Raw genomic sequence first — 56216 nt, forward strand, 5'->3', positions numbered from 1 at the left:
TGATCGGGACCCGGGCCTCGCCGTTGAACTTCTCGAGCTTGTCGAGGACGACGGTTCGCGCGGGCATGTTGATCCCGAGGGCGAGGGTCTCCGTCGCGAAGACCGCTTTGACGAGCTTCTTCTGGAAGAGTTCCTCGACGACCTCCTTGAAGGCGGGGAGCATGCCGGCATGGTGGGCGGCGACGCCGCGTTCGAGACCGTCGAGCCATTCGAAGTAGCCGAGCACGCCGAGGTCCTCGTCGAGCAGGGTGCGGCAGCGTTCGTCGACGATCGCACGGATCTCGGCCCGTTCCGCGGCATCGGTCAGGCGGACGCCTGCCCGCAGGACCTGGTTGACCGCCTGGTCGCAGCCGACCCTGCTGAAGATGAAGAAGATGGCGGGGAGCAGATGCTTGCCGCCGAGGAGCCGGACGATCTCGGCTCGGTCCATCCTGCCCGGTTCGAAGGTCGAACGCGGGGGCTGCGCGCGGCCGCGGTTGCCCCCGTGCCTGCCATCCTGGCGGACGGAGACCCCGCGGCCCGCGCCCTGGGCGAGGCGGACCAGTTCCGGGTTCACCCGGTGGGTTCCCGCGGCACCCGCAGCGTCGAACAGGTCGAGCATCTTGCTCTTGACGAGCACGTGCTGCTCGAGCGGCACGGGCCGTTCCTCGGAGACGATGACGTCGGTCTCGCCGCGGACGGCCTGCAGCCAGTCGCCGAACTCCTCCGCGTTGGACACGGTCGCACTCAGCGACACCATCCGCACGTTCTGGGGCAGGTGGATGATGACCTCTTCCCAGACGGCGCCGCGGAACCGGTCGGCGAGGAAGTGCACTTCGTCGAGCACCACGAAGGCGAGGTTGGTGAGCAGGTCGGAGTCCGCGTAGAGCATGTTGCGCAGCACCTCGGTCGTCATGACGACGATCCGGGCCTGCGGGTTCACGTTGGTGTCTCCGGTGAGGAGGCCGACTTCGTCCGCCCCGTACTCGGCGACGAGCTCCTGGAACTTCTGGTTGCTGAGCGCCTTCATCGGGGCGGTGTAGAAGACCTTTTTGGTCGACTGCTTCATCGCCAGGTAGATCGCGAACTCCGCGATCAGGGTCTTGCCCGCTCCGGTCGGTGCCGCCACGAGGACGCTGTTGCCGTCCTCGAGGGAGGCGCAGGCGGCGATCTGGAACGGGTCGAGGTCGAACCGGAGGCCGGCTCGGAAAGCTGAGAGCCTGGGGCGGCTCGCCCGGTCTCGGGCCGCTGCGAAGCGCTCGGCCGGCGTCGGCTCGGCCGGGGTCTGGAGAGAGGTCATGGTCGACGCCTAGAGCGCCAGCTCCTGTTCGAATGCGAGGGCGCGCCGGGCGGCACGCCGGTCGTGCAGCACGGCCACCCCGTACGCGGCGAAGTACAGCACCACCATGGGGATGGCGAGGAGGAACATCGACACGACGTCAGCGGCGGGGGTCGCGATCGCGGTGAAAAGGATGATCACGAGGATGGCGACCCGCCAGGACTTGATGATCGACTGCGCACTGATCACCCCGGCGAAGTTCAGCAGCACGATGAAGACGGGCAGCACAAATGCGATCCCGATCGCGACGACGAGTTTTAGCACGAAATCGAAATAGCTCTGAGCGGTGATGAGCGCGGCGTCCTGTGACGGTGCGAAGCCCGTCATGAGTTCAACGACGTGCGGCAGGACGTAGAAGCCGGCGGCACAGCCCGCCAGGAACAGCGGCACCGCGGTGAAGAAGAAGCCGAAGGTGTAACGCTTCTCGGTTCGGGTCAGTCCGGGCATCAGGAACGCGAAGACCTGGTACAGCCACATCGGGCTCGAGATGACGATTCCGACGTAGACGGAGATCTTGAGCTTGAGGTCGAAGGCGCTCGTGATGTCCGGGTAGTTCAGCTGCGCGCTGCGCCCCTGTGCCGACGCGATCGTGTAAATCGGCTCCCTGAGGGCGTTCCACACGAAATCGGACAGGAAATAGCCGATCACGGCGCCGACGAGTATTCCGGCTGCCGCGAGGAAGAGGCGTTTCCGCAGCTCGAGCAGATGCTGTCCGAGGGACATCTTCCCGTCGGAGTTCGTGCGCCGAGGAGTGCGCCCAGGCACGGAGGTTACGGCTTTGTCGTCGGATCGGGCGCGTCGGCTCCCGGGGCGGAGTCCGTCCCCGGTGCGCTCTTCGTCTCAGCGGGCTCATCGCTGCGGATCTCACTCTTGAAGATCTTCATCGACTGGCCGAGGCTGCGCGCGAGTGCGGGAAGCTTGGGCGCACCGAAGAGCAGCAGAACGATGACAAGGATGATCAGGAAGTGCCATCCGGTCAGGTTGTTAAGCATGAGGGCGTGTCCTCTTCATCGGTGGGTCTGGTCTAACGATCGGGCCGTGTTGCAACAGCTTACCTCTGGCGATCCGACGATCGCGCCGTTCCTGCCTGGAGCGTTCACGCGCGGTGCGGTGCAGGTCGACGGTCAGGGCGAGTTCGTTCACGTCCGCGAAGATCGCAGGACGCCGCGGCGGCCGTGTCTCCTCGGCCGGGTCCGTGTCGAGTTCCCCGACGAGGTCACCGAGCGCGCCGACTGCATCCGCGAGCGCCATCAGCTTCCGGAAGAGCATGACGGCGAACCAGGCCAGCATGCCGAGGAGGACGAGCACCAGGCCGGTCCAGATCAGGAGCCAACTCCACCACGGCATCGGCTACTCCCCCGGCCCTGCCGGTGCACTGGGTGCCGCAGGCTCCGAATACCGTGCCGCGCCGGCATCCGCCCACGCGCGCACGATCTCGCGAGCGGCGGCGGGCTCGACGACGGTCACGACCCCGGAGAGACCCGCGACGAGGCGTTTGAGTGCGTGGTAGTGCGAGACACGCAGGGTCGCCCTGACCCGGTCACCCGCGAGGTGCTGGACCGGGCGGCCGGAGAGGTAGTCGCCCAGGAGCGGCAGCGCACCGGCAGCGAGCTCCACGACGACGTCCAGGTCGGATTCGGAGCCCTGGAACAGGGTCTCCGGCAGCACGAGTTCCTCGGTGCGGCTCGTCACGGGGCGATCGGTGACGGTGAGGGCGCTCATCCGGTCGAGCCGGAACGTCCGGACGGCTCCGCGCAGGTGGCACCAGCCGCGCAGGTACCAGTCCCGGTCGACGGATTCGACGCGGAGCGGGTCGACGTAGCGTTCTTCCTGCCCGCCGCGGGCGTTCAGGTAGTCGAACCTGACCTGGACGCCGGAGCGCAGTGCGGACTGGATGAGGGAGATGGCGTCTCCCGAGGTACGAGCGGATACGGCGAGCTGGCTCGGCGCGGCGGTGGCGCTCCGGCTGAGCTTGGCCATCAAGGATGCGATCGCATCCCGGTCGGCGTTCTCGGGAAGCGAGGAGAGGTATTGCAGCCCTGCGATGAGCGCGGCGGCCTCGCGGGCGGAGAACCGTGGCGAGTCCTCGATCGCCACGAGGTGGGTCAGCACGATCGTGTCGTCGGCCTCGAACTGGCCCCACTCGATGTCGAAGAGATCCCCTGGCAGGTACTGGCTCGTGTCTCCGGGCACCCCGGAAACGGCGATGAGGGTGACCGCGTCGCGCACCCGCTCTGGCGCGACGCCGAAGTGAGCGGCGACGTCCGTGACGCTGATGCCGTCGTGGTCGATGAGATAGGGAACGAGCGAGAGCAGGAACGTGAGCTTGTCGGGGGCGCCGAGGGGCACGCGGGGGGTCATGAACGCACCTCGAGCGGCTCATGGGCGTCGCGGACGCGCACCAGCCGGTCGAGCACGGCGTCCCGGAGGGCCGGCGGGGAGAGCACGAGGACCTCGGGACCGAACCCGGAAAGCTCGTCCGCGAGGATGTTGAGGTCCGTGTAGTGCAGGACGAGTGCCGCGATCGGCTGGGCGCCGCCGGAGGCATCCGCCGCCCGTTTGCCGAGACGCACCGCGGCATCGCTGCCCGGGAGGACCTCGATCTCAGCGACGTTGGCCGCGGAGAGCGCATCGAGTTCGGCGAGGGCGGTCTGGCCGGCGTCCGGCCCGGATTCGGGTGCGACCAGGTCGGGGACGACCACGACCGGTCCGACGATGCGGGACAGCAGGAACGTGCGGGTCGCCCCGGCGTCGAGGTCGGTACCGAACAGGTGCCAACGGCTTTCGTGCTGGACGACGGCGCGCGGCGCCACCTGACGGCGCCGGGGCGCCGCCTCGCCGGGCTTGAGGTAGAGGAAGGAGACCACGTGCGCGCGGTCCATGGCCTTGCTGAGCGGTTCGAAGGACGCGTCGCGGACCCGGAGGGTCGGGGCGTACCCGAGCACGGGGTCGCCGTCCGCTCCGCCGAGCGCGTTGAGCTTGGTCAGGGCGCGCCGGGACTCCGCCGAGAGCGATCCCTCGCGCCACACGGTCGCGGCGAGCTTGAGCAGCATCAGTTCGTCACCGGAGAAGGACACGTCGGTCGGAAGTTCGTAGAGCCCCTTGGGGATCCGGTAGCGCAGGTACCGGTTATTGCCGGGATCGTCGGGCTGTTCGACGGTCTCGAGCGGGATTCCGAGTTCGCGGATGTCGTCCTTGTCCCGCTCGAACTGCCGTTCCAGGCTCGCATTGTCGCCGCTGTGCACGTAGCGCTGCCGGTAGCCCTGAACGGTCGAGAGGATGTCGGCCTTCGTGAGGCCGATCTCGGTCGCTATCAGGGCCAGCACGAGGCTGAACAGGCGTTCTTCAACCGTGACGCGGTTGATCGGTTCGGGGGTCGTCGACACCCCGTGAGTCTAACCGAGCGCCGGCACACCGCCCGTGTCGCGGAACGAGAAGCGGAGGCGACTCGTTGCCCGGGTCACTGGTCATGGGCGGTTGGGTGGTCCGGTGAGGACTTGGTGGGCGCGGTGCCTGTTCGGTGGCCGCCAGAGCCGTTGCGGGTCGATGAGTCCGGGGGCCCGGACTTGTGGTGAGCCCTTCACCATGCGGATCTCCCACCCGGAGGTGTCGATGCTGTGGTGATGGAACCAGCAGAGTAAGACCCCGTTGTCGACGGTCGTCGGGCCGTCCTGGGCCCAGGGCTTCACGTGGTGTACTTCGGCCCAGTGCGCCGGGGCTTTGCAGCCGGGGATGATGCAGCCGCCGTCCCGGGCGGTGATCGCCCGGCGCTGGGCCCGGTTGAAGTACCGTCGTTCCGGCCCGAGCTTGAGGACTTCGTTGTTCGCCCCGAACAACACGCCTTGGAAGCCGCCGTCGCAGATGCGCTGATGCACCGTCTTCAAAGACACGGGGGCTTCGACCCCGTCGATCCACCCGACCCCGACCCCGGAGGCGAGGTCGGCGGCGTTCACGTGCACCATCACCGTCGGCGCCGACCCGCCCATCGACGGGGTGTCCGTGTCGCGGGCGGCGTGTTCGAACAACGCCCGGAGGATGTCGGCGCGTTTCTCCCCGCCCGTGCGGGTATCCGCCCGGCGCTCCCGGAGCTCTGCCTCGATCACGTCCAGATCCGGGCCCGTGCCCGCGTCGGTACCCGCTGATTCGGCGCCGGGGATCATCTGCCCGGAGTCCATGAGCGCCTGTTCCTCGGCGGTGGGGAACGCCGGGCGGGCGTGGAAGCTGAGGAAGGTGTCGAAGAGGGTGTTCATCACCCCGTAGAGTTCCGGTGTCACCCCGCCCTTGACGGGGTAGAGCCCGTTCTTGAGTTGGCCGAAGCCGATGTTCGACTTCGCCTCGAACAGGTCCTCGGTCGGGAGGACCCCGTCGGGGTCCAGGGCCGCCTGCCACTGCGCGACCATGCCCCGGATCAAGTCCGTCGTCACCGGCACACCGGCCCCGGCCAAATCCTCCGTCTCCCGGGTGATCAGGCCCGCCGCCGAGGCAACCAAGGCCCGCTCCGCCGTCAACAGGTCATCCGGCGCCACCCGGTGACTGATCACCTGCAACCCCGCCACGATCAACTCCGCCGTCTCCACCCCGATCTCCCCCGCTGCCAGGGCGGCCCCAACGGTCGGGAACAAGGGCGGCAACCAGCTGCTCCCGCCGCACGGCCGCGGCAACACCGCGTCGCCGAGCTTCGTGCGCCGCTTCACTTCCCGGGCCGACACCCGCGTCACCCGGGTGAGTACATCCCACGGGCCCGTGCAGCCCATTTTCCACGCCAGACCCTCCCGGCCGAGCACCCGGGCCCTCCGGTCCACATCCGTCGCCGTGCTCACCCGGGCCGCATCCACCGTCCGACCGATCGCCTCCACGGTACTCAGCGCCGTCACCGCTTCTGTATCGCTGAGCAGCCCCACCGGGATCGCCGCCAGGGCATCGGCGAGAACCGCCTGCGCCTCGGCGAGCCGGGCGACAGCATCCGCATGCACCGACGGCACCGACGGAACCGAACCGGCCAACCCATCAGCGCCCTCGAACCCCTCGGCAACCGCGACCGAATGGGCCGACTCGACGCCTGCGATGGGCTGGTCACCCGCGACCCCGGAACCGGGTGTCTGCGGGGTGTGTGACTGGGGATCGGAAGCTCCTGCCATACCCCGATTCTACCCCGAATCGAACACGAATACGAGACTTACTCACATAATTTTAGGCTTCTCATCTTGAGTTTCACACCTGAAGACGGTTGATTCTCCTGCCCGTGGTTCCACTCAGGCGACCCCACGCGGCCCCAGGCGGCCGCGTGGTCCTGACCAGAGATTCGTGGGGCATCCATGAAGACCCGGCTCACCGGCGAAAGCACGGGCCGGTCGCCCGAAAGCACGCGGCACCCTCGCTCTCGTGAACGGAGGGTGACGCGTGCGGCAGTGGAGCGGTGGGGCTAGCCGATGCCGAGGATGTCGATGACGAAGACGAGGGTGGAGCCGGCCGGGATGGTTCCCTGCGCTGCGTCTCCGTAGCCCTTCGCGGGCGGGACAACGGTGAGGATCTGCGAGCCCACGGTCTGTCCGATGATCGCGGTCGCGAAGCCGGGGACGACGCCGCCCTGGGTCTTCGAGCCGTCGACGGCGAGGAGCTGTGCCGGCGCGCCCTTCGTCCAGCTGGAGTCGAAGACCTTCTTCTCCGCCCAGAGGACGCCGGTGTAGTGCACGGTGACCGTGTCGCCCTCCTTGACGGTGTCGCCGGTGCCCTTCTTCAGGACGGCGACCTGAAGGTCGGCCGGCGGCGTGCCGCCCGGGATCGTGATCCCGGGGGTGCCGTTGGCGTCGAGCACGACGGCGGGAAGGCCGTTGATCGGAGTCTGGTCGGCACCGTTCGCCCGGAGCAGGTAGGTCTTCACAACGTCGATCACGAAGACCAGGGAGTCCGTTGCGGCGATCCCGAGGGTGGAGTTGCCGCCCTGGGGTCCGAACGCGTCGTCCGGGGAGACGACGACGGCGATGCGCGAGCCGGCCTGCGCGCAGGCGAGCCCGTCGGTGATGCCCTTGATGGTCTGGTCGTTGAGGGTGAGCACGTTCGCGCTCGTGCTGTCGTACTTGCTGACCTGGATCGGTGAGCCCGTCGTCCCGTTGTAGACGTTCAGTTCGATCTTCGCCTGCTGGCCGGTGACGAGCCTGTCACCGGAGCCGGGGACGATGACCCTGCCCTGGGTCGTCCCCGTCATGAGCGGGGTCGGGAAGTCGACCTTCGGAACGGCGCCGAGGTTGTCGCTGACCGTGACGAGCTTCGAGGCGGCGCCATCGCTGATCGGTGCGACGCAGCTCGACGCGGCATCCGCACTGCTGCTGCACCCGGTGAGGGCGGCAAGCAGCAGGCCGGCAGTCGCAATGAGGGCAGAAGCTCTACGCACAGGATCTCATTTCAGTGTGGGACGTTCAGCGTGCGGCGCCCTCTGGCGCCCACAGTCGGGAGGCCGAACACGGCCGGAGCCTATCCTAACCGGCGTCGGCTGCGGTGTCGGTCGCGGCGTCGGCCGTGGTCTCGGTCGTTCGGGGCAGGTCGAGGGGCGCTGCGACGACGGCCGGGCCCCGCCCGTCGAGGCCTCTGGCCTTGGAGGTGGCTGCGCCGGCCTCCGCGATCCGGACCCGCTTGCGCATGACTTTTCCGCTCACACTGCGTTCGCCGAGTGCACCAGGGGTCCAGGCCTCGACATCAGCGTCGGAGAAGTCGGTCTTGGACGGCCGGCGCTTGAGTTCGGGCAGGATCGTGTCGGGTGCGAGGCGCCGTGCCGTGATCAGGAATCCGGTGTGGCCGATCATCCGGTGGTCCGGGCGGACCGCGAGGCCCTCGACGTGCCAGCCGCGCACCATGGTCTCGTTCGAATCCGGGTTCGTGTAGAACCCGGTTCCGCGGATGGCCTCGGCGACGCGGGAGAGCTGGGTCACGGTCGCGACGTAGCAGAGCAGGACGCCGCCGGGCTTGAGCGCGGCGGAGACGGCCTCGAGGCATTCCCAGGGGGCGAGCATGTCGAGCACGACCCGGTCGGCGGTCTGGTCGGGGACCGCGGACGGCAGTGCGTCTGCAAGGTCCCCGAGGGTGATCGTCCAGTTCGTCGGGTCGGCGCCGAGGAAGGTCGCTACGTTGTCCCTCGCGACATCGGCGAACTCCGCCCGGCGTTCGAAGGAGGCGAGGTGCCCGGCCGGCCCGATCGCGCGGAGCAGCCACAGCGACAGCGCACCAGAGCCCACCCCGGCCTCGACGACCGTCGCACCGGGGAAGATGTCCGCCTGGGCGAGGATCTGGGCCGCATCCTTGGGGTAGATGATCGCGGCTCCCCGCGGCATCGACATCACGAAGTCGTTGAGCAGCGGGCGCAGCGCGAGGTGCTCGACCCCGACGTTGTTCACGACGACGGATGCATCGGGCAGGCCGATGATGTCGTCGTGCGCGAGGATTCCCCTGTGGGTGTGGAAGACCTTGCCCGGCTCGAGCGTGATGGTGTTGAGCTTGTTCTTGGGGCCGGTGAGCTGCACGCGATCGCCGACCCGGAAGGGCCCGCTGCTCTGGATGACCTGGGTGTATTCGCCGTTCGGGGTGATGCCGTTGCCGGCGCTCATGGTGCCGGTTTCGCTCATGTTGTCGGTGTCGCTCATGCGTGGATGTCGTCCTCGGTCGGATGCGAGCCGGAACCGGGCCGCGCGGGTACCTCGGCGACGGCAGCGCGCCGCTCGGCAAAGACAGTGTGGACGCCGGCCAGCGTGCGTCCGTGCAGGGTCGGCCACAGTTCGTACCGGGCGCTCGCCTCGATCTCGACCATGTGCGGGACCGCGATGACAACGGCGCCGGAGGCGACGGCCGCCGCAATGCCGGGCAGGGAGTCCTCGACGGCAACACAGTCGGCGGGGGTGACACCCAGCAACCGGGCGGCCGAGAGATAGGCCTCAGGGTGCGGTTTGCTCTGGAGGACCATGTCACCGGCGACGATCGCATCGAATGCGGCGAATCCGACCTGGTCGGACACCTGCTGCGCCATCCGGTGTTCCGACATGGTCACGAGGGCCATCGGGATGCCCGCGGCCTTGACCTCCGTCATCAGCTCGAGGGCGCCGGGGCGCCAGGGCGCACCGAACTCACTGAGGAGGCCCTGGACCCGCGTGGTCAGACGGTCGACGATCACTTCGGCGTCGAGGCGGACACCGCGATCCTGCAGGATGGCCGCGGAGCCCAGCAGGCCGCTTCCGACCAGAAGCATGCAATCACTGTGCGTCCAGACACCGCCGAAGCTCTCGACGAGCTCGGTTTCGGCACGCATCCAGTACGGTTCCGAGTCGACGATCGTGCCGTCCATATCCCACAGCACGGCCGCGGGCAGGGGCGAAAGAGGACGGAACGGGTTCACAGGGTCCAAGTGTAAGGGGCACCGCTTATCCTTGACTGACGGTGCTTTTCCGGGCGCCCCGGCAGATCGAGGTTTCACGCAGTGACAGATGGCAATGGATTCCTGGGCGGACGCCTCCTCGTGGTGGCGTTTGCAGGCTGGAACGACGCGGGTGAGGCCGCGACCGGTGCCGTTGGCATCCTCAGGGACCTCCTCGACGTGTCCTCCCTCTTCGAGGTGGACCCCGAGGTCTACTTCGACTACCAGTTCAACCGGCCGACGATCTCCACGGATGACGAGGGTCACCGCCAGCTCGAATGGCCCGGCGCGACCCTGTTCGGTCCTGCAGAGCCTGGCGTCGTCGGGGAGCCCCTCGCCGACGACGCACAGCTGCGCGTGAGCGGCAGCAATGCGGGCAACATCTACCTCCTGCTCGGCACAGAGCCGAGCCGCAGCTGGAAGGGATTCACCGCAGAGGTGCTCGACGCGGCCCTCGCTGCGGACATCGGCGGAATCGTCTTCCTCGGCGCCATGCTCGCGGACGTTCCGCACACGCGCCCCATCTCCATTTTTGTCTCGAGCGAGAACCCCGAGGTGCGCAGCGAGCTGCAGATCGAGCGCAGCAGCTACGAGGGTCCCGTCGGTATCCTGAGCGTGCTCTCTCACGCGGCAGAGCTCGTCGGCATCCCGACCCTCTCGATCTGGGCGTCCGTCCCCCACTACGTGCACAACGCGCCGTCGCCGAAGGCGATGCTCGCCCTGATCGACAAGCTCGAGGAAATCATCGACGTGGTCATCCCGCGCGGCGACCTCGTCACCGAGGCCGAGGAATGGCAGACCGGCATCGACACCCTCGCGGCAGACGACGAGGAGATGGCGGCGTACATCAACCAGCTCGAGCAGGCCAGGGACACGGTCGACTCGCCGGAGGCGAGCGGCGAGGCGATCGCCCAGGAGTTTGAGAAGTACCTCCGTAAGCGCGGCGACGGCCGCGACGGCCAGTCCGGGCGCGCGGACGGGCGTCCGGGTCCTGACGTGCCGCGTCAGCCGTAGCCCTCGGCCGACCTAGAGGGTGATGCCCAGCAGGGCGTCGATGGCCAGGGCTACCAGTTCCGGCGCAGCCGTACCCGCTTCTGCGGCGGCGTCCAGGATCCGCAGCGCGGCCGGGGTGTCGAGGTCGTTGACGAGCGCTGCGCGCAGCGCGACGATGACCTCGTCCGCGTTCGCGACGGCATCCGTGTTGACGTCGTCGACCAGGTCTTCGTCCACCGTGCCATCGGCGGCGGTCGTGTCTCCGGTGGCACGACCGAAGGCGTTCGTCCAGGCCTCGAGGCGCGCCTCGGCGGCGGAGAGCGAGTCGGTGGTCCATTCCCAGTCGCTGCGATAGTGCTGCGCGAGCAGGGCCAGGCGGATGGCCCGGGGGTCGGTGCCCCCGGCGCGTAGCGCCGAAACGAGCACGAGGTTGCCGAGCGACTTGCTCATCTTCTCGCCCTGGTATGCGACCATGCCGGTGTGGCTGTACACGCCGGCGAGCGGATGCCCCGAGAGGGCGGCCGCATGGCCGGCGCTCATGTCGTGGTGCGGGAAGATCAGGTCCGAGCCGCCGCCCTGAACGGTGAAGTCCGTGCCGAGTTCGGTGAGGGCGATCACGGAACATTCGATGTGCCAGCCGGGACGGCCGGCGCCGACGCGCGAGTCCCAGGCCGGTTCGCCCACCCGGGCGGCACGCCAGAGCAGCGGGTCGAGGGCGTCGCGCTTTCCTTCGCGGTCGGGGTCGCCGCCACGCTGGGCGAACAGGGTCAGCATCTGCTCGCGGTCGAGGTTGCTCTCGTCGCCGAGCTGCCAGGGCGCCACCCGCTCTGCGGCGGCGATATCGAAGTAGATGTCGGAGCCCGCAGCCTCCGCCGGACCTGCGGTGTCCGAGAGCTCGGCGGCATCGACGGCAACGGCGTATGCGAGGCCGTCGTCCCAGAGCTGGGCGACCGCGTCGGCGACCTCTTCGATGACCTCGGTCACGGCGACGTAGTTGTCCGGAGGGATGATGCCGAGGGCTTCCATGTCCGTGCGGAACAGGTCGACCTGGGACGCAGCGAGGTCGCGCCAGTCGACGCCGGTGGCCGTCGCCCGCTCCAGGAGCGGGTCGTCGACATCCGTCACGTTCTGTGCGTAGTGCACGCGGTAGCCGGCATCGAGCCACACCCGCTGGAGGGTGTCGAAGGCGAGGTAGGTGTTCGCGTGGCCGATATGCGTCGCGTCATACGGCGTGATCCCGCAGACGTAGAGCCGGGCGACGTCGACCGGTTCCGCGAGCACGAGTGCTTCCGTCGCCGTGTCGTACAGGTGCGGTGCTTCGGAGTTTCCGGGGAGGACGGGGATGTCGGGGTGTCGCCAGGCGCGCATTCCAGGGCCCCTAAGCCGCGATGGTGTTGGTCGCGAGCAGGGCCATCAGAGCGAAGCCGAGCACGATGCGGTAAATGACGAAGGGCAGGAAGCTGCGCTTGGAGATGTAGTTCATGAAGAATCCGATGACGAACAAGGCGACGACGAAGGCGACGACGGTCGCGACCGCGGTCTCGGCCGGGCCGAAGATCTCCGGGGTGCAGTTGGTGGCGCCCTCGAGGCAGGGGTGCGCGATGGCCTTGTACATCTCGTAGAAGCCGCTGCCGAGCACAGCCGGGATGGCGAGGAGGAATGCGTAACGGGCGGCGGCGCGGCGCTCGTAGCCCATGAACAGGCCGGCCGTAATCGTTCCGCCGGAACGGGAGACGCCAGGGATCAGCGCGAGCGCCTGGGCGAAGCCGTAGATGACGCCGTGCGTGACCGTGATGTCCTTCAGGCGGCGCCGGTGGGCCCCGACCGCATCGGCGACACCGAGCAGCACGCCGAAGACGATGAGCACGGTCGCCGTGATCCACAGGTTGCGGAGGGTGGACTCGATCTGGTTCTGGAAGACCAGGCCGAGCACGATGATCGGGAGCGATCCGAAGATGATGAGCCAGCCCATCCGCGCGTCGGGATCACTGCGCGGGATCTTGCCGAACAGGGACTTGACCCAGTGCGTCACGATGCGCGAGATGTCCCGCCAGAAGAACAGCACGACGGCCGCCTCCGTGCCGATCTGGATGATCGCGGTGAACCGGGCGCCCGGGTCCCCGCCCATGCCGAGGAGTTCGCCGACGATGCGGATGTGGGCGCTGGACGAAACCGGGAGGAACTCGGTCAGACCCTGCACGAGTCCCAGGATGATGGCGTTGAGGAAGTTCACCGGAGCTCGCTTTGCTAGTAGGTCGACAACAGGTCGGTAAGGACCCGCCTGCCAAAGACTAGCGCGTCGAGCGGAACCCGCTCGTCGACCCCGTGGAACATTCCGGGGAAGTCCAGCTCAGCCGGAAGGCGCAGCGGGGCGAACCCGTACCCGCGGATTCCAAGCTTGGACAGGGCTTTGTTGTCGGTGCCCGCTGACAGGAGATAGGGAAGCACGGGGGCGCCCGGGTCGTGCCGGTGCAGGCTGCCGACCACGGCGTCGACGAGCGGGCCGCCGAAGTCGGTCTCTAGGCCGATGTCGCGGTGCATCACGACGATCTCGATGTCCGGGCCGACGAGGCTCGCAACTTCGGCGAGCACCGCGTCCTCCTCGCCGGGCAGAGTGCGGATGTCGATGAGCGCCTCGGCGAGGTCGGGGATCACGTTGTGCTTGTACCCGGCCTTGAGCAGCGTCGGGTTGGTCGTGGTGCGGAGGCTGGCCTGGATGAACCCGGACGCTGTTCCCGTCGCGAGCGCGAGTTCGTCCGGGCCGACGCGCTGCGGATCGACGTCGAGGATCCGGGCGATCTCGGCGAGCAGCTGGGTCGTGGTGTCGGTCAGCCGGATCGGCCACTCCCGGCGGCCGATCGCCGCGACGGCCGTTGCGAGCTTGGTGACGGCGTTGTTCCGGATGAGCCTCGAGCCGTGGGCGGCGTCGCCGCGGGCGACGAGCTTGATCCAGATCAGGGCCTTCTCCCCCGTCTGCAGCAGGTAGGCGCGCTGGCCGCCGAGCGTGATCGAGTACCCGCCGACCTCGCTGATCGCCTCGGTGGCGCCTGCGAAGAGCTCCGGGCGGGTGTCGACGAGGTAGTGCGAGCCGAGCACTCCCCCGGCCTCTTCGTCGGCGAAGAACGCCACGATGAGGTCACGGGCCGGTGCCTCGCCCGCGCCGAGGATGTCGCCCAGTGCCGCGAGGATCATCGCATCCATGTTCTTCATGTCGACGGCACCCCGGCCCCAGAGCAGGCCGTCCTTGATGACACCGGCGAAGGGGTCGACCGACCAGGTCTCCGGGTCGGCGGGGACGACGTCGAGGTGGCCGTGCACGACCAGGGCGCCCGCGTCGCGGTTCCGGCCGGGCACGCGCACGACGACACTCGTGCGCCCCGGCTCCGAGTCGAAGAGCTCCGGCGCGAGGCCGAGGCCCCTGAGGTGCTCGGCGACGTACTCCGCGGCATCCGTTTCACCGTTGGAACGGCCCTCGCCGTAGTTCGTGGTGTCGAACCGGATCAGGTCGCGGGCGAGTTCCGCGGTCAGATCGAGGGGTGTTGCCGGATCGGTGTCGTCTGCCCAGGAAGCCATGACTTCACGCTATCGGTTGTCGCTGCGGGGAGCTGTCCCGGGGGTTCACGGACTGTCATGTGCGGGTGTGCGGTCGGGTTGTGCGGGAAGGCCTCGAAATCCGTGCTAGATTATTGACTCGTCAGCCGGTCACCGGCTGGCCAGCACCAGCCCGGGTGGCGGAATGGCAGACGCGCTAGCTTGAGGTGCTAGTGCCCTTATGGGCGTGGGGGTTCAAGTCCCCCCTCGGGCACAGAATGAAGATCCGGTAGTCCAGGTTCTTCGCTGTGAGAAGAAATAGGTCGAGACATCCAACGGATGTCCGGCCTATTTCTTTGCCCGGATCGGATACTCAGCGCTCCTTGCGATATGTGCAGCCTGCAGTTTGCTGACAGTGGCCCAAGGATTCGTTCCGATACGTTCCTGATCGTGCCGCCCGAGTCCTGAAGAACGGCTGACGTGCCTGCCCACCCGCTATGCCCCGGGAACGGGAATGGTCGCGCCATGCGGCGGTCATTGGACGGTGGCAGTGAGCCTGCTGAGGTTGTCCAGGACCTGCGTGCCAAGCGGACGTTGCAGCCACTCGTCGAGCAGAACCTCCCGGGAGTGGCTCCGGTAGTCGTCCTGAATCCTGCGCAGCGCGTCGACGAAACGTCTCCCCCGGACCAGCAGCGAGATTTCGAAGTTGAGGCTGAACGAGCGCATGTCCATATTGCTCGACCCGATCACCGCGACTTCATCGTCGACGGTGAAATGCTTGGCATGCAGGACGACCGGTTTCTCGTACAGGAAGATGCGCACTCCCGCCCGCAACAGGGTCTCGTAGTACGAGCGTTGTGCGTGGCATACGAGGGCCTGGTCGGCGACTTCGCAGGCGTACAGGTGCACCGTTACTCCCCGTTCCGCGGCCGTCGTGATCGCGTAGAGCATGGAGTCGTCGGGGACGAAGTAGGGGCTGGCGATGACGAGTCGTTCCTGGGCCGAGTAGAGCAGGGCGTTGAAGACCCGCAGGTTGTTCTCGCCTTCGAACCCGGGCCCACTCGGAACGACCTGGCAGTCGAGGGTGTCCTCGGTGGTCACGGAATAGATCGGGTCTGCCTCACGGGTGAGGAGATCTTCCGTCTCGGAGTACCAGTCGGTGATGAAGATCGCGTTGACGCCCGCGACGACGGGGCCTTCCAGTCGCACCATCAGATCCTTCCACCGCAGGTTCCGTTTGATGTTTCCCCTGGTGTTGTAGCTGGGGTCGACCATGTTCTGCGAGCCCATGAATCCGACGATTCCGTCGATCACGAGCACCTTGCGGTGGTTTCGCAGGTCCGGGCGCCGCCATTGCGTTCTGAAAGGATGGAAGGGGAGCATTTCGTGGGAATCGATGCCGACGTTCCTCAGCCAACGGCGGGTCGCCCGGCCCTGCGGGCTCCGGATCGTCGAGATGTGGTCGTACAGAACCCTGACGATCACACCCCGTTCATGGGCTGCGAGGAGGGCGTCGAAAAACGGCATCGTCGTCCGGTCTCGGCTGAGAATGTAGAACTCCACGTGCACGTACCGTTCGGCCCGCATCACTTCCTCGGTCATCGCGGCGATCGACTCCTCGTAGTCGGGCAGAAGCACAGCGTCGTTTCCGCCGACGAGCGGCATGGCGCCCAACGTGTGGTTCAGTTCGACGACGGATTCGAACCATTGGGGCCAGGTCTCCGTCTTGGAGACCTGGTCGAGGCCGGCGGTCGTACCGAGGATGTAGTCGTTGATGTCCTGTTGCTTCTCGCGCCGTGCCCTCGGGAGCCTGCTGCTGCCGAAGAGGCTGAAGAGCACCGCTCCCGGGATCGGCGCAATGAAGATCGCCATCAGCCAGGCCATCGCCGCCGTGGGACGGCGGTTCGGCGGAATCCTGATGACCGCCCCGACGCGGATGGCCATCTCGAGGAAGAGGACCGCGATCGGCAGGGCCTTGGGCAGTTTTCGCAGGTTCACTCTGGAAGTCCGATCTGACGTGCGGCCGCGCGGATTCACGTGTCCCCACCTTAGTTGGGCCGCCGGTACCCCGGGAGGTAAGCTCGCCTTCACCCACGATCACCGCATGAGCATGGTGACCGGTCGGTGCCCATCAAACGATCCTTTGGCTGGAGTCATGGCCGGTAGTTCAACCGAACGCTCGGATGCAGCGCCCGGCGCGCGTCCTGAACGTGCGGCAACGTCGGGTGCACGCCGCGTCTCCCGCCGGTGGCCGCTGATCAGTGGCCTCGCAGCCGTCGCCCTGGCGTGTGCGCTGGGCGCTCTGATCGCAACGCGTGATCATGGGCTGCCGTTGCCCATCGATGTGGAATGGATGCGGGAACTGGTTGAGAATCGCGAACCCCTCTGGCAGGTCCTTGCACTGACGATGGACTTCCTCGGAGGAGGCGTGGTGGCGACCCTCGTCGTGCCGGCCCTCGTCGCCGTCGCGCTGCTTGTGGCACGACGTCCCTGGGCGGCGGCTTACTACCTGGTCGCGACCATCGTCACCGGAGCAGCCGTCCAACTCCTGAAACAATTCTTCGGGCGCGCACGCCCGGAAAATTTCCTGACGAACCTCGATTTCGGATCTTTCCCATCTGGCCACGTTGCGAATGCCGCGACGATGGCCGCAGTCATTGCGATTCTCCTGCCACGGATCTGGGTTGTGGTCGCCGGGACCGTTTACACGGCCCTCATGATGATCAGTCGCACCTATCTCGGTGCACACTGGCTCACCGATACCCTGGGCGCCCTGCTGCTCGGAATCGGCGTCGCGATTGTCACGTGGGCGCCGCTCGCCGCCAAGCTCGACGGTGAACGCGCGCTCGCCAAGGAACGCAGGTCACGATCAGCGAAAGGAATTGCCCCGTGAATCCTCCCCGCACCAACGGCCAGCGGCCTTCCCTGCACGGCATGCGCACCAGATTCATCGCAGAGGAACGCGTGCTGGAGCCCGCCTCTCGCCGGCGATTCTATGTGACGTCGATTGTTCTGGTCGGCTTCGGCGTCGTCTGTTTCACGGCAATCCTCGCCTCCGTCCTGCAGCACAACGGACTCACCGTGGTGGACGCGCCTGTGCAGGACTGGCTCTTCGGTATGCGCTCGCCAACCCTGACCGCGATCATGATCGGACTGGCGATCGTTTTCGGGCCCGTCGCACTTCCCATCCTTCTTCTCGTCGTGTGCGTGGTCTGGGGCATCATAGGTAAGCACGGCCGACGTCCACTCATCCTGGCATCGGCCATGTTGGTCGGAGTCCTCTTGGGGCAGGTGATCGGACATGCGGTGGACCGCCATCGACCGCCGACCGATCTCATGCTCTTCGGCCCCGATCCCTCCTTCTCCTTCCCGTCCGGACACGTCCTGGGCGCATCAGACTTCGTGCTGTTGACCGCGTACCTCGTGTTCTCACGTCGTCGAAGCATCCGTGGAGCAATGGCAGGCTTCGGCTTCGCGCTCCTGTGCATCGTCGCCGCGGCGGTCAGTCGCGTTTATTTGGGCTACCACTGGGCAACGGATGTCATGGCATCCGTATCACTTTCTCTGGTCATTCTGGGCAGCGTGATCGCCTACGACACGTGGCGAAGCCTTCGGGCTTCCGGGGAGCTCCAGATCACGATCCCGCACTCTGCGGAATGACCTGAACCCGCGTGAACCTCAGATGTCAGAGCCGGGCGCGCCAGGCCCTGACGAAGCAGTACAGCCCATAGGCGATCAGACCCGCACCAAGAGCAGACAAGATAGGCCCGCCGTACGGAAGAGCGACGAGGGACCTCAGCGCCCCGTCCAGGCCGGTCGACTGGCTCGGGTCCACGGTGATGGCCGCAACCACGATGAGGACCGCCACGACGGCCAACACGATTCCCTTGGCGACGTAGCCGACGATTCCCAAAGCGAGGACAAACTTTCCAGCCGACCCGCTCGGCACCGAGATATCTGCCGTGAACTTCTGCAACGCACCCTTGCGCACGAAGTAGACCCCGATGGCCAGCACGAGAAGACCCCCGGCCAGGAGGACGATCACGCCTCCTGGCGCCGCAAGAAGCGATGCGCTGGCATCACGGGTACTGCCGGCGGAACTCGTCGCTCCCCCCTGCGCAAAGGTGAAAGCGGTCCCCGCAAGAAGGAAGTAGACAACCGCCTTGCCGACTTCAGTGACGCGCCGGGACCACTGACGTTTGGGGTCTGCGCCGCGCATCAGGAACGCTCCCAAAAGCAGCCAGAGCCCGAGGGCAGCCAGTCCCGCGACCACAACCCACAGAACGAATACTCCGCCCGGGCTCGTCGCGAGCTGCCCGAGAGCACCGGACTGATCTGCACTACCGCTTCCGGCACCAACCGCGATGGCGATGGCTATCGCGGCGATGAGGATGTGCAACAAGCCGTTGACGGCGAAGCCCAGGCGGGCAAGCATCTGCAAAGTGCGGCTGTTCTTTGCTGTGCTGGCAACGCTGGCCGCTGAGTTACTGATCACGGCCTCAGCATAGGACGACATCGGTGGTCCGGACTATCCTTCTTCCCTAACGAACTTCCCCAACGAATCAGGGAGTCCACCAGGGCCGCAGGGGCAGGCTCCCGAGGCCATCCCCGTCCGACGGCTTCACCGCAAGGACCTGGTGCAGCTGGATTCCCCCCGTCTCGAACGCGAGCCGTGAGCCGGCCATGTACAGGCCCCAGACCTTCGCGGTCTGCAGTCCGACCTCGGCGACGGCCTCATCCCAGTGCTCGACGAGGTTGGTGCACCAGTCGCGCAGGGTCAGGGCGTAGTGCTGCCGCAGGTTCTCCTCGTGAAGCACCTCCAGGCCGGTGTCCTGTGCGGCGCTGATGATGCGGCCGGAGCCGGTGAGCTCGCCGTCGGGGAAGACATACCGGTCGATGAACCCGCGGGTGGACGCTTCGGAATGGTTGTCCGGGCGGGTGATGCAGTGGTTGAGCAGGAGCCCGCCCTGGCGCAGGCGGGACTGCAGGAACTCGAAGTACGCGGGATAGTTGCGCACGCCGATGTGCTCGAGCAGCCCGATCGACGACACGGCGTCGAAGCCGGTCTCGGCGATGTCGCGGTAGTCGCCGAACCGGACTTCGGCCAGACCGGCGAGGCCTTCCTCGGCGATCGCACGCTGCGCCCAGCCGGCCTGCTGTTCCGACAGGGTCACTCCGGTGGCCCTCACGCCGCGGCGGGCCGCGTAACGCACCATGCCGCCCCAGCCGCAGCCGACGTCGAGCAGCCGGTCGCCCGGCTTCAGCCGCAGCTTCTCGAACACCAGCCGGTACTTGTTCTCCTGAGCCTCGTCGAGGGAGGCGTCCGGGCGCGGGTAGCACGCGCACGTGTAGGTCATCGACGGCCCGAGCACCCACTCGTAGAAGGTGTTCGACACGTCGTAGTGGTGGTGGATCGCCTCGGCGTCCCTGCTCTTGCTGTGCCGTAGTCCCCCGGCGATCCGGCGCCAGCGCGGCGGTGCTTCCAGTTCCGGCGGTTTGATCGGGCGCAGGTGGCCGACTCCGATCGAGCGGATGATGGTGGCCATCACCCGGGGCGACGGCAGCGTGAAGACCAGGTCGCCGGTGAGCGCTCTGAGGAGCTCGTACGGGTCGCCGGGGTGCACCCCGTGGATCTCGAGGTCACCGGCGATGTAGGCGCGGGCCAGGCCCAGGTCGCCGCGGCCGGTCGCCAGGTAGGTCGTGCCCCGCGGCGTTCTCAGCTCCAGCCCGAGGGGTGCGTCTCGCGGGCCGGCCGAACTCCCGTCGTAGGCGGTGAACCGAAGCGGGAGCCGACCGCCGGCCAGGATCTCGAGGATCCCGGCCAGGGCGAGCTTGCCCTCTGGTTCAGGTCGCCCTGCCTGATCCGCCTCTTCCGGCGTTCGTTGCTGGAACGTGGTCATCGTCGTAACACCGCCTTTGCGTAGAGATCGAGGAGACGCGAATCGGGGTCGTATCGGTCCTTGACGCTCCGATAGACGTCTCCGCCATAGAGTCCGTCGAACTTCTCCGGAGAGTAGTACGAGTCCGAGTACAGCGACTTGTGCCCGTCGAACTCGCCGACCGCATCCTCGATCCGACGGTTCGTCTCCCCCTCGGTCGACCCCACCGGCACCGTCGACCAGAACCCGACGTTGACATACGTCTGTCGCGGCCGGATCGGGTACAGCGGCCAGCCGCCGTCGTCACGCAGCCGCAGCGGGCAGAGCCAGATCGGTTCGATCGGCACAGTGGCCAGAAACCACTCCAGGAACTCCGCACAGCGCTCGATCGGTATCTCGACGTCCTGCACGACTCGTTCCCGGCGTGGACGATTCCGCAGCCACTCGAGGCGATCCCCAATCTGGAATCGCTGTTCGTAGCGCATCAGCTTCCCGTAGAAGCTGCTGCGCCGAAGCGTTCGGGGCCAGAGCCTGCGGACGAGCGGACGCTGTGCGCCGAATGCCGCCGAGCACCAGAACCAGTCCGTGTCCCACCGCCACAGGTAGTCGTGGATCGTGAGCCGGTCGACCGTGGTGCCGGCGTCGTGCTGGATGGACCGGTAGTAGATCTTCTGCCCGGTGTAATCGCTCACCGGGCCGGACGCGGCGGTCTGGGCGCCCACGCAGAGGTAGCCTTCGTCGGCGCTGAACACCACGCCGTCGAGGTAGTCGACGCGGTCGCCGTCCAGGTCACCGGTCGCGACGATGCGGCCCATCGCCGCGACGAGGGCGGGGAGCGAGTGGAACCGCAGGTGCCGGATCTCGACGAAGGGGTCAACCTGCTCCAGCTCAATGCGCAGGCGCACCGCGTACCCGAGCGTGCCGTAGGAGTTCGGGAAAGCGCGGAAGAGGTCCTCGTGCTCAGCCGGCGACGCCGTGATGACGTCGCCCGTTCCGGTGAGGATGTCCAGCTCCAGCACCGACTCGTGCGGAAGGCCGTTGCGGAAGGACGTCGATTCGATGCCGAGGCCCGTGACCGCACCGCCGAGGGTGATCGTCTTCAGCTGTGGGACCACGAGCGGAGCCAACCCGAGCGGCAAGGTCGCGGCGAGGAGGTCCTCATAGGTGCACATGCCGGCCACGTCGGCCGTCCGCGCTTCGGTATCGACCGCGATGACGCCCGTCAATCCCGACGTGTCGAGGCCCGGGGCGTCCGACTTCGCGCGTGACCGGAACAGGTTCGAGGTGTGCTTCGCGAGCCGGACGGAGGCCGTCGGCGGGACCGCCCGATAGCTCGCGAGCAGCCGCTCGACGCCGGCGGCGTGAATGGTGTGTGCGTCGATCGAGGGAGTGGACACCCACCCAAGCTAGTCCTCGATCGCCCAGCCCGCACGCATCGCCGTTACGAGAGATCGAGACTGGACCTGGCGAAACGAGCGGAGAGGAACCGGCCGTTGATCAGGAGACCTTCGGCATCATCACGGACGGCCGCGTCGTACATCTCGGTGACGGCCGTCTCGAGAACGGTCAACTGAGCGGCCAGTGCCGTGTCAGGCGTGGTGCCGTCGGCGAAGACGTGATTGTGCGCCCACTCGGCAGGGAGCGCAAGATACGTGCGCAGAGTCTCGGGGAGATACGAGGTCGCCGTTCGCCTGGCCGTCATCTCGGCTTCCAGGTTGCCCGCCAGCCTCGGCAGTGTCTCCAGCAGCAGCCCGGTGATCCGACGGACGGCCGTCACGGCTTCCGGCGGGAGACGGGACTCCACCCGCGCCGGAAGGCTTCTCAGATCGACGTCGAGGGTCGCATCGGCAACCCGTACGTCCGACCCTGTCGACTCGATGCCGAGGGTGTGGAGTGCGTGCGCCGCCGCGGAAGCCTCGCCCGCGGCATCCCCCGCCACGGCGGCGATACGGCCGGCGAAGACGCTGAGCCATTCGCCGAGGGTCAGGGTCCGCCGTGAGATCACGACGCCGCCGGAAACCTTCTGGGCCTGGGCGAGGAACCGGGGTCCCGCGAGGTGAGTGAGGGTCAGGGTCTCACTGTTCGCCCCAAGTCGAATCTCACGGATGGACCCGGGCTTGCCGGCCAGGCGGTCTGCCAGCGAGCGGTTCCGTTCCACCGTCAGGACACTCGCGGCCACCGGTGCGGACAGCGCACGTATGGCTCCGTCGGCGAGGCCGGCCAGAAACGCCTGGGGGTCGGCCGTGGCTTGCTCGAGGGTCACCAGCGGCCACCGTCCGTCAGGGGAAGCACGAGGCTCGGAGTGGCGATGACGTGATCCTCGCGCAGTTCGCGGACCGCGCTTCCGATCGCGAAGAATTCCGTGGTGTGCCCGCCCCACCGGTGCGGCAGCGACAGGAGTTGCACTCCGACGATGCCGTCAGCCGCGAGGGTTTCGGCCTCCGTCTGCATTCTCCCCATGGCCAGTTCGCGAGCGTCGTACAGCGCCTCCGTGAATTGGGTGATCTCGACGTTCGCTCCCAGGCTGCTGAGGGCGGCTATCGTTCCCCGGTGGGCGATGTGATAGACGCAGGTTCCCATCACGAGGCCGAGCGGTGCGTAGCCCGACTGGATCAGGGTCCAGAAGTCCTGGCCGGAGAGGTCCGAGGTGAACGGAAGACCCTTGTTGTTGCGCCAGGTACCGCTCGCCGGGGCGTGGTCTGCCACGACGGCTGTTCCGATGGCCACGAATTCGGCAAGGTTGTTGCCGTAGTCCTTGAACTCGATCTCGAGCCGAACGCCCACGATGCCGTCTGCGCCCAGGGCGTCGGCCTCCGCCTCCATGCGCGTCATCGCGAGTTCCCGAGCGTGGTACATCGCGGCACTGAGCTTGTCGAGCTCCATGTTCTGGCCCCAGCGTCGCGTCTGGATCCCGACGTGGTAGACGCTCGAACCGAGCACGAGTCCCACCGGGCGGAATCCGGCTTGCCGCACCAGGAGGAACTCGTTGACGGACAGGTCGGACGTGAACAGATGCTTCTTGCCGTCGGCCAGGCGCGCCCGGGCGCTCGCCGAGAGGGAGACGCCGGAGAATGGGTCCGTCATGGGGTGGTCGTCCGTTCGCTCGTCGTGGGTGCTGGGGAGATCATCGTTCAGGCGTTCGTGGGCGTTGCGGGGAATCGCGCAGGGGCATCACGGTCAGGGGCGGAGGAACGGCCGACCGGTTCCGCGCGCGCGGCAACGCCACCAGGGTGGTGCCGACGACGACGAATTCGGCGTGCAGGTCTCGCGCATCCGAGCCGCCGCACGCGGTGTCGAACTCGGACAGCGTGGTGTCGGTCACGACGAGATCTGCCGCACCCGTGTGCGTGACCCGGCGCGCGAGCCGCTCCCTGGCTTCGCGCCGCGCCGCCTGGACCAGCCTGGTCATCCCGGTCACTTCGCCGTTGATCCAACTGGTGCGCTGCTGCTGAAGCTGCCAATCCTCATGCTTCGTCGACACGGACATCCCGAGCACGACACTGTGCGGGAGATATCCGGCCAGGAGAGCCGCGGCGCAGTCTTCTCCGCTCAGGTTGGTGTACCAGGGGTCGGCCGCGGATCCGGGAGAAGGCACGAGAGAGGAATCCGTGGAGCGCACGGCCGTACCGAGGGCGCTGAATTCCCAGGCCGTGCCCTCGACGCGGGTGCGACGGATGCGAATGTCAACGACTCCGTGCGCCCCGAGTGCCTGCGCTTCGACGCGCATCCGCTTGAGTGCGCCATACCAGCCGCGTTCGTATGCGCCGACGTAGGGGGCGAAGCTGCCCCAGGTGGACCCGCCGCCTGAGGTCGTCACGGGCGAAACCTGGCCTATCGACGATCTCCCCATCTTCGCCCCCGACGTCCACCAGGCACAACCGCTGCCCTTCCACCCGAGGTTCATGACGGCGCAGCCGAAGACTTCGCCGACGGCGGTCAGCCCGACGCTCTGGATGCTCGCCGCCGCGGCGACCGAGAGCAGCGACCCCGCTGTTCGACTGGCCTTTTGTCCAGCGATGCGGGCATGCGCAGCAGGCGGCAGTCCCCCCGTCCATTGATCCACGTGCTCATATAAGCACCCCGGACCCGGATAGCCAGGCACTTCCGCGGTCGGACACGGTTTATTTCCCGGTGACGCAGAACGCCCGGTGCGCCGGAGACTCTCTCGGGCGCACCGGGCGAATGCCGGCCGGGGTGACTACAGGGTGGCGCGCACCTGCACGACGGCGCCGTCAGGGGCGTACGGCACGGTGCGGCCTTGGATGGCCACTCCGTCGACCTCGAGGCTCGCGCGCGACCCCTCCCTGCCCGAGTTGGCAACGGTGATGACGTAGGTCGCACCGCGGGCCCGGCGAGTGACGGTGAATTCAGCGACGTCCGGTCCGAGCTGCGGGTCGACGACGAGGCCGTCGTAGTCGGTGCGCACGCCCAGGAGGTACTGGGAGACCGTCACGAAGTTCCACGCGGCTGTGCCGGTGAGCCAGGAGTTCTTGGCCTCGCCGTGCCGGGAGGCCTCCTTGCCGGCGATCATCTGCGCGTACACGTACGGTTCGAGGCGGTGCACCTCGGAGATCTCCTCACGGTAGGCCGGCGTGATCTTGCGGTAGTGGTCGAAGGCCTTGGCGCCGCGGCCGAGAACCGTCTCGCCGATGATGACCCACGGGTTGTTGTGGCAGAAGATTCCGCCGTTCTCCTTGTAGCCCGGCGGGTACGTCGAGACCTCGCCGAGTTCGATGCGGTAGCTCTTGTACGCCGGGTATTGCAGTACGAGTCCGTGTGCGGAGCCGAGCAGGCGGTCCACGGAGTCGAGGGCTCGGAACGCGGGGCTTGTAGCGGACGGGGTTCCGTCCGCGTTGTGCTCGACGCCGACGCCGGCGAGGACCGCGAAGCCCTGCGGCTCGATCCAGATCTGGCCCTCGGTGTCTTCGTGGGTGCCGACCTTGTTGCCGTAGAAGTCGTAAGCGCGCAGGAACCACTCGCCGTCCCAGCCGTCGGAGAGCAGCACCTGGCTCATGGTCGCAGCGGCCTTGCGGGCGCGGTCGGCCTGCTGGGTGTCGCCGCCGCGCTCGGCGATGGTCGCGTACTGTCCGGCAGCGAGCACGAACTGGGCCGCGATGAATGTCGACTCCGCGACGCCGCCTGCCTGGTTCTCCGTGGTCTGGAAAGACTCGCCCGGCGTCGTCGAGAAGCAGTTCAGGTTCAGGCAGTCGTTCCAGTCGGCGCGCCCGATCAGGGGCAGGCCGTGCGGGCCGAGGTTGTTGAGGGTGAACTCGAAGGAGCGCGTGAGGTGGGTGTAGAGCGTCTGCGCGAGCGCGTCGTTGTTGTCGAACGGCACGACCTCGTCGAGGATGCTGAAGTCCCCGGTCTCCTTGAGGTAGGCATCCACCCCGATGATCAGCCAGGCCGGGTCGTCGTTGAAGCCGCTCCCGAGCTCGTTGTTGCCGCGCTTGGTGAGCGGCTGGTACTGGTGGTAGGCCGAGCCGTCCGGAAGCTGGGTGGCGGCGATGTCGAGGATGCGTTCGCGGGCGCGGTCGGGGATCAGGTGTACGAAGCCGAGCAGGTCCTGGGTCGAGTCTCGGAAGCCCATCCCGCGCCCGATTCCGGTCTCGAAGTAGGAGGCCGAGCGGGACATGTTGAATGTGACCATGCACTGGTACTGGTTCCAGATGTTGACCATCCGGTTGAGCTTGTCGTCCGGCGAGGTCACGGTGTACGCGGAGAGCAGGGTGGTCCAGTACTCCCCCAGGGCCTCGAACGCGGCATCCGCCTTCTCGGTCGTGTCGAGCCGGGCGAGAAGTTCGTGCGCCCGTGTCTTGTTGATGACCTGCTTGGCATCGTCGGCCCACTTGCCCTGGCCGTTCTCCTCCGTGTTCTCGACATAGCCGACGACGAACACGAGCTCGCGGGTCTCGCCGGGCTGCAGGGTCGAGTCGACCTGGTGCGAACCGATCGGGTACCAGCCGGACGCCATCGAGTTCTGCGCCGTGCCGGCGTTCGGGACCTTCGCCTCGGCCAGGGTCTCATAGAGCCCGACGAAGGTCTCCCTGTCGGTGTCGAACCCGGCGATCTCGGCGTTCACCGAGTACACGGCGTAGTGGTCGCGACGCTCGCGGTATTCGGTCTTGTGGTAGATCGTGCTGCCCTCGACCTCGACCTCGGCGAGGGAGAGGTTGCGCTGGTAGTTGGTCTGGTCGTCCTGGGCGTTCCAGAGGCAGAACTCGAGGTACGAGAAGAGGGAGAAGGTCTTGACGTGGTCCGAGGTGTTGGTGATCGTCACCTTCTGCACCTCGGCCGTCTCGCCGAGGGGTACGAAGTACAGGGTGGAGACGCGCAGGCCGCCGCGCTCGCCGGTGATCCGGGTGTACCCCATGCCGTGGCGGGTCTCGAAGAAGTCGAGGTCCTTCTTCATCGGCAGCCAGCTCGGCGTCCAGACGTCGCCGCCGTCGTTGATGAAGAAATATCGTCCGCCGGAGTCGGTGGGAATGTCGTTGTAGCGATACCGCGTCAGGCGACGCATCTTCGCGTCCTTATAGAACGTGTACCCGCCGGCCGTGTGAGAAATCAGGGAAAAGAAATCTTCGCTGCCCAGGTAGTTGATCCACGGGTATGGCGTGAGCGGGGTCTCGATCACGTATTCCCTGGCCTCGTCGTCGAAATGACCGAACCTCATGTGTGCACCTTTGCGATATGCGGAGGACCGGATAGCGACGGGATCCGAAAATATCGGAATCCATCGATGCACCAGACCCAAACCTGTGTGAGAGCGCTCTCATTGGCGCCCACGGCTACCCTAGCAAAGGTAGACCCCGGGGTGCCACACCGCACGCCCACCGGATGCATACCCCGCCGGCTCCACTCTGCTGTGGCACGCTGGGACCATGGATCTGGAGGTGTCACCCGCGCTCACGATTCCCGCATCGGAACTCGGCTGGCGGTTCTCGCGGTCGCCGGGGCCTGGCGGGCAGCACGTGAACACCTCGGATAGCCGCGTCGAACTGTCCTGGAGCGTCGCCCTGTCGCCGTCCCTGTCCGACGACCAGCGGGCAAGGCTCCTGGCGCGACTCGACCGGCGACTCGTCGGCGGGGTGATCACGGTCGCAGCGTCGGAGCAGCGCTCCCAGCTCCGGAACCGCGAGATCGCCCTGGCCAAGCTCGCCGAACTCGTGTCCGCGGCCCTGGCCCCGGATGCCGCTCGCCGCCGGGCGACCAAACCGACCAGGGGTTCGAACCGTCGGCGCCTCGCGGCCAAGGAACAGCGTTCGGCGACGAAACAGCAGCGCCGGAGGCCGTCGGAGGACTAGCGCCGGCCAGCGGGAGGTCCCGTACGCTGGTCGGATGAAGCCGATCCGTCCCGCCGTGCCCGCCGATGTTCCCGAGATCCTTCGGCTGGTCGTCGAACTCGCCGAATACGAACGCGAACCCGACGCGGTCGCGGCGACGGAGGAGGGATTCCTCGCCGCCCTCTTCGGCGACGAGCCCGCGGTCCACGCGTTCGTCATCGACGGCGAGGAGGCCGGTACCCTGGCCGGGATGGCCGTGTGGTTCCTGACCTTCTCGACCTGGGAGGGCGTGCACGGCATCCATCTCGAGGACCTGTACGTACGGCCGGCCCACCGGGGCGGCGGGTATGGAACCGCACTCCTCACCAGCCTCGCGGCACTGTGCGTCGAGCGCGGGTACGCGCGCCTGGAATGGGATGTCCTCGACTGGAACGCGCCCGCGATCGGCTTCTACGAGTCTCTCGCCGCCCGGCCCCTCGACGGCTGGACGACGTACCGTCTCGACGGCGCAGCGTTGCGGCGCGCCTGAGCCCGCGCATCCGCTTCACCGGCCCGGTCCCGGACGTCGACTAGACTCGGTCCAGACTTCCGGTCGCTGATAACTTCAGCGAACGGACGAGCGCTGGTTGAGACAGTGCAGGAAGGCCCCCGGATTCGTCCGGGGGCCTTCTCTTTTGCCTCGGCTCGGACTTCTTATTCTGGAATGGGAATGCGGAACCGTCGGCGCCGATTACATCCCTCGTACCGAAATGACGACGGAGGCCGCATGAGCACGACTGAAGTAGGTTTCCGATCCGCGCGCGGCCCGATCCTGATCGCCCTGATGCTGACGACGGGGCTCGTGGCGATCGACGCGACGATCCTCGCCACAGCGGTGCCGACGATCGTCGGCGACCTCGGCGGATTCGCCCAGTTTCCGTGGCTGTTCTCGATCTACCTGCTCGCGCAGGCCGTCTCCGTGCCGGTCTACGCGAAACTCTCGGACACGCTCGGCCGGAAACCGATCGTGATGATCGGCATCGGACTGTTCCTTCTCGGGTCCGTGCTCTGCGGCCTGGCCTGGAGCATGCCTGCGCTGATCGCATTCCGGGCGATCCAGGGCCTCGGCGCCGGCGCCGTGCAGCCGATGGCGATCACGATCGCCGGGGACATCTACACCGTCGTCGAACGGGCCAAGGTGCAGGGCTACCTCGCAAGCGTCTGGGCGATCTCCTCGGTGGTGGGACCGAGCCTCGGCGGGATCTTCTCGCAGTTCCTGTCCTGGCGCTGGATCTTCTTCGTGAACATCCCGCTGTGCCTCATCGCTGCCTGGATGCTGCAACGCACCTTCCACGAGACCGTGACGGCCCGCCGGCACCGCGTCGACTACCTCGGCGCCGTCCTCCTGACGACGGCACTCACTCTTCTGATCCTCGCGGTCCTCGAGGGTGGTCAGGCCTGGGCCTGGGATTCCGTGCCGAGCATCGCGGCCTTCGCGACCGGGGCCGTGCTCCTCGTCCTGTTCGGGTTGGCGGAGCGTCGTGCCGCAGAACCGGTGCTGCCGCTCTGGGCGTTCAGCAGGCGCCTGCTGCTCAGTACCGCGTTGATCTCGGTCGGCGTCGGCGCGATCCTGATCGGGCTGACCTCCTTCGTTCCGACCTACCTCGAAGGCGTGCTCGGCACGCCGCCGCTCGTCGCCGGACTCGCTCTCGCCGCCCTCACGGTCGGCTGGCCCATCTCCGCGGCGCTGTCCGGCCGGTTCTACCTCAGGATCGGCTTCCGGAACACAGCGCTGATCGGCGTGTCCATCGTCCTGTTCGGCGCCCTGCTCCTTGCGGGGACGGCCGGCACTCCGATGGTGGTGGTGACCGCGCTGAGCTGCTTCGTCGTGGGCCTCGGCCTCGGCCTCGTCGCGACACCCACGCTCATCGCGGCGCAGTCGAGCGTCGAATGGGACGAGCGCGGTGTCGTGACCGGCGCGAACCTGTTCTCCCGGTCCATCGGCAGTGCCGTCGGTGTCGCGATCTTCGGCGCAGTGGCGAACGGGATCATCGGCTCGTCGGCATCGGGCGTGCGGGATGCCGCGAGCGTTCAGGCGGCATCCGTCGCCGTCTTCGTCGCGGTCGCCATCACCGCCGCGCTGACCGTGGTCGCCGCGGTGTCGATGCCCCGGCGCGCCCGGGCCTGAGGCCGATCCGGTCAGGGGGTCTCGTCGACGATTCCGATGAAGCGGGTGCCGACACCGTCGACCTCTGTACGGCTGAGACCGGCGGCAGGCTCCGGCAGTTCGTCTGCGCCATGGTCGTCACACGTGAGGTACGTGAAGGCCGGCCACCACTTCTTCGGGCGGGCCGCCTCCGAGAAACCGCAGACGTCGCAGCGGAGCTCGACCCAGACCGGTTTCTTGCCCGTGCGGTTGGCCCGCGACTGCACCAGCCAGTCCGGCGGGTTGTTCTCAATCTCGGCCAGTTCCGCTTCGGTCAGGCGCGAGGGAAGGTCGTGTCGCTGCGCCATCTCGAGCGGAATATCCAGTCGCAAGGCGGCCATTCGTCTCGTAATCATCGTGTTCAAGGATAATCGCCGCCGGCCGGGTCTGGTCCGCCGACATCACCCGGGACGGTACCCCGGACGACATCCCCGACACCACCGCGGTATCCGGCGTCAATTCGGTGCTGAGGAACGTGCCAGCAGGCCTTTCGTGCGCGTAGGCTGATCCCTGCACTACGCGACCTCCAGACCAGTAAGGGCCCCTCGTATGCCTCACTCCTCGACGGAGGCCGGCTCCACCGCGGTTCCCCGACCCGTCACCACCCGGCGGGACCGTCTTTCGCACTGGCTCCTTCAGGACAGTGAGCGCCCGCACCAGGGTCCGCACGCCCGCACAGCGGAGAAGACGCACAGCTGGTGGCGCGTCATGTGCCTCACCGGCGTCGACTACTTCTCCACGCTCGGCTACCAGCCGGCCATCGCCGCGCTCGCGGCCGGCCTGCTCTCCCCCTTTGCAACGATCGTCCTCGTCCTGCTGACCCTGCTCGGCGCGCTCCCCGTGTATCGCAGGGTCGCCCGCGAGAGCTTCAACGGCTCCGGGTCCATCCACATGCTCGAACACCTCCTGCCCTGGTGGGCGGGCAAGCTCTTCGTCCTGGCCCTGCTCGGCTTTGCGGCCACCGACTTCATGATCACGATCACCCTCTCCGCGGCGGATGCCACGGCACACGCCATCGAGAATCCCTTCGCCCCCGAATGGTTCCACGGCAACGAGATCGGCATCACCCTCGCCCTGATCTCGCTCCTCGCGATCGTGTTCCTCAAGGGTTTCAAGGAAGCGATCGGCATCGCCGTCGTGCTCGTCGGCATCTACCTCGCGCTCAACCTCGTGGTCGTGTTCGTCTCCCTGGCGCAGATCGCGAGCCGGCCGGTGATGATCACCGACTGGTGGAGCGCGCTCAACGCCCAGCACGGTGATCCGCTGATCATGGTCGGGATCGCCCTCATCGTCTTCCCGAAGCTCGCCCTCGGCCTCTCCGGCTTCGAGACCGGCGTCGCCGTGATGCCGCAGATCACCGGCGACCCGACGGACACACCCGAGCATCCCGCAGGGCGCATCCGCGGCGCCGGCCGCCTGCTGACGACGGCCGCCGTGATCATGAGCGGCTTCCTGATCCTGACGAGCTTCATGACGACGTTCCTGATCCCCCAGGCCGAATTCCAGCCGGGCGGGCAGGCCAATGGGCGCGCGCTCGCGTACCTCGCACACGAGTTCCTCGGCCCGGTGTTCGGAACCGTGTACGACGTCAGCACGATCTGCATCCTCTGGTTCGCCGGGGCGTCCGCCATGGCCGGACTCCTCAACCTCGTGCCCCGGTACCTGCCGCGCTACGGCATGGCACCGCAGTGGGCTCGCGCCGTGCGGCCGCTCGTTCTCGTCTTCACCGCGATCGCGTTCATCATCACCGTCGTCTTCCAGGCCAGCGTCGACGCCCAGGGCGGCGCATACGCGACAGGCGTTCTCGTGCTGATCACGTCGGCGTCCGCCGCTGTGACCCTATCCGCCCGCAGGCAGGGCCAGCGCAAGCGGACGATCGGCTTCGGAGCCATTTCCCTCGTCTTCGCGTACACGACCGTCCTCAACGTCATCGAACGCCCGGACGGCCTGCGCATCGCCGGGCTGTTCATCGCCGGGATCCTGCTCATCTCGCTGATCTCCCGGGTACGCCGGTCCTTCCAGCTTCGGGCGACATCCGTGGCCCTCGACGAGAGGGCCCTCGCTTTCGTGAAAGCGGATGCCGCCGACGGCGCAGTCCGGGTCATCGCGAACGAACCGGACGACGGCAGCGAACACGAGTACCGGCACAAGGACCGCGACGAGCGCCGGTACTCGCACATTCCCCGCGACTCGCAGACCATCTTCCTCGAGGTGCACGGCACCGACTCCTCCGAGTTCGAGGAGGACCTCCTCGTTCGCGGCGTCGTCAAGCACGGCTACCGGGTCCTCGAGGTCTACAGCGGCAACATCCCCAACACCCTGGCTTCCGTGCTCCTCGAAATTCGCGACGTGACCGGCATCGTCCCCACGATCTACTTCGAGTGGACAGAGGGCAGCCCGATCTCCAACATGGCCAGGTTCCTGTTCTTCGGAAACGGCGAGGTCGCCCCGGTGACCCGCGAGGTGCTCCGCGTCGCCGAGCGCGACGTCAAGCGACGTCCGGCGGTGCACGTCAGCTGACCGCTGCCCAGGCCTCGCTCCGTACCGGGAGGGCAGGACACGGGTATGGTCTGCTGCATGAACGCGAGCGCAATGCCGCCGGAACGTCCACCGGTCCAGCCCCGAACGCCGGTGCCACCCCAGCCGGCCGTGCCCCCGCAGCCGGATCGGCGCCGCGGAGGGCGGGCAGGCCTCATCGTCGCCGTCGTTGTGCTCGGCGTCGTCATCCTGGCCGGGGCCGCACTGCTCATCCTTCTTCTGACCGGCGGCGCGGTCGGCACGCCCGTCCATCTCGCAGCGGATGCCGAGGCCGGGTCGAGCGTGGCTGTCCGGGTTCCGAACTCCGCCATCCGCTTCGAACCCAGCCCCGATTCGCAGGTGCACGTGCGGGCAGACGGCAGTTCGCTCGGCGCCACGCCGACGCTGGCGATCACAACGGCGAACGGCGTGACCGAGGTCACCGGCGGGTGCCCGAGCCAGTGGCTCGGCTTCTGCTCCCTGAACATGACGGTGGCCCTCCCTGCTGCACTCTCCCTCACCGCGGACGGGGTGAACGGGCAGATCGAGGCGTCGGCACTCACCGGCGCGCTGAGGCTGACGACCACGAACGGAGCCGTCGAGACGACGGGTACGCTCGGCCGGGTGGAGGTCCACACCACCAACGGCGCGATCAGGGTGCGCGATGCCGGTTCCCGCCGCGTGGTCGCCACGACCACGAACGGAGCCGTCGAGGTCGATTTCCGGGATGCCCCTGAGGCCGTCGAGGCCCGCAGCACCAACGGTTCGATCACGGTGCGCATGCCGGCAGCCGGACTCTCCTACCTCGTCGACGCGCGGACGACGAACGGGAACGTCGACACAGGCTCCGTCCCGAGCGATCCCTCCGCACGGCGCACGATCATCGCCCAGACCACCAACGGTGATGTGCGCGTCACGACCGGCTGACGCCCGTCGACGGGCGGCCTCGCACCGGGCGGGCCGTGCACCGGGCGGGCCATGCACCGAGCGGCCCATGAAACAATGGAGCCATGCCAGACAGCCTCCCTCCCCTCGGCCTCCTCCTCGACGTCGACGGGCCGATCGCCAGTCCGGTCACCCGAACGATCCGGCGCGACAGCATCATCGCCGACCTGATCACGCTCGCGGCCGCGAACGTGCCGATCGCCTTCATCACCGGCCGGTCGGCGCTCTTCATTCGCGAGCAGGTCATTACGCCCCTCCTCGCGGCCGGCCTCCCGGAGACCATGCGCATGTACGGTGTCTGCGAGAAGGGCGCCGTCTGGTTCCCGATCACCGCAGCGGGAATGGGCGACGTTGTCGTCGACCCGAGCGTCGCACTGCCTGCGGCCGCCGTCGACGCGATCCGTTCGCTCGTGCACGACCGTTTCGCCGACACCATGTTCTTCGATGAGACCAAGCAGGCCATGGTCTCGGTCGAACAACGCACGGATGCCGCAGACTCCGACTACGCGGCGGCCGCTGCCGACTTCAACGAGGCCTCATTCGCGATCCTCACGGGCCTCGGGCTCGGGGTCCGCTTCGGTGACCGGGTCTCCCCGGACGCGTCGGGTGCTGTGCCGTTCCGGATCGATCCCACGATCATCTCGACGGACATCGAATCCGTCACCCTCGACAAAGACCACGGCGCCGAACGCGCCCTCGCCTTCTTCGCCGAGACCGGCCCGCTCCCCCGGGTGTGGCGCTCCGTCGGCGACTCACGCAGCGACTACCTGATGGCCGACCACCTGCACACCGCCGGGTACGAGGTCGCCCACGTGGATGTGCGCCCGTCCGACGGGGTCCTCGAGCGACCGTACCCCGTGATCATCGAGGGTGACCTGATCCACGACGCCGCCGGCGCGAACTTCCTGGCCTACTGGGTCGACACACTCGGCCTGCGCTAGACCCGGGTCGAGTGGCGCAGGCCGCTAGTCGGTGACGAAGCGGATGCCGTCCTGCAGGCGGCTGCGCAGGTCGAACACCTTCTCGAAGCTGCCCCGATCCATCCCCGGCAGCCCCTCGCGCAACAGGCCGACGAGCCGCGACCGCGGAATGATGACGACCGTGGGACGCCGGCCGCGGCCGGGTACCGCAAGCGGGTCGGACAGGGCGTCGTCGGGGAGCACGACGACGAGGGCGGTGAAGCGCACGCCAAGGGCGCGCGAGAGCGCCCGCGCGGCATCCTCGAATTCATGAACGGGACGGTCCTCCGGCCGGAGGGTCTCCGCGAGGAGCTCGCCGCGCCGGAGTTCGACGGAGGCGCCCCAGTCCTCGGAGAGGATTGCGAACAGCCCGGCGGGGCCGAGGACGACATGGTCGATCGGGTCGGGGTGGGAGCCCGCGAGCACGTCGTGCCAGGCCGTGTAGCCGATGCCGAGCAGGGACACGAGGTGTGCCGTCGATTCCTGGGCGAGGGCGCGGGCCAGGCAGTGCCGGATCTCGCGGGGCGCGGAGCGGACGAGCTGGGGCGCGTACGGATCGTCGATGACGGTCCCGCGGCCGACCCACTCGCGCAGGAGCTCGAGGTACCGTTGCCGGGCGTGGCCCCCCGGGTGTCCGTACATCCGCGCACGCGGACCTGTCGCCGCCGACGAAGCGCGCGCCGAGCCTGCGGACGAACCGGAACCGGACGAACCGGAGGCGGAGCCGGTGTGCACGGTCCCGTGCTCGTTGTCCGGGTACCGGCGCCTGTCGTAATCGGCCCGGCTCTCGGGATTGCCGATCCGTTCCCACGCCACCTGGACGGCCTGGAAGTCGGCGGCGCGACCCCCGACATCCGGGTGGGTGAGACGCAGCCTCTTGCGGTAGGCGCGTCGCAATTCCTCGCTGGTCGCCTCAGGGCTCACGCCCAGCACCTCATAGGGTGATGCCGCCGCCGGGCTCTCTGACATCCTCGCGGTCTCTTTCGTTCGATCGTGTGCGGCAAGCCGCCGTCCGGGGTCTGACCTGTGTCAGACGTTCTCTTCACCTTATCGACCGTTTCTGTCATCTCGCCCCACCCGAGCCGCTCACGGGATCCTGACGGATCTGTGGGACGATCGGCCCATGAAGACCTGGGAACGCCTGACGGTGCGTCGCTCGAGCACCCGCCTGATCGTGATGGCCGTGATCGGCCTTGCCGCCGGGGTGGTGGCGTCGATCGGGGGCGACTGGGTGCTCGCCCCGATCGTGGGCTGGGCAGCGGCCTGCGTGACGTTCATCGCCTGGGTCTGGATCGTGATCGGGCCGATGGACGCCGCGACGACCGCGACGCATGCGACCCGTGAGGACCCGTCCCGGGGCGTGTCCGACCTGCTCGTGCTCCTGATCAGCCTCGCGAGCCTCGGCGCGCTCGGCCTTCTGCTCGTCGAAACGCATTCCACGACGGGAGCAGCGCAGGTCGTGCTGGCCCTGTTGTCCGTGCTGAGCGTCGTGCTGTCCTGGACGCTTCTGCACACCTTGTTCACCCTCCGCTATGCCCGGCTCTACTACGAGGGGGCGGATGGCGGGATCGAATTCAACCAGACAGCGCCGCCGAGCTACGGGGACTTCGCCTATCTCGCATTCACCCTCGGCATGACGTTCCAGGTGTCGGACACCAACCTGAAGACACACATCATCCGGATGACGGCGCTGCGCCACGGCCTGCTGTCCTACCTCTTCGGATCCGTGATCCTTGCGACGATGATCAACCTCGTCGCCGGGCTGCTGCACTGAGCCCGGCTTCGGGTCAGGCGCTGGGCCGGACGTTCAGCCGGCGAACGCGCGCACGGGCAGGCCGGTGACCCCGGCATCCACCCGGAACAACGATCCGGCGAGTGCCTCTTCCCCGTCGTCGAGGCCTTCCCGTGACGTCGTGATGAAAAGCTCGTCCAGGTTCGGTCCGCCGAAGGTGCACGCGGTGACGCGGCTTGCGGCGACCTCGACGACCTCGTCCAGGCGGCCATCCTGCCTGTAGCGATGCACGGCGCTCCCGCCGTAGAGTGCCACCCAGACCCCGCCGTCGCTGTCGACGGTGAGACCGTCGGGAAAGCCGGACTCCGCCGGGATCTCGACAAAACTGCGCAGGCCCGTCAGGCCCGTCTCTGCACTGTAGTCGAACACCGCGACCCGGCCCGTCGCGGTGTCGTTGTAGTAGGCGAGGGAGCCGTCCGGGCTCCAGTCCAGCCCGTTGGAGATGGTGAGGCCGGTCAGGACGACCTCGACCGAGCCGTCCGGGTCGAGGCGGCGGAGGGAACCGGCGCCCGGGTACTGGTCGAACGCCATCGAACCGCAGTAGAACCGGCCGTCCGGGTCGCAGCCGCCCTCGTTGAGTCTCAGGAGCGGATCGCTCCAGAGCTCCCCGAGTTCGGTGATCGTCCCTTCGGCATCCTCGAGGGCGAAACCGCGCTGCAGGGCCAGGACGGCGCCGCCCGCGCGGCGCGGCCGCACGGTCACGACCATGCTGCCGACGTGCCTGCGATGCACGGTGTCACCGTCCAGCGAGAGGATGTCTCCCGCGAACATGTCGAGCCAGCGCAGGCCGCCCCAGGACGGGGACCATACGGGGCCCTCACCGTGGAAGGCGAGGGGATCGGTACGCTGTTCGGCCTGCACGGGGTTGCTCAGTCGCGCAGGATCTGGACGGGAATCGCCACGGCGAGGGCCACGCAGAGGATCCCGCCGAAGAAGATGGGCAACTGGCCCGCGGTGACCGTGAAGGCGAACCCGAAGAGCCACAGTCCGAAGACGAACACGGCCATCGCGACGATGAAGGCGACAATTTTCATAGGGGTCCTTTCGACACCGGCCCGGCCGTTCCGTGCCATGACGAGCGTAGCCGCTCAGGCGACCGGTTCGATGAGTTCGGGCCCGTCGCCGATGAGGGGCGCAACCTCGTGGAACCGCAAACCCTCCACGGATTCCGCGGAGGCGGCCACGGCCGCGTCCACGAACTCCTGGTCGCCGACCGTGTGCGGGTCGAGCCACTGGTCCCAGGTCTCCTCCGGGAGCACGACGGGCATCCGCTCGTGAAGGCCCCGGAGACGGCCACTCGACTCCTGGGTGAGGATTGTGGCGCTCAGCACCCATCGCGCCGGGTCGTCTTCCGTGAGGGCAGGGTTGCGCCACCACGCGTAGAGACCGGCGAGGGCCAGGGGCAGCCCATCGTCCGAGTGCACGAAGTACGGGGTCTTGACGGTGCCTTCGGTGTGCCATTCGTAGTAACCGGTGGCGGGCACGAGAGCACGCCGCGATGCGAGGGAGGGCTGGAAGGTGGGCTTCTCCCCCACCGTCTCCGACCGGGCGTTGAACGTCGGGAACTTCGACACGAGCGCCGACGCGAAGGACGGAACGAGCGACCAGCGCGCAGACTCGATCCTGCGCACGACGGCGCCTGATTTCGCCGACTCGAGCACGATCGGAATCCGCTCGGTTGGCTTGATGTTCCACGACGGTTCCGGGAGGTCCTCGCCCTCATGCTCGACGTCGAACATCGCGGCGAGGTCCGGCGCCGTGTCCGTGATGATGAATCGACCACACATGGTCTCAGGCTAGCGCGGCCCACCGACAACCCTCTCCCCGGGCATCGGCCGTGCATCCGCCCGCCCCGCATCGTCTTGACTTAATCGAATGTCTGTTCGAATATGGTGGGGTGTCCAGTTTCCCCGTCCCCCGCAGCGGACCCGACCCGCGAGAACTCGCGGCCGGGTTGCAGGCGCGCATCCGCGGGATGGAATCCACTCGGGCGGGACTCGAAAGCCGCCAGGCGGCAACGGGATTCGCCGGCCTCCTGCCGGGCGGCGCGCTCAGGCCCGGGTCGGTCTACACCGTGGACGGCTCCGTCTCCCTCATTCTCGCGCTCCTCGCCGGGCCGTCCCAGGCCGGGTCCTGGTGCGGGATCATCGGGTTGCCCGACCTCGGCCCCGAAGCGGCGACGAGCCTCGGCATCGACCTCACGCGCCTCGTCCTGGTCCCTGCGCCGGGCGACCAGTGGCTCACCCTCACGGCGGCCCTCGCGGACGTTCTCCCCGTCGTCGCGGTGCGACCGACGCGGCGGGTCTCGGAGGCGGAGGCCTCCCGGCTCGCCGCCCGGCTCCGGCAACGCGGGTGCACACTCCTCGTCGCCGGCGATTGGCCGCAGGCCGAGGCGAGGCTCTCCGTGCGCTCAAGCACCTGGACCGGGCTCGGCGACGGTCACGGTCACCTCACGGGACGCGAGGTGACCGTCGCGGCGTCCGCGCGCTCCGGCGCACCCCGCACCGCACGGATGTCGCTCGCCGGCGGCCCGGCGGAGGCAGAGTCCGTCGACCCGCCCCGCCTCGGTATCCCCTTCGGCGCGCACCGGTACAGCGAGGCGGTCTGACAATGACAGCACTCACCGGTACGACAGTGGGGCACCCGCACGGACCCGAGCGCACCCTGGTGCTCTGGTGCCCCGACTGGCCCGTGACGGCGGCCAGGGTGCGCGCCGGGCTCCCGGAGGACGTGCCCCTCGCGCTCGTCGACCGCGGCATCGTATTTGCCTGCTCGCCGGCGGCCCGCACGACGGGCGTGCGGAGAGGACTCGCCGCCCGCGAGGCCCAGTTCCGCTGCCCGGAGCTCGTCGTGCTCGGCTACGACCGCGTACTCGACGACCGGGCCTTCGAACCCGTCATCGAGCGGCTCGAGGACACGACACCCGGCGTGCAGGTCCTGCGTCCCGGACTCTGCGCCATCCGCTCCCGCGGGCCTGCCCGTTTCTACGGCAGCGAAGAGGCGGCCGCGGACGCCCTCGTCGCGTGCGTCGCGGGGCTCGGGATCCCCGGCGCCCGGGTCGGCATCGCGGACGGCGCCTTCGCCGCGGAACAGGTCGCCAGGGACCAGGCCCCCACCCCGGTCAGGGTGGTTCTCCCCGGGGGGTCAGCGGCCTTTCTCGCCGTCCGCCCGGTCACGACCCTCGTCGACGCCGGGCTCATCGACAGGGACCTCGCGACCCTGCTGCGCCGCCTGGGCGTGCACACGCTGAGGGACTTCGCGGCGCTCCCCGCCGACCGGGTGCGGCACCGGTTCGGAGCGGCAGCGGCCCGCGCCCACCGGATCGCAGGGGCGGCGGACGATGGCCGAGTCGTTCCCCGGGTCCCTCCCCGCCACCGGGAGGTGGCCTTCGACTGGGAACCTCCCCTCGACAGGGTCGACCAGGTCACCTTCGCCATCCGGGCGGGACTCGACGCCTTCGTCGGCGACCTCGCCGCCTCGCGCCTGGTCTGCACCGAAGTCACGATCGAGGTGTGCACCGAGGCCGCGGCGGGGGCAGGAGCCGTGCACACGCGTTCGTGGCGGCATCCGCGTTGGTTCACCGGCGCGGACATCGCCGACCGGGTGCGGTGGCAACTGCAGGGGGCCGGCCCCGGTGCGAGCGAGCTCGAAGCCGCCATCACCCGGGTGCGGATCATCCCCGAACGCGTGGACTCGACAGCCGATCACGAGCAGGGTCTCTGGGACTCCGGGCCAGACGAGCGGATCCACCACGCGCTCACCCGGGTCCAGGGCCTGCTCGGGCACGACGGGGTGCTCACCGCAATCAGTGCGGGCGGCCGGCTACTCAGGGACCGCCGGGTGCTCGTTCCCTGGGGCGACGCCGTCCCCGTCGTCCCCGCCCAGCCGGCCTCGGCACGCGAACGCACGGCCACGGCGCCCTGGCCTGGCAGCCTCCCCGGGCTCTCCCCCGCGACCGTTTTCCTGGAATCGCCGTCGGTCCTGCTCCACGCCACGGACGGCGCTGCCGTCGGCGTCGACGAGCGGGGCATCCTCTCCGGGACTCCTGCCGCCTTCTCTCAAACCGGGCGAACCGACGACCTGTCCCCTGTCACGGCCTGGGCCGGACCCTGGCCGCTCGTCGAACGCTGGTGGGATCCCGCCAGGGCGCACCACGGCCATCGCCTCCAGCTCGTGGACGGATCGGGCGCGGCCTGGCTGCTCCTGCTCGAGTCCGCCCGCTGGGTTGCGGAGGCCCGGTATGACTGACGACGGAACCACTGGGAACGGTATGGCTGAGAACGGTATGGCTGACAACGGTATGACTCAGAACGGAACCGACTGATGGGCTGGAGCAATCCCCCGATCCCGTGGTCCGAACTCGAGCGCGCCCTCTCCGACCGGCGCCGCCCCGGCGGTCCGCCCGCGGGAGCCGACGGCGGCGACAGCCCGGCGTGGTCGGGCAGGCGCAGGCCATACCGCCCGGCGGAGCCCGCCGTTCCGGCCGGCTCAACCACGCGGGCTGCCCTCGTGCCGTACGCCGAATTGCACGCGCACTCCAACTTCAGCTTCCTCGACGGCGCGAGTTCGCCGGAGGCCCTGCTCGAGGAGGCCTCGAGGCTCGGACTCTCCGCTCTCGCCCTGGCCGACCATGACGGGCTCTACGGCGCCGTGCGCCTCGCCGAGACGGCCGAGAGCTTTCCCAACCTGGCCACCATCTTCGGAGCAGAGCTGTCCCTCGGCCTCGGCGAGCCGCAGGCCGGCGTTCCCGACCCGGTCGGCTCCCACCTGCTCGTTCTCGCCCGCGGCCAGGCCGGCTACCATCGGCTCGCCGCCGCCCTCACGAGCGCCCATCTCGCGGGAGGCGAGAAGGGCCGTCCGGTCTACGACATCGAGGATCTCGCAGCCCAGGCCGACGGCACCTGGGCCGTGCTGACCGGATGCCGCAAGGGCGCCGTGCGCCGGGCTCTCGTCACAGGGGGGCCTGCTGCTGCGGCGAGGGAACTGGCCGGACTCGTGCGCCTCTTCGGCAGGGACAACGTCTTCGTGGAACTGTACGACCACGGCTACCCCGCGGACAGCGCCGGCAACGACGCCCTCGCGGGCCTCGCCGCTGACGCGGGCCTGCCGGTGCTCGCCACGAACGCCGTGCATTACGCAACGCCGGCAGGTTCCCGGCTCGCCTCCGCGCTCGCCGCCGTGCGCGCCCGGCGCAGCCTCGACCAGATGGACGGCTGGCTCCCCGGCTCCGACGGAGCGCACCTGCGCGGCGGCGCCGAAATGGCCGCCCGGTTCGCGCGCTATCCCGGCGCGGTCGCGAACACCGTTCCGCTCGCCGCCGAACTCGCCTTCTCGCTACGCCGGGCGCGCCCCCGCCTTCCCCGCCAGGATGTCCCTGCGGGGCACACACCGATGACCTGGTTGCGGTCCCTGGTCACGGACGGCGTCGCCGAGAAGTACCCGGGAGCTTCTCCGTCGGTGCTCGAGCGCATCGAGAAGGAACTCGCGGTCATCGAGGCCAAGGACTTCCCCGGCTACTTCCTGATCGTGCACGACATCGTCCGGTTCGCGCGCAGCCGCGGCATCCTCTGTCAGGGCCGCGGCTCTGCGGCGAACTCGGCCGTCTGCTTCGTGCTCGGCATCACCGCGGTCGACTCCATCTTCTACCGGCTCCCCTTCGAACGCTTCCTGTCGAGCCTTCGCGACGAGGAGCCGGACATCGACGTCGACTTCGACTCCGACCGGCGCGAGGAGGTCATCCAGTACGTCTACAGCCGTTACGGCAGGCTCAACGCGGCCCAGGTAGCGAACGTCATCACCTACCGGCCGAAGGTCGCCGTGCGCGACATGTCCAAGGCGCTCGGCTTCAGCACGGGCCAGCAGGACGCCTGGTCCAAGCAGGTCGAGCGCTGGAGCGAATCCGCCTCGAGTCCGGAACACGACATCCCCCCGCTCGTGACCGACCTCGCCGAGCAGCTGCTCGGCTCCCCCAGGCACCTCGGCATCCACTCCGGCGGCATGGTCCTGACCGACCGCCCCGTCGGCGAGGTCTGCCCGATCGAGCCGGCCAGGATGGACAACCGGACAGTGCTGCAGTGGGACAAGGACGACTGCGCCTGGATGGGCCTGGTGAAGTTCGACCTGCTCGGACTCGGCATGCTCGCGGCCATCCAGTACACCTTCGACCTCACCGCAGAACACCTCGGCGAGACCTGGACCCTCGCGACCATCCCCCGCGAGGAAGCCGGCGTCTACGACCAGCTCTGCCGGGCGGACTCCGTCGGAGTCTTCCAGGTCGAGAGCCGCGCCCAGATGGGCACCCTGCCCCGCCTCCAGCCGCGCCGCTTCTACGACCTCGTCGTCGAGATCGCCCTGATCCGGCCGGGGCCCATCCAGGGCGGCGCCGTGCATCCCTACATCCGGCGCAAGCTCGGCCAGGAACCGGTGACGTACCTGCACCCGAAACTCGAGCCCGTGCTCGAACGCACACTCGGCATCCCGCTCTTCCAGGAGCAACTCATGCAGATGGCCATGGCCGTCGGCGGGTGCTCCGGCGAGGACGCCGACCTGCTCCGTCGCGCGATGGGATCCAAGCGCGGCATCGAGAAGATCTCCACCCTCCGCGACCGGCTCTACGCCGGGATGGCGTCGAACGGCATCACCGGGGACGTGGCCGACACGATCTACGCCAAGATCGAGGCCTTCGCCAACTTCGGCTTCGCGGAGAGCCACTCGATCAGCTTCGCCCTGCTCGTGTACGCGAGCGCCTGGTTGCGCCTGCACTACCCCGGCGCCTTCCTGGCCGCCCTCCTCCGCGCCCAGCCGATGGGCTTCTACTCTCCGCAGTCGCTCGTCGCGGACGCCCGCCGCCACGGCGTCACCGTGCTCCGTCCGGACATCCTCCGATCGGGCGCCGACGCGGGCCTCGAAACCACCGACGGTCCCCCGACAGTTCGCCGTTCGGTGTGCCTGTGCCCAGAGCAGCCTCCGGTGCCTCCCTTCGACCGAGCTGTTCCGCCGGACTGGGCAGACCACCGCAGGGACGGCGACTTCGCGGTGCGCCTCGGCCTGGCCGAGGTCTCCGGCATCGGCGGCGACCTGGCGGGCCGCATCGTCGCAGAGCGCGGCCTCAACGGGCCGTACCTGTCGATGGCGGATGCCGCGGGGCGGGTCGGCCTGAACACGGAACAGCTCGAGGCGCTCGCCGCCGCCGGTGCTTTCTCCGGTCTCGGGCTCGAACCGCGGACCGCGCTGTGGACGGCCGGAGAGGCGGCGACCGAACGACCGAACCACCTCAGCGGAACCGCCGTCACCGTGCAGCCGCCTCTGCTCGACCTGCTCAGCCCCGTCGAACAGGTCGTCTATGATCTCTGGGCAACCGGCATCTCCCCGGACGACCATCCGATCAGCCACGCGCGCGCGGGCCTGGCCGCTCGCGGTGCCCTTCCGATCGACCGGCTTCCCGCCGCCGAGTCCGGACGCCGGATCCAGGTCGGCGGCGTCGTCACCCACCGGCAGCGCCCGTCGACCGCCGGCGGGGTGACCTTCCTCAATATCGAGGATGAAACCGGGACTCTCAACGTCATCGCCGGAATCGGCGTCTGGAACCGCTACCGAAGAATCGCGAGGGAATCGCCCGCGCTCGTGGTGCGCGGCATCCTGGAGCGTTCCCCGGAGGGCGTCACGAATCTCCTCGCCGACAAATTCGAAACCCTCACCCTCGCGGCGCCGACGACCTCCCGGGATTTCCGCTGAGAGAGCCGTCCCTCTCCCGTGGGTCTTCGGCTAACGTCGAACGGGTGAATGACGATCGATACGGACAGGACGCCCTGAGGCCGGGCTGGCGCGAGGTGGGACGGAAGGTCATCCCGACCCACGACGCCGTCCGCGACCTCGTCGTCGAAGAAGTCGCCACGGGGTTCTGCGGCGCCATCGTGCGCCTCGAGAAGCAGATCGTGACCCTCGAGGACCGGCACGGCGCGCTCCGGCTCTTTCCCCTCGGCTCAGCGTTCCTGATCGACGGGGAGCCCGTCCGACTCGTCGTGCCCGCCAGGGCGGCCCAGCAACGCGCCCGGACGGCATCCGGTTCCCTGGCCATGGCCGCGACCCGCGCGCGGGTCGCCCGCGGCAGCCGGATCTTCGTCGAGGGTCGGCACGACGCCGAACTCGTCGAGAAGGTCTGGGGCGCCGACCTCCGGATCGAGGGCGTCGTCGTCGAATACCTCGAGGGAGTCGACAACCTCGAGGAACTCCTCACCGAATTCAGCCCGGGACCAGGCAGGAAGGTCGGCGTGCTCGTCGACCACCTCGTACCAGGGTCCAAGGAGAGCCGGATCGCCGAGAACGTCGCTCGCGGCCCGCACGGGCGGAGCGTCCTCGTGGTCGGGCACCCCTACGTCGACGTCTGGCAGGCCGTCAAACCCGAGCGACTCGGGATGAAGGACTGGCCGACGATCCCCCGCACGGTCGAGTGGAAACACGGGATCTGCGAGCACCTGGGCTGGCCGCACGAGGACCAGGCCGACATCGCCAGGGCCTGGCAACGCATCCTGGGCCGGGTCCGGTCGTATGCCGACCTCGAGGCCGCATTCCTCGGCAGGGTCGAACAGCTCATCGACTTCGCGACCGTCGATTGACAGGTGGGCTGAATACCGCCCCTGTTCGGGCGAAATATTCATAAAACGTAACGGTTATGACTCGAATTCGCCCCAAATCCGGTTCTTACCGAGCGAAGTGGTCTAGTCTTGTCCCAGTAGTTGTAGTGCTTGCACGTCTTAAAACGCACGGACTTCGGTCCATGCGGCGTATTCCTTTCGGAAGCGGACGACGAATACCGCGACGAACGGCCCCGACAGTCGGGGTCGGTCTAACACTCCTGGAGGAGTTTCAAAAATGGCAACAGGTACCGTGAAATGGTTCAACGCTGAAAAGGGCTTCGGATTCATTGCTCCCGACGACGGAAGCGCCGACGTGTTCGCGCACTACTCCGCGATCGCTTCCAATGGCTACAAGTCCCTCGACGAGAACCAGAAGGTCGAGTTCGAGGTAACCCAGGGCCCCAAGGGTCCCCAGGCCGAGAACATCCGCGCCCTCTGATTCTGCTCAGTGCTGAATCAGCACACTGCTTGAACTGCGTCTGACCGAGGTCATTCGCCCAGAGAGCTCCAGTAATGCCCCCGCTTCGGCGGGGGCATTACTTCGTTAAGCCGAAGCTTTTCTCGCCGCCGCCCTAGTCTGCGCGGCCGTCTCCGACGAAACGCTCGACCCGCCGGTCCGGCACCAGCCAGATGAGTGCGGCGATCGCGAAAACGCCCATGGACACGAGCGGCTGCACCAGGGCGAGCAGAATCCCGGCCAGGTAGATGAAGGGCGAGCCCTTGCCCTTCCAGTCCCGTCCGAGGGCCCTGGCGAGGGCTCCGTCGGCGCCCTGGTAACGGATCAGGGTCCGCTGCAGGATGTAGAACGCCACGGCGGCCAGGAGCAGCGTGAACCCGTAGACCATGACCGGGACCTCGGCGAAGCCGGACTCGTCGCTCCACCTCGTAGCGAAGGGGAACAGGGAGAGCCAGAACAAGAGGTGCAGGTTCGCCCAGAGGATGCCGCCGTTCACGCCGGAGGCGAGGCGCAGCAAGTGGTGGTGGTTGTTCCAGTAGATCCCGATGTAGAGGAAACTCAGCAGGTAACTGAACAGCGTGGGCAGGATGGTCACGAGCCCCTGCCAGGTCGGTTCCTCCGGGACCCGGATCTCGAGCACCATGATCGTGATGATGATGGCGAGCACGCCATCGCTGAACGCTTCGAGCCTGTTCTTGGTCATGTGCCTCCGGTCCCTGTCGTCCGTTCAGGTGCGCTGAGGGCATCATCCCAGATTCCGTTCGCCCTGTCAGGAGCCGGATTTCGCACAACCTGTCCGGCCGTCGGTGGCAGACTCAGGGCATGAGTGAGCGCACCCTGATCCTGCTGCGGCACGCCAAGTCCGACTGGTCCGGCGAGGTCTCCGACCTCGAGCGCCCGCTCGCCGAACGGGGACTGCGCCAGGCGCCGCTCGCCGGAGCGTGGCTCGCCCGCAATATCGGGCACATCGATCTCGCGGTCGTCTCCCCCGCGCACCGCGCTCGCAGCACCTGGGAAATCGCCGAGGGTGAACTGACGGAATCGCCGCCGACCGTGGTCGACAGCCGCGGCTATGCGGCATCCGCCGACGAACTGCTCGACGTCGTCAGGGAGCTTCCCGACGAGGACCACACGGTCGTTCTCGTCGTGCACAATCCCGGGATCACCGGCCTCGCCGAACTCCTCACCGGAACGTGGATACCGATGCCGACCAGCACCCTCGCCGTGCTGGGCTTGGCCGGACCGTGGTCTGACGCCGGCAGGCGACCGGCCGAGATCCTGGCGACCGGGCGCCCGCCGGAAGACTTTCCGCACCGTCACCGCGCTCAGTGAGGGGACGGTCGTCGACTAGTTGACGAGGTCCTGCCAGCCGTCACCGTCGACGTACTCGAAGATGAGGTTGGTCTCGGTGTGCGCGACAGCAGGATGCTCGGCGAGATGTTCGAGCACGAAGTCACGCAGCGCGGACGCGTTCGCCGCCGCGACGTGCAGGAGGTAGTCGTCGGCCCCCGCGGTGTGGAAGAGACCGATGACGCCGGGCCAGTGCGGAGCGGCATTACGGAAGTCGTCGATCTGCACCCGGGCGTGTTTGACGAGCCGCACGGAAATGAGCGCCTGCAGGGAGGCTCCGAGGGCTGCGAGGTCGATGTTCGCCCGGTACCCGCGGATGTGGCCCAGCTGCTGCAGCCGGCGCAACCGGAGCGACACGGTTGACTCGGCGACACCGATCTCGGCAGCCAGTGCGGCGCCGGAGGCCCGCGCGTTGACCGAGAGGGCCTTCAGCAATGCCCGGTCGACCCTGTCGATTTCGGCTTTCTTCGGTTCCATCAGTCACACTCTTTCGTCCCTAAGAGCTTATGCGACGAATCATTCCTTGACGCAAGGGTCTGCGCCCGGACCGGGTAACGATCGAGGATCGATCGCGCGAGGCGGTGGCTTCAGCTGCGGCCGAGGCGGCGACGCAGCAAGTCGATCCGGTTCTGCAGCTGGGTCACGCTCGCCTGGGCAACTGCGGGTCCCCCGCAGACCCGCCGTAGTTCGGCGTGTACGATCCCGTGCGGCTCATTCGCGAGTTTCGACCACATGCCCACGAGACTCGCGAGCAAGGTCCGCTGTTCCTTGAGGGTGCGGTAAAGCGGCGGCGGTTCCTCGGGGGCGATCTCGCCCGTGACCGGGTTCTTTCGCCGGTCGGTCGACCGTTTGGCCTGGCGGGACTGCCGTTGCCGGAGCAGCTCAGAAACCTGTTCCGGCTCGAGGAGTCCGGGGATGCCGATGAAGTCGAATTCCTCGTCCGTTCCCGGTTCGGCGAGTTGGCCGAACTCGTCGCCGTCGAACATGACCATGTCGAAGGTCGCCTGGGAGTCGATCGCCTGCCAGGTGAACTCGTCCTCGCCGAGTCCGTCCGACCCCTTCTCATCCCGGTTCGCCGCGGCGACCATCGCATCTTCGGGGTTGTACATCCCGTCGTCGCCGTCGTCCCTGTTGCTCCGGTCGAGCGCGTGGTCGCGTTCGAGTTCGAGGGCGTTGGCGAGGCTCAGCAGGCTCGGCACGTTGGGCAGGAAGATCGAGGCCGTCTCGCCGCGCCGTCTGGCGCGCACGAAGCGGCCGATGGCCTGCGCGAAGAACAGGGGTGTCGATGCGCTCGTCGCGTAGACGCCGACGGCGAGCCGGGGAACGTCGACACCCTCTGACACCATCCGGACGGCGACCATCCAACGCCGGGTGTTCTTCGAGAACTCGTCGATCCGGTCGCTCGACTCCTTCTCGTCAGAAAGCACGACGGTCACCGGTTCCCCGGAGATCTCCTCGAGGATGGTGGCATACGCGCGTGCGGCTGACTGGTCCGTTGCGATGACGAGGCCGCCGGCGTCCGGGATGCCGTGCCGGACCTGGGTGAGGCGCGAGTCAGCGGCGCGCAGCACGGCGGGGATCCACTGCCCGGTCGGCTCGAGCGCCGTACGCCAGGCCTGGCTCGTGATGTCCTTGGTGTTGCCCTCGCCGAGTTTGGCTTCCATCTCGTCGCCGGCACGCGTGCGCCACTTCATGTGCCCGGCGTAGACCATGAACATGACCGGGCGCACGACGCCGTCGGCAAGGGCGCGACCGTAGCCGTAGTTGTAGTCACTCTGCGAGAGACGGATGCCGTGCTCGTCCGGCAGGTAGCTGACGAAGGGGATGGGCGAGGTGTCTGACCGGAACGGGGTCCCGGTCAGGGAGAGGCGGCGGGTCGCCGGTTCGAAGGCCTCCCGGATCGCATCGCCCCAGCTGAGGGCGTCGCCCCCGTGGTGCACCTCGTCGAGGATGACGAGGGTGCGGCTGGACTGGGTGAGCTCGCGGTGCAGGGCGGCCCGGCTGGCGACCTGAGCGTACGTGACGGCGACACCGTGGAAGTGGTTGCCGTAACGCCCGTCCGCGTTCTTGAACGAGGGGTCGAGGCGGATGCCCGCGCGAGCGGCGGCATCCGCCCACTGGCGCTTGAGGTGTTCGGTCGGGGCTACGACGGTGATGCGGTCGATCAGGTGCCGCGCACGAAGCTCGGAGGCGAGCCGCAGTGCGAACGTGGTCTTGCCTGCTCCCGGTGTCGCGGCGGCGAGGAAGTCACGGGGCTGGTGCACGAAATAGGCGGCCAGGGCCTCTTCCTGCCAGGCGCGCAGCTTGGTCGCGGTACCCCAGGCGGCCCGGCCGGGGAACGACGGGGACAGGTGTTCGGCTGCACTCGTTCCCTGGTTCGGTTCGAACGCTGCTGAGGTAGTCACTTCAATAGAACCTAGCAAGGTGAACCGACAGTTTCGTGCAAACGAGGAGAATGGACTGATGACAACGCCATTGCATCCCTGGTCGCGGTACGTAGCCGTCGGCGATTCCTTCACGGAGGGTGTCGGGGATCCCGAGCCCGCGTGCCCGGGAGGATTCCGCGGCTGGTCAGACCGCGTCGCCGAGGTACTCAGCCAGGGCTCGACGGACTTCGCGTATGCGAATCTCGCCGTGCGCGGCAAACTGATCCGGCAGGTCATGGACGAGCAGCTGGAGCAGGCCCTCGACGTGCATCCGGACCTGATCACCTTCTCGGCAGGCGGCAACGACGTGATCCGACCGGGGTCAGACCCCGACGAGATCGCCGCCCGGTGCGATGAGGCCGTGCGCCTGCTCAGCCGCGACGGAGCCACGATCGTGCTGTTCACGGGCGCCGATGTCGGGTTCGCCCCGGTCTTCCGCGGGATCCGCGGCAAGATCGCGATCTACAACGAGAACATCCGTGCCGTCGCTGCGCGCTACGACTGCGTCGTCGCCGACCTGTGGGCCCTCACCGAGATCCAGGACGCACGGATGTGGGCGCCCGACCGGCTGCACCTGAACGCCCTCGGACATCACACCGTCGCCCGGATGGTGCTTGACGTGCTCAACGTGCCCAACAGTCTCGAACCCTCCGAGCCCGAGCCGTTGCCCGCGCAGACCTGGCGCCAGGCGCGCAGCGAGGACATGGTCTGGGCGCGGGAGTATCTCGTGCCGTGGGTGCTGCGCCGCATCAGGCACCAGTCGTCCGGGGACCACGTGCTGCCCAAACGCCCGGAGGCCGGGCCGTTCCGCCAGGCCGTCAAGTAGCCCAGCTCTTCACACAGCGCAGAGGCGTCAGCGGGACGCGAGGAGTTCGCCAGGGTGCGTGAAGCGCCAGCCGGGTCCGGGATCGCTGAGTGTGCCGTCCAGCACCAGGGGCACACTGATCTTCTGGGTGCCGACCACGAAGTCGAGAGACCCGACGGCGTCTCCGTCCGAGCCGACCCCGACCGAACGGGCCGTTGCGACGCCCGTGACGGCCGTGTCAGACCAGACGAGGGCGGATACCTTCTCGGCGGCCACGACCGAACCGTTCTGCCCCCAGACGCTCGCGTACGCTCCATAGGACGCACCGGCTTCGGTCAGGGTGACCTCACGGAAGCCGGGTTTGACGCTCTCGATGAGCCGCCCGATGTCGGCGTCGAGGGTGTCGTGGGTGGTCCCGCCGAGCAGGACCCCGACGAGGGTCACGGTCGTGTCTCCGACGGTGAAGTCCGCGGAGAAGAGCAGGCACGCGCCGGCTTCGTCCGTCGTCCCGGTCTTGATGCCGTCGACACCGTGCTCGCCGAGCATCTCGTTGGTGTTGGTCACCGTCCCGATCGTCGGCAGCGTGGCCGTCTTCTCCGAGACGATCGAGGCGAGCGCCGGGTTCTTCAGCACGAGTTTGCCGATCTCGACGAGGTCGGCCGGCGTGCTGGCGCTCAGCGGCGAAATCCCGCTCGTGTCCGCGATCGTGGTCCCGGTCAGGCCATGGTCGGTGAGCCAGGCCCTGGCGACCTTCAGATACGCGTCGACAGAACCGAACGCCCAGTTCGCGAGGGTGATGCTGTAGTTGTTCGCGGAGGGCAGCAGCATGCCCTCGAGGGCCTGGCGCTGGCTCAGCACCATCCCGGACACGACGGGGGCGACCGAGCCGTCCTGGGCGAGCACGTCGTAGTAGATCTGCACATCGGCGTCGGTGAACTTCACGTCGGGACCGGCCTCGGTGGCCGCGAGCGGCTTCGCCTCGAGCAGCACGAGGGAGGTGACCATCTTGGTGATGCTCGCGATCGGCACGGCGGCCTGGCTGCCGTTGGAGCCGAGCACCCCGTCGTAGCCCACGGCGCCGATCGCGCCCTCCCCGATTCCCGGCCATTTCATTGCCGTCGCCGGCTGGGTGAGCGCGGCAGGCTGCGTGAGCGTCGCCGCCGACGCTGGAAGTGCTGCGGCACTCGTTGTCGCGAAGTAGCCCCCGAGGAGGATCACGACGAGCAGGCCCCCGAGGACCGCGAATCGGCGACGCAGGATGGTGGAACGACTCGCGGAAGGCATCCGCTCACTTTACCGATCCACGGATAGGGAAACGCTGGACACCGCGGCGCGGCGCAGTCCCGGTCAGCGCAGCGCGTACAGTGCGACCGCGCTCGCGGATGCGACGTTGAGCGAGTCGACGCCGTGCAGCATCGGGATCGTGACGACCGTGTCCGCGACAGAGAGCGCCTGCCTGCTGAGCCCGTCGCCCTCGGCGCCGAGCACGATCGCGAGCCGCTCCGGCGGGTCGATCGCGAAGTCGTCGAGGCTCACCGCGTTGTCCGCGAGGGCGAGTGCTGCGAGGTGGAAGCCGGCTTCGTGCAGCAGAGGAACGGCTTCGTCCCACTCGGGGAGCCGGGTCCAGGGCACCTGAAGCACCGTGCCCATGCTCACGCGCACGCTGCGCCGGTAGAGCGGGTCGGCGCAGCGCGGGGTGATCAGAACGGCGTCGGCGCCGAGTCCGGCGACCGAGCGGAAGATAGCGCCGACGTTGGTGTGGTCGACGATGTCCTCGAGGATCACGATCCGGCGGGCGCCCCTGACCAGATCGGACACCGGCGCGAGCACGGGTCGGTGCATCGCGGCGAGTGCCCCCCTGTGCAGGTTGTACCCGGTCAGTTCTTCGAGCACGGATGCCGCGCCGACGTAGATCGGCACGTCCGGCCAGTCGGCGAGCAGTTCGAGGGCGTCGGGCAGCCACTGCTCCTGCAGGAGCACCGAGCGGGGGCGATGTCCGGCCTCGAGGGCGCGCGCGATGACCTTGGTCGACTCGGCGATGTACAGGCCGCCCGCCGGTTCGGACTTCCGCCGGAGTGCGACATCCGTGAGCTGGGAGTAGTCGGCAAGACCGGGAAGGTCGAGGGAGTCGATGTGGATGATCTGCACGGTGATTTGCCTTTCGAAGGAGAACACGTCCAGACTGCCAGTTGTCTCACCCGGTCACGTACTCGAGGTCACGTACCCGAGTTCTGTAACAAGGACGAAAACTGGCCAGCTTAGACTCGGAGTGGACAGGACGGAGCGTTATGACCACCGAGACGATTCCCGTCGCGGGCGAGGTTTCGGCCGACACCCTTGACACGGTCGCCGAACTCCTGCGCGGAAAGCGTGCTGCGGTGCTGACCGGCGCCGGGCTCAGCACGGATTCGGGCATCCCCGACTATCGGGGGAAGGGCGCGCCGGTCCGCACCCCGATGAACTATCAGACCTTCATCGACGACCCCAGGGCCCGGGTCAGGTACTGGGCGGGCAGCCACCTCGGCTGGCGTCGGTTCCGCGCAGCTGAGCCGAACCTCGGGCACCGTTCGCTCGTCGCCCTCGAGGCCCATGGTGTCATCTCCGGCGTGATCACCCAGAACGTCGACGGGCTGCACACCAGGGCCGGTTCCCGCTACGTCGTCGACCTGCATGGCTCGATGGATCTCGTCGTCTGCCTCGGCTGCGGCCAGGCCTTCGACAGGGAGAGCATCGCGGCCCGCCTCGAAGCCGACAACCCGTCCCTGCGGCGGCCGGACTCCACCCGTCTCGCACCGGACGGTGACGCCGACGTCACCGACCTCACGGGCTTCGTCATCCCCGCGTGCACGGTCTGCGGCGGGATGCTCAAGCCCAACGTGGTCTTCTTCGGCGAGCTCGTGCCGACGGTCAAGTTCGTCGAGGCCACCGCCCTCGTCGCCGGGGCCCAGGCGCTCATCGTCGCCGGATCGTCTCTCGCGGTGAATTCGGGCATCCGCCTGCTCGAACAGGCCCGCCGGCGCAAACTGCCGATTATCGTCATCAATCGGGGCGTGACCAAGGGAGACGCGCGCGCACTGGTTAAGCTGGAAGCCGGCACCTCCGAGGTGCTGGCCGGGCTCGCCGAACGCCTCACGGGGTAGAGGAGGTCCTGGTCGCCAGACGGGACAGCGCCAGACAGGACAGCGCAGACAGGGGCCACGCGAGACCATGCACCGGTTGCAGACCAGGCTTTCGATCGTCCGACACGGCCAGACCGACTGGAACCTCGCCACCCGGATCCAGGGCCGCACCGACATCCCACTGAACTCGACGGGACGGGCCCAGGCCGCCGAGACCGGCCTGCGGCTCCTCAAGCGCAGCCGCGCGGGGTTGGCGCCCAGCCTCGACGGCGGCCTGACCGAGAGCTCCGCCGCCTGGGAGAAGATCGTCTCGAGCCCGCTCGACCGGGCCGCGGAAACCGCCCGCATCATCGCGGGGGAACTCGGCCTGCCGCGGCCGGAGATCATCGACGACCTCACCGAGCGTCACCACGGCCACATCGAGGGCCTCACGTTCGCAGAACGGCAGCGCCAGTTCCCGAACGGGATGCCGGTGCCCGGCCTCGAGTCGCGCCAACAGGTCCTCGACAGGGTGCTTCCGGCCCTCGGCCGCGTGGCCGAGGAGTTCCCGGGTGACGCGGTACTCGTGGTCTGCCACGGCGGCGTGATCGGAACCCTGATCCGCTACCTGACCGCCGGCGTGCGCCCGCACCCCGACGAGATCATCGCCAACGGATCCGTCCACGACTTCCTCTGGACCGACGGCCGGCTCGAGCTCGAGCACTTCGACGCGACGATCCGCGGTTTAGCGGAGAACACGCACTACTCGGGCTGAGCGGTCTCCCGGATCGCGCGGAGCAGGATCTGCGCGGAGTCCGCCCAGTTGTACCGGGCGGCCTGGTCGATGGCGAGCCCTGAGCGCTTCGCCCACTCCCCCGGTTCGTCGAGCTGGTGCACGGCAGCCGCGAGCCCCCCGGCGTCGCGCGGTTCGAAGTAGAGCGCGGCCTCACCGCCGATCTCCCGGAAGATCGGAATGTCGCTCACGACGACCGGGATCCCGAGGCTCATCGCTTCGACGAGGGGGATCCCGAAGCCCTCGTCGAGGGACGCGGTCACCAGGGCCGTCGCCGAATCGAGCAGGGACACGTACTCCGCGTCGGAGACGCCGTCGTGGAAAACGATCCGCGCTCCGGGGGCGAGCCCCTGCAGGCGGGCCTTCTCCGTGTCACCGATCCGGCTGAGCAGGTGCAGGTCATGGCCGGAAAGGTCAGCGAGGGCGCGCACGAGCGTGTCGACGTTCTTGTACGGCATGAACGAGCCCATGTAGACGAGGCTGCCCGTTGCCGGCCCGGTGCGACGCACGCCCGTCCCTGCACCTGCCGCCTCGCCGAGGGCACCGGCGGCGTTGGGGACGACCGTGATGGGCTTGCGGGTGAGGCGGTGCTTCAGCATGAGTGCCCGTGTCGTCTCGGAGACCGTGACGACGCCGTCAGCGCGGTTCAGCAGCATCCGCTGGGGCCACCAGGACAGGTGGTAGAACCGCCAGAGCAGCCGGATGAAGGCGGGCAGGTCGCGCGGGGGTGTGCGGTTGCGATAGTAGATCAGGTCGTGGACGGTGAGCAGCAGTCTGTAGTTGCGGCCCCAAGAACCCATGGTCTGCATCGGGCTGAAGACGACGTCGGGGTGCAGCCGGTTGACGCGGAGGCCGACGAGGGGCTCGCGGATGCTCGTGGGCGCGTTCACGAGCTGCCACGGGAGCGCGGGGAGCATCGCGAGTTGCCTGTGGTCGCTGATGAGCATCGTCACGGCGTGCAGCCGGCTCAGCTCGGTGACGAGTTCGGAGGTGTAGCGGCTGATGCCGTCGTGCCGGTCGAACCGGGTGTAGCGGCAGTCGAAAACGATCCTCATGCTGTCAGCTCGATCCTGCTTGGGCCGATCATGCCGGGGCCGATCATGCCGACGCCGCCTCGTCGAGGAAGCGGCGCAGCTGTTCTGCCGCTTCGGCGGGAACTTCGTAGTGGATGAGGTGCCCGACGTTGGGGATGACATAGAGACGGGCGTCCGGGAACAGCGCGCGCAGCCGGTACTGGGCCTCGACGGGGGTGATGTCGTCCTTGTCCGCCGCGATCAGCAGGGTGCGTTGCGGAATGCGCGCGGCGAATTCACTCACGTCGCTTCCGACGGACGCGCGGAAGGCTTCGAGCACGACCCGGCGATCGGAGAAGGCGGAGAAATACCGGTCGTGCTGGTTGTGGATCCAGCGGCGCAGGGCGGGGTCACGGGTCTTGGCCATCGCGATGCTCATCACCCGCACGATGACGCGGTTGCGGAGCAGGGCGAAGCCGAGCCGCTCCGGTAGGGCGGCCGCTGACCAGTAGTAGAACACCGCGAGGCGGGTGAGGATTCCGCGGGGACCGGACAGGGCCGGCGCCGCGATCGGGTTGACGAGCACGACGACATCCGCGGGCAGTCCGCCCGCGACGGCGGAGGCCACGATGATCGAGCCGAACGAGTGCCCGAGGATCACGGTGCGCCCGGTCGGGGCGACCGCCGAGACGAAGCCCCTGAGCCACTCCGAGTAGCCGGGCACGTCGTGTCCCAGGGTCGTGAGCGCCGCCGATTCGCCGAAGCCGGGCAGGTCTGGCGAGAGGATGCGATACCCCGCGAGCTGGGCGACGACGGGCTCGAGGCCGTGGTGGTCGCCGCGGAAGCCGTGCACCATCACGATCGTCGTCGTCGCTGCGGGATCCCCGTACTCCCAGTAGCGGGTGTCGGTCCCGAGCACCGGGACGGTGTGAACGCTCACCGGGATCCGGGCGAGCTGGGCGTCGTATGGCGAAGGAACAATCATCCCCTCCAGTTTACGCAGGACGCGCGCGACGGAGCGGCGTCGACGCCCGGGGATGTCGGCGGTCGGCCCTAGGCTGGCCCCATGAGCAACTGGAGTGACACCCTCGCCGTCTTCGACCTCGAAACGACCGGAATCGACGTGGAGACGAGTCGCATCGTCTCGGCGACGGTGGCCGTGATCGATGTCTCAGGGGCCGTCGTCGAGCGCATCGACTGGCTGCTCGACCCCGGCATCGAGATCCCCGAGCAGGCGACCAACGTGCACGGCATCACGACGGCCCAGGCCGTTGCGAACGGGCGCGCCGCCGGCGAAGGTGTCACCGAGATCGTCGCGACCATCCGGGAACTGCTCAGCAGGGGCCTTCCGATCGTGGCATACAACGCGCCGTACGACCTCTCCCTGCTCAACCGGGAGGCCATCCGCTACGGGGTCGCACCACTCGTGTCGCCCTCCCCCGTCGTCGACCCGCTGGTCATCGACAAGCAGGTGGACCGCTACCGCAAGGGCAAGCGCACCCTCGAGGTCACGAGCGCCTACTACGGGGTGTCCCTCGACGACGCCCATGACGCCGGTGCGGACGCGATCGCCGCGGGCAGGGTCGCCCAGGCCATCGCGAAGGCCCACGTCGCCGTGCTGCCGGGCACGGTCGCCGAACTGCACGAGCTGCAGGTGCAGTGGTCCATGCAGCAGGCCGAGCGCTTCCAGGACTACATGCGCCGCGAACGCGACCCGAAGTTCGTCGCGAGCGGCGCGTGGCCCGAGCGGTAACGCGAGCAGCACCGCAGGCATCCGCGCGGGGTACGGAACGCGGGGTACAGAAAAGGCGAGCAGCCGTGGCTGCTCGCCTTTCGTGTAT

The 56216-nt window shown here is 68.1% G+C and carries 53 protein-coding genes and 1 tRNA gene (1 of these 54 running past the window's edge); 21 read left to right on the forward strand and 33 right to left on the reverse strand.

Annotation, left to right across the window (positions count from 1 at the left end; genetic code table 11):
- The 10 genes from RHM57_RS07440 to RHM57_RS07485 all read right to left on the reverse strand — a co-directional run.
- A protein-coding gene (locus tag RHM57_RS07440) for a DEAD/DEAH box helicase (RefSeq protein ID WP_134446562.1) crosses the window boundary here: on the reverse strand, positions 1-1279 show its 5' portion. 1181 nt of this gene lie to the left of the window's left edge; the window shows 1279 of its 2460 coding nt (coding positions 1-1279); its start codon is at positions 1277-1279; its stop codon lies off the left edge, out of view.
- Between the two features lie 9 nt (positions 1280-1288).
- Complete coding sequence (gene tatC / locus RHM57_RS07445; RefSeq protein WP_134446563.1) at positions 1289-2041, reverse strand: twin-arginine translocase subunit TatC; 753 nt, start codon at positions 2039-2041, stop codon at positions 1289-1291.
- Between the two features lie 47 nt (positions 2042-2088).
- Positions 2089-2310 (reverse strand): twin-arginine translocase TatA/TatE family subunit, encoded by a 222-nt coding sequence (gene tatA / locus RHM57_RS07450; protein ID WP_134446564.1) that lies wholly within the window; start codon positions 2308-2310, stop codon positions 2089-2091.
- Positions 2303-2665 carry a hypothetical protein gene (locus RHM57_RS07455; RefSeq protein WP_134446565.1) on the reverse strand — a complete coding sequence of 121 codons (363 nt, stop codon included), beginning with the start codon at positions 2663-2665 and terminating at the stop codon, positions 2303-2305. Before RHM57_RS07455 ends, tatA begins: the two co-directional genes overlap by 8 nt.
- A gap of 3 nt (positions 2666-2668) precedes the next feature.
- Entirely contained in the window at positions 2669-3679 is a 1011-nt protein-coding gene (locus RHM57_RS07460; protein ID WP_322135831.1) for a WYL domain-containing protein, read from the reverse strand.
- Positions 3676-4704: a helix-turn-helix transcriptional regulator gene (locus RHM57_RS07465; RefSeq protein ID WP_322189684.1), complete on the reverse strand. Its 1029-nt coding sequence runs from the start codon at positions 4702-4704 to the stop codon at positions 3676-3678. The genes RHM57_RS07460 and RHM57_RS07465 overlap by 4 nt, the downstream gene beginning before the upstream one ends.
- Before the next feature lie 81 nt (positions 4705-4785).
- Entirely contained in the window at positions 4786-6456 is a 1671-nt protein-coding gene (locus tag RHM57_RS07470; RefSeq protein ID WP_322189685.1) for an HNH endonuclease signature motif containing protein, read from the reverse strand.
- A 284-nt stretch (positions 6457-6740) separates the two neighbouring features.
- Positions 6741-7709: an FKBP-type peptidyl-prolyl cis-trans isomerase gene (locus RHM57_RS07475; RefSeq protein ID WP_134561108.1), complete on the reverse strand. Its 969-nt coding sequence runs from the start codon at positions 7707-7709 to the stop codon at positions 6741-6743.
- 85 nt (positions 7710-7794) lie between these two features.
- A complete protein-coding gene (locus tag RHM57_RS07480) occupies positions 7795-8916 on the reverse strand; it encodes a tRNA (adenine-N1)-methyltransferase (protein ID WP_322189835.1) in 1122 nt (373 codons plus the stop codon).
- Between the two features lie 32 nt (positions 8917-8948).
- Positions 8949-9698 (reverse strand): HAD family hydrolase, encoded by a 750-nt coding sequence (locus tag RHM57_RS07485; RefSeq protein WP_255454103.1) that lies wholly within the window; start codon positions 9696-9698, stop codon positions 8949-8951.
- A gap of 81 nt (positions 9699-9779) precedes the next feature.
- Between RHM57_RS07485 and RHM57_RS07490 the strand changes: the two genes are divergently transcribed.
- Positions 9780-10730, forward strand: a complete 951-nt coding sequence (locus RHM57_RS07490) for a PAC2 family protein (protein ID WP_134446569.1) — start codon at positions 9780-9782, stop codon at positions 10728-10730.
- A 12-nt stretch (positions 10731-10742) separates the two neighbouring features.
- Here the strand turns inward: RHM57_RS07490 and mshC are convergent, their stop codons facing one another.
- From mshC to RHM57_RS07505, 3 genes are read right to left on the reverse strand one after another with little or no spacing between them, the layout of a single operon-like run.
- Positions 10743-12077: a cysteine--1-D-myo-inosityl 2-amino-2-deoxy-alpha-D-glucopyranoside ligase gene (mshC, locus tag RHM57_RS07495; protein ID WP_322189686.1), complete on the reverse strand. Its 1335-nt coding sequence runs from the start codon at positions 12075-12077 to the stop codon at positions 10743-10745.
- A gap of 10 nt (positions 12078-12087) precedes the next feature.
- Positions 12088-12942 carry an undecaprenyl-diphosphate phosphatase gene (locus tag RHM57_RS07500; RefSeq protein ID WP_134446571.1) on the reverse strand — a complete coding sequence of 285 codons (855 nt, stop codon included), beginning with the start codon at positions 12940-12942 and terminating at the stop codon, positions 12088-12090.
- 14 nt (positions 12943-12956) lie between these two features.
- Positions 12957-14282 (reverse strand): M20/M25/M40 family metallo-hydrolase, encoded by a 1326-nt coding sequence (locus tag RHM57_RS07505; RefSeq protein ID WP_134446572.1) that lies wholly within the window; start codon positions 14280-14282, stop codon positions 12957-12959.
- A 149-nt stretch (positions 14283-14431) separates the two neighbouring features.
- Here RHM57_RS07505 and RHM57_RS07510 point away from each other — a divergent pair.
- Positions 14432-14514 (forward strand) — tRNA-Leu (locus RHM57_RS07510).
- 260 nt (positions 14515-14774) lie between these two features.
- On the opposite strand, the gene cls is transcribed toward RHM57_RS07510, so the two are convergent.
- Positions 14775-16184 carry a cardiolipin synthase gene (gene cls, locus RHM57_RS07515; protein ID WP_322189836.1) on the reverse strand — a complete coding sequence of 470 codons (1410 nt, stop codon included), beginning with the start codon at positions 16182-16184 and terminating at the stop codon, positions 14775-14777.
- Positions 16185-16395: 211 nt separating this feature from the next.
- Here cls and RHM57_RS07520 point away from each other — a divergent pair, with 211 nt between their 5' ends.
- Positions 16396-17133, forward strand: coding sequence for a phosphatase PAP2 family protein (locus tag RHM57_RS07520; protein WP_134446573.1), 738 nt, complete (start codon positions 16396-16398; stop codon positions 17131-17133).
- Complete coding sequence (locus RHM57_RS07525; protein WP_241987330.1) at positions 17130-17900, forward strand: phosphatase PAP2 family protein; 771 nt, start codon at positions 17130-17132, stop codon at positions 17898-17900. The genes RHM57_RS07520 and RHM57_RS07525 overlap by 4 nt, the downstream gene beginning before the upstream one ends.
- 25 nt (positions 17901-17925) lie before the next feature.
- Here RHM57_RS07525 and RHM57_RS07530 read toward each other — a convergent pair whose 3' ends face one another.
- From RHM57_RS07530 to RHM57_RS07560, 7 genes are all read right to left on the reverse strand, one after another.
- The gene (locus RHM57_RS07530; RefSeq protein ID WP_174774644.1) at positions 17926-18756 is read right to left on the reverse strand and encodes a DUF1206 domain-containing protein; all 831 of its coding nucleotides are present in this window, start codon (positions 18754-18756) and stop codon (positions 17926-17928) included.
- A 46-nt stretch (positions 18757-18802) separates the two neighbouring features.
- Positions 18803-20140 carry a class I SAM-dependent methyltransferase gene (locus tag RHM57_RS07535; protein ID WP_322135826.1) on the reverse strand — a complete coding sequence of 446 codons (1338 nt, stop codon included), beginning with the start codon at positions 20138-20140 and terminating at the stop codon, positions 18803-18805.
- Positions 20137-21516, reverse strand: coding sequence for an FAD-binding oxidoreductase (locus RHM57_RS07540; protein WP_322140811.1), 1380 nt, complete (start codon positions 21514-21516; stop codon positions 20137-20139). The genes RHM57_RS07535 and RHM57_RS07540 overlap by 4 nt, the downstream gene beginning before the upstream one ends.
- Before the next feature lie 44 nt (positions 21517-21560).
- On the reverse strand, positions 21561-22382 hold the full coding sequence (locus RHM57_RS07545; protein ID WP_134446576.1) for a hypothetical protein: 822 nt from the start codon (positions 22380-22382) through the stop codon (positions 21561-21563).
- The gene (locus RHM57_RS07550) at positions 22379-23203 is read right to left on the reverse strand and encodes a heavy metal-binding domain-containing protein (RefSeq protein WP_134561113.1); all 825 of its coding nucleotides are present in this window, start codon (positions 23201-23203) and stop codon (positions 22379-22381) included. The genes RHM57_RS07545 and RHM57_RS07550 overlap by 4 nt, the downstream gene beginning before the upstream one ends.
- Before the next feature lie 40 nt (positions 23204-23243).
- The gene (locus RHM57_RS07555; protein WP_322135823.1) at positions 23244-24182 is read right to left on the reverse strand and encodes a heavy metal-binding domain-containing protein; all 939 of its coding nucleotides are present in this window, start codon (positions 24180-24182) and stop codon (positions 23244-23246) included.
- 135 nt (positions 24183-24317) lie between these two features.
- Positions 24318-26789, reverse strand: a complete 2472-nt coding sequence (locus RHM57_RS07560; protein WP_322140812.1) for a GH36-type glycosyl hydrolase domain-containing protein — start codon at positions 26787-26789, stop codon at positions 24318-24320.
- Positions 26790-26997: 208 nt separating this feature from the next.
- Between RHM57_RS07560 and arfB the strand changes: the two genes are divergently transcribed.
- From arfB to RHM57_RS07575, 3 genes are all read left to right on the forward strand, one after another.
- Positions 26998-27420, forward strand: coding sequence for an alternative ribosome rescue aminoacyl-tRNA hydrolase ArfB (arfB, locus tag RHM57_RS07565; RefSeq protein WP_134561116.1), 423 nt, complete (start codon positions 26998-27000; stop codon positions 27418-27420).
- Positions 27421-27454: 34 nt separating this feature from the next.
- A complete protein-coding gene (locus tag RHM57_RS07570) occupies positions 27455-27928 on the forward strand; it encodes a GNAT family N-acetyltransferase (RefSeq protein WP_134446581.1) in 474 nt (157 codons plus the stop codon).
- Positions 27929-28165: 237 nt separating this feature from the next.
- Positions 28166-29566 (forward strand): MFS transporter, encoded by a 1401-nt coding sequence (locus RHM57_RS07575; RefSeq protein ID WP_134446582.1) that lies wholly within the window; start codon positions 28166-28168, stop codon positions 29564-29566.
- Between the two features lie 11 nt (positions 29567-29577).
- On the opposite strand, the gene RHM57_RS07580 is transcribed toward RHM57_RS07575, so the two are convergent.
- Positions 29578-29940, reverse strand: a complete 363-nt coding sequence (locus tag RHM57_RS07580; RefSeq protein ID WP_134446583.1) for a hypothetical protein — start codon at positions 29938-29940, stop codon at positions 29578-29580.
- Between the two features lie 193 nt (positions 29941-30133).
- Between RHM57_RS07580 and RHM57_RS07585 the strand changes: the two genes are divergently transcribed.
- The 3 genes from RHM57_RS07585 (at position 30134) to RHM57_RS07595 (ending at position 33987) form a co-directional block, all read left to right on the forward strand.
- Positions 30134-32104: an amino acid transporter gene (locus tag RHM57_RS07585; RefSeq protein WP_416173106.1), complete on the forward strand. Its 1971-nt coding sequence runs from the start codon at positions 30134-30136 to the stop codon at positions 32102-32104.
- Between the two features lie 57 nt (positions 32105-32161).
- Positions 32162-33028: a DUF4097 family beta strand repeat-containing protein gene (locus tag RHM57_RS07590; RefSeq protein WP_166787272.1), complete on the forward strand. Its 867-nt coding sequence runs from the start codon at positions 32162-32164 to the stop codon at positions 33026-33028.
- A gap of 83 nt (positions 33029-33111) precedes the next feature.
- The gene (locus RHM57_RS07595; protein ID WP_134446585.1) at positions 33112-33987 is read left to right on the forward strand and encodes a hypothetical protein; all 876 of its coding nucleotides are present in this window, start codon (positions 33112-33114) and stop codon (positions 33985-33987) included.
- 24 nt (positions 33988-34011) lie between these two features.
- Here RHM57_RS07595 and RHM57_RS07600 read toward each other — a convergent pair whose 3' ends face one another.
- Positions 34012-34974, reverse strand: a complete 963-nt coding sequence (locus tag RHM57_RS07600) for a J domain-containing protein (protein WP_134446586.1) — start codon at positions 34972-34974, stop codon at positions 34012-34014.
- Between the two features lie 154 nt (positions 34975-35128).
- Between RHM57_RS07600 and RHM57_RS07605 the strand changes: the two genes are divergently transcribed.
- Complete coding sequence (locus RHM57_RS07605) at positions 35129-35779, forward strand: DUF1345 domain-containing protein (protein ID WP_134446587.1); 651 nt, start codon at positions 35129-35131, stop codon at positions 35777-35779.
- 33 nt (positions 35780-35812) lie between these two features.
- On the opposite strand, the gene RHM57_RS07610 is transcribed toward RHM57_RS07605, so the two are convergent.
- The 3 genes from RHM57_RS07610 to RHM57_RS07620 are packed head-to-tail and all read right to left on the reverse strand — an operon-like array spanning position 35813 to position 37584.
- Positions 35813-36658, reverse strand: coding sequence for an SMP-30/gluconolactonase/LRE family protein (locus RHM57_RS07610; protein ID WP_322189687.1), 846 nt, complete (start codon positions 36656-36658; stop codon positions 35813-35815).
- 8 nt (positions 36659-36666) lie between these two features.
- The gene (locus RHM57_RS07615) at positions 36667-36831 is read right to left on the reverse strand and encodes a hypothetical protein (RefSeq protein WP_166787273.1); all 165 of its coding nucleotides are present in this window, start codon (positions 36829-36831) and stop codon (positions 36667-36669) included.
- Between the two features lie 54 nt (positions 36832-36885).
- On the reverse strand, positions 36886-37584 hold the full coding sequence (locus RHM57_RS07620) for an SOS response-associated peptidase (protein WP_134446589.1): 699 nt from the start codon (positions 37582-37584) through the stop codon (positions 36886-36888).
- 110 nt (positions 37585-37694) lie between these two features.
- Between RHM57_RS07620 and RHM57_RS07625 the strand changes: the two genes are divergently transcribed.
- From RHM57_RS07625 to RHM57_RS07645, 5 genes are all read left to right on the forward strand, one after another.
- Positions 37695-38405 (forward strand): hypothetical protein, encoded by a 711-nt coding sequence (locus RHM57_RS07625; RefSeq protein WP_322189688.1) that lies wholly within the window; start codon positions 37695-37697, stop codon positions 38403-38405.
- A gap of 2 nt (positions 38406-38407) precedes the next feature.
- Positions 38408-40045 carry a DNA polymerase Y family protein gene (locus tag RHM57_RS07630; protein ID WP_322189689.1) on the forward strand — a complete coding sequence of 546 codons (1638 nt, stop codon included), beginning with the start codon at positions 38408-38410 and terminating at the stop codon, positions 40043-40045.
- A gap of 75 nt (positions 40046-40120) precedes the next feature.
- A complete protein-coding gene (locus RHM57_RS07635; RefSeq protein ID WP_322189690.1) occupies positions 40121-43531 on the forward strand; it encodes an error-prone DNA polymerase in 3411 nt (1136 codons plus the stop codon).
- 44 nt (positions 43532-43575) lie between these two features.
- Entirely contained in the window at positions 43576-44412 is an 837-nt protein-coding gene (locus RHM57_RS07640) for a DUF3097 domain-containing protein (protein ID WP_134560153.1), read from the forward strand.
- Positions 44413-44668: 256 nt separating this feature from the next.
- Positions 44669-44872 (forward strand): cold-shock protein, encoded by a 204-nt coding sequence (locus RHM57_RS07645; RefSeq protein ID WP_035840308.1) that lies wholly within the window; start codon positions 44669-44671, stop codon positions 44870-44872.
- A gap of 133 nt (positions 44873-45005) precedes the next feature.
- Here the strand turns inward: RHM57_RS07645 and RHM57_RS07650 are convergent, their stop codons facing one another.
- On the reverse strand, positions 45006-45593 hold the full coding sequence (locus RHM57_RS07650; RefSeq protein ID WP_322189692.1) for a TMEM175 family protein: 588 nt from the start codon (positions 45591-45593) through the stop codon (positions 45006-45008).
- A gap of 119 nt (positions 45594-45712) precedes the next feature.
- On the opposite strand from RHM57_RS07650, the gene RHM57_RS07655 reads away from it, so the two are divergent.
- The gene (locus RHM57_RS07655; RefSeq protein WP_134446594.1) at positions 45713-46222 is read left to right on the forward strand and encodes a SixA phosphatase family protein; all 510 of its coding nucleotides are present in this window, start codon (positions 45713-45715) and stop codon (positions 46220-46222) included.
- Positions 46223-46237: 15 nt separating this feature from the next.
- On the opposite strand, the gene RHM57_RS07660 is transcribed toward RHM57_RS07655, so the two are convergent.
- Together RHM57_RS07660 and RHM57_RS07665 are read right to left on the reverse strand one after the other, a co-directional pair.
- A complete protein-coding gene (locus tag RHM57_RS07660; RefSeq protein WP_134446595.1) occupies positions 46238-46717 on the reverse strand; it encodes an Lrp/AsnC family transcriptional regulator in 480 nt (159 codons plus the stop codon).
- Between the two features lie 110 nt (positions 46718-46827).
- On the reverse strand, positions 46828-48645 hold the full coding sequence (locus RHM57_RS07665) for a DEAD/DEAH box helicase (RefSeq protein WP_134446596.1): 1818 nt from the start codon (positions 48643-48645) through the stop codon (positions 46828-46830).
- A 58-nt stretch (positions 48646-48703) separates the two neighbouring features.
- Here RHM57_RS07665 and RHM57_RS07670 point away from each other — a divergent pair, with 58 nt between their 5' ends.
- On the forward strand, positions 48704-49492 hold the full coding sequence (locus tag RHM57_RS07670) for an SGNH/GDSL hydrolase family protein (protein WP_134446597.1): 789 nt from the start codon (positions 48704-48706) through the stop codon (positions 49490-49492).
- 27 nt (positions 49493-49519) lie between these two features.
- Here the strand turns inward: RHM57_RS07670 and RHM57_RS07675 are convergent, their stop codons facing one another.
- The gene (locus RHM57_RS07675; RefSeq protein WP_322189693.1) at positions 49520-50755 is read right to left on the reverse strand and encodes a D-alanyl-D-alanine carboxypeptidase; all 1236 of its coding nucleotides are present in this window, start codon (positions 50753-50755) and stop codon (positions 49520-49522) included.
- Positions 50756-50818: 63 nt separating this feature from the next.
- Positions 50819-51619 (reverse strand): TrmH family RNA methyltransferase, encoded by an 801-nt coding sequence (locus tag RHM57_RS07680; protein ID WP_134446599.1) that lies wholly within the window; start codon positions 51617-51619, stop codon positions 50819-50821.
- A gap of 140 nt (positions 51620-51759) precedes the next feature.
- Here RHM57_RS07680 and RHM57_RS07685 point away from each other — a divergent pair, with 140 nt between their 5' ends.
- Complete coding sequence (locus RHM57_RS07685; protein WP_322189694.1) at positions 51760-52611, forward strand: Sir2 family NAD-dependent protein deacetylase; 852 nt, start codon at positions 51760-51762, stop codon at positions 52609-52611.
- A gap of 76 nt (positions 52612-52687) precedes the next feature.
- Positions 52688-53344, forward strand: a complete 657-nt coding sequence (locus tag RHM57_RS07690) for a histidine phosphatase family protein (protein ID WP_241975454.1) — start codon at positions 52688-52690, stop codon at positions 53342-53344.
- Here RHM57_RS07690 and RHM57_RS07695 read toward each other — a convergent pair.
- Positions 53332-54417 carry a glycosyltransferase family 4 protein gene (locus tag RHM57_RS07695; RefSeq protein ID WP_134560143.1) on the reverse strand — a complete coding sequence of 362 codons (1086 nt, stop codon included), beginning with the start codon at positions 54415-54417 and terminating at the stop codon, positions 53332-53334. The two genes, RHM57_RS07690 and RHM57_RS07695, sit on opposite strands and share 13 nt — an antisense overlap.
- 43 nt (positions 54418-54460) lie before the next feature.
- Complete coding sequence (locus RHM57_RS07700; protein ID WP_134560141.1) at positions 54461-55360, reverse strand: alpha/beta fold hydrolase; 900 nt, start codon at positions 55358-55360, stop codon at positions 54461-54463.
- 81 nt (positions 55361-55441) lie between these two features.
- Between RHM57_RS07700 and RHM57_RS07705 the strand changes: the two genes are divergently transcribed.
- Positions 55442-56128 carry an exonuclease domain-containing protein gene (locus tag RHM57_RS07705; protein ID WP_134446604.1) on the forward strand — a complete coding sequence of 229 codons (687 nt, stop codon included), beginning with the start codon at positions 55442-55444 and terminating at the stop codon, positions 56126-56128.
- Positions 56129-56216 lie beyond the last annotated feature (88 nt).

The sequence above is a fragment of the Cryobacterium sp. 10S3 genome, from assembly GCF_034344045.1.
Taxonomy (GTDB): domain Bacteria; phylum Actinomycetota; class Actinomycetes; order Actinomycetales; family Microbacteriaceae; genus Cryobacterium; species Cryobacterium glucosi.

What these genes read in the sequence shown, in the direction of transcription:
- RHM57_RS07655 (WP_134446594.1), top strand. Translation starts at nt 45,713, where the DNA reads ATGAGTGAGCGCACCCTGATCCTGCTGCGGCACGCCAAGTCCGACTGG.
- RHM57_RS07700 (WP_134560141.1), bottom strand. Translation starts at nt 55,360, where the DNA reads ATGATTGTTCCTTCGCCATACGACGCCCAGCTCGCCCGGATCCCGGTG.
- RHM57_RS07560 (WP_322140812.1), bottom strand. Translation starts at nt 26,789, where the DNA reads ATGAGGTTCGGTCATTTCGACGACGAGGCCAGGGAATACGTGATCGAG.
- cls (WP_322189836.1), bottom strand. Translation starts at nt 16,184, where the DNA reads ATGGCCATCCGCGTCGGGGCGGTCATCAGGATTCCGCCGAACCGCCGT.
- RHM57_RS07620 (WP_134446589.1), bottom strand. Translation starts at nt 37,584, where the DNA reads ATGTGTGGTCGATTCATCATCACGGACACGGCGCCGGACCTCGCCGCG.
- RHM57_RS07470 (WP_322189685.1), bottom strand. Translation starts at nt 6,456, where the DNA reads ATGGCAGGAGCTTCCGATCCCCAGTCACACACCCCGCAGACACCCGGT.
- RHM57_RS07535 (WP_322135826.1), bottom strand. Translation starts at nt 20,140, where the DNA reads ATGACCACGTTCCAGCAACGAACGCCGGAAGAGGCGGATCAGGCAGGG.
- RHM57_RS07685 (WP_322189694.1), top strand. Translation starts at nt 51,760, where the DNA reads ATGACCACCGAGACGATTCCCGTCGCGGGCGAGGTTTCGGCCGACACC.
- RHM57_RS07590 (WP_166787272.1), top strand. Translation starts at nt 32,162, where the DNA reads ATGAACGCGAGCGCAATGCCGCCGGAACGTCCACCGGTCCAGCCCCGA.
- RHM57_RS07600 (WP_134446586.1), bottom strand. Translation starts at nt 34,974, where the DNA reads ATGTCAGAGAGCCCGGCGGCGGCATCACCCTATGAGGTGCTGGGCGTG.
- RHM57_RS07695 (WP_134560143.1), bottom strand. Translation starts at nt 54,417, where the DNA reads ATGAGGATCGTTTTCGACTGCCGCTACACCCGGTTCGACCGGCACGAC.
- tatA (WP_134446564.1), bottom strand. Translation starts at nt 2,310, where the DNA reads ATGCTTAACAACCTGACCGGATGGCACTTCCTGATCATCCTTGTCATC.
- RHM57_RS07645 (WP_035840308.1), top strand. Translation starts at nt 44,669, where the DNA reads ATGGCAACAGGTACCGTGAAATGGTTCAACGCTGAAAAGGGCTTCGGA.
- RHM57_RS07670 (WP_134446597.1), top strand. Translation starts at nt 48,704, where the DNA reads ATGACAACGCCATTGCATCCCTGGTCGCGGTACGTAGCCGTCGGCGAT.
- RHM57_RS07605 (WP_134446587.1), top strand. Translation starts at nt 35,129, where the DNA reads ATGAAGACCTGGGAACGCCTGACGGTGCGTCGCTCGAGCACCCGCCTG.
- RHM57_RS07570 (WP_134446581.1), top strand. Translation starts at nt 27,455, where the DNA reads ATGAAGCCGATCCGTCCCGCCGTGCCCGCCGATGTTCCCGAGATCCTT.
- RHM57_RS07575 (WP_134446582.1), top strand. Translation starts at nt 28,166, where the DNA reads ATGAGCACGACTGAAGTAGGTTTCCGATCCGCGCGCGGCCCGATCCTG.
- mshC (WP_322189686.1), bottom strand. Translation starts at nt 12,077, where the DNA reads ATGCGCGCCTGGCGACACCCCGACATCCCCGTCCTCCCCGGAAACTCC.
- RHM57_RS07550 (WP_134561113.1), bottom strand. Translation starts at nt 23,203, where the DNA reads ATGACGGACCCATTCTCCGGCGTCTCCCTCTCGGCGAGCGCCCGGGCG.
- RHM57_RS07460 (WP_322135831.1), bottom strand. Translation starts at nt 3,679, where the DNA reads ATGACCCCCCGCGTGCCCCTCGGCGCCCCCGACAAGCTCACGTTCCTG.
- RHM57_RS07660 (WP_134446595.1), bottom strand. Translation starts at nt 46,717, where the DNA reads ATGGAACCGAAGAAAGCCGAAATCGACAGGGTCGACCGGGCATTGCTG.
- RHM57_RS07585 (WP_416173106.1), top strand. Translation starts at nt 30,134, where the DNA reads ATGCCTCACTCCTCGACGGAGGCCGGCTCCACCGCGGTTCCCCGACCC.
- RHM57_RS07675 (WP_322189693.1), bottom strand. Translation starts at nt 50,755, where the DNA reads ATGCCTTCCGCGAGTCGTTCCACCATCCTGCGTCGCCGATTCGCGGTC.
- tatC (WP_134446563.1), bottom strand. Translation starts at nt 2,041, where the DNA reads ATGTCCCTCGGACAGCATCTGCTCGAGCTGCGGAAACGCCTCTTCCTC.
- RHM57_RS07505 (WP_134446572.1), bottom strand. Translation starts at nt 14,282, where the DNA reads ATGGCTTCCTGGGCAGACGACACCGATCCGGCAACACCCCTCGATCTG.
- RHM57_RS07595 (WP_134446585.1), top strand. Translation starts at nt 33,112, where the DNA reads ATGCCAGACAGCCTCCCTCCCCTCGGCCTCCTCCTCGACGTCGACGGG.
- RHM57_RS07650 (WP_322189692.1), bottom strand. Translation starts at nt 45,593, where the DNA reads ATGACCAAGAACAGGCTCGAAGCGTTCAGCGATGGCGTGCTCGCCATC.
- RHM57_RS07615 (WP_166787273.1), bottom strand. Translation starts at nt 36,831, where the DNA reads ATGAAAATTGTCGCCTTCATCGTCGCGATGGCCGTGTTCGTCTTCGGA.
- arfB (WP_134561116.1), top strand. Translation starts at nt 26,998, where the DNA reads ATGGATCTGGAGGTGTCACCCGCGCTCACGATTCCCGCATCGGAACTC.
- RHM57_RS07455 (WP_134446565.1), bottom strand. Translation starts at nt 2,665, where the DNA reads ATGCCGTGGTGGAGTTGGCTCCTGATCTGGACCGGCCTGGTGCTCGTC.
- RHM57_RS07705 (WP_134446604.1), top strand. Translation starts at nt 55,442, where the DNA reads ATGAGCAACTGGAGTGACACCCTCGCCGTCTTCGACCTCGAAACGACC.
- RHM57_RS07520 (WP_134446573.1), top strand. Translation starts at nt 16,396, where the DNA reads ATGGCCGGTAGTTCAACCGAACGCTCGGATGCAGCGCCCGGCGCGCGT.
- RHM57_RS07480 (WP_322189835.1), bottom strand. Translation starts at nt 8,916, where the DNA reads ATGAGCGCCGGCAACGGCATCACCCCGAACGGCGAATACACCCAGGTC.
- RHM57_RS07630 (WP_322189689.1), top strand. Translation starts at nt 38,408, where the DNA reads ATGACAGCACTCACCGGTACGACAGTGGGGCACCCGCACGGACCCGAG.
- RHM57_RS07635 (WP_322189690.1), top strand. Translation starts at nt 40,121, where the DNA reads ATGGGCTGGAGCAATCCCCCGATCCCGTGGTCCGAACTCGAGCGCGCC.
- RHM57_RS07580 (WP_134446583.1), bottom strand. Translation starts at nt 29,940, where the DNA reads ATGATTACGAGACGAATGGCCGCCTTGCGACTGGATATTCCGCTCGAG.
- RHM57_RS07530 (WP_174774644.1), bottom strand. Translation starts at nt 18,756, where the DNA reads ATGTCGTCCTATGCTGAGGCCGTGATCAGTAACTCAGCGGCCAGCGTT.